Consider the following 57,671-nt stretch of genomic DNA (forward strand, 5'->3'; position numbering starts at 1 on the left):
GGGATGCCAACATGCCGCCGACGATCCACACGATGCGAATGACGGAGTCGACGTCGATGCCGGAGGCTGCGGCCAGGGCCGGGTTGTCCGCCACTGCGCGCGTTGCTTTGCCGAGCCTTGTCTTGAGCAGGACGATGCCGATCAGGGCAATGACCACGGCACTGATGACCAGGGACCAAAGGTTGTTGGGCGAGATGGACACTGGCCCAATCTGGATTTCCGAACTCTGGGCGTAGGGCAGCTGCTGCGTGGCGCCGCCGAAAAAGAATTGGATGACGTAGCGGATCGCCAAGGCGAGACCGATACTGACGATCATCATGGGCACCAGGCTGGTACCGCGGCGCCGCAGCGGGCGCCAGAGTCCGGCGTCTTGAACGTAGCCAAAGAGTCCGCCGCCGAGCAACGCGAGGACGATCGCCAGCCAGAACGGCAGGTTCATCGCATTGAAGGTGAAGACCAACACGGCTCCGAGCGTGACCATCTCGCCATGTGCAAAGTTCGTCAGGCCGGTGGTGCCGAAGATCAGGGACAGGCCGACGGCGGCCAGCGCGAGCAGCAGCCCGAAGCTCAGGCCCGCAACCAGGCGGTTGAGCAGGTTCTGGCCGAAGTCCTGCTGTGTGACCACGATGCCTTTGCCAAAGGCGAAGATCACAGAGAGGTTGGAGGTCTGGCTAAAGGTGACTTTGCGGGGATTCTCCTGGCCTTCGGCAAGTTTGATGCCATTGGGCAAGGTGGAGGTGTCCAGCTTGACCTCGTAGGCCCCTTGCACGGGGACTCCGATGCTCCATGCTCCGTTGGCACCTGATGTCGCGGATCCCTCGAAGCCGTTGCCGGTTGCAGTGATCTTGACACCGGGGATGGGGGCGCGGGTATCGTCGCGCAGGAAGCCGCTGATGCTGTTCTGGAACTGTTCCGGGGCGGGTGATGGCGATGGGGTGTCTGCCTGTGCCGCCGGGGCTGCGAGCAGTGCCGCCAAGAGGACGGCGAATAGCGCCCCCATGGCTTTCTGCAGTCCCATGGACGGTCTCTTGGACCGGTCTCTGGATGTGCTTCTCAAGATGGAAAACCTTCCACATTGGGGGTGGTCCCGGCTGCGCCATTGCGGCCGGTGCGAACGGTCATGGGCTCCGCGGCAGCATCTCACTGCAATTGACGCCACCTTTGTGACATTCGTCACCCATGTCCGCTTATGCTACCGCTCACTCAGCCTTAAAAATGCCCCCCAGAGGGCGCGGGACGTCGCGATCAGATAACAACTGTGAAGCTGCAGGCAACTATTTGGTTAGTCCAGCTAATGTAAACCTTTGTTGATCCCGGGGGTATCTAAAGAGTCTGTGAACATGTGGAACTTTCGCTGCCGACCAGGCGTGGGAATTGGTAGCGTGAACTATCACTTCGCCCCCTTACCAAGAAGGACATCCACCATGGCACTCGGAGGCAACCCGGTCTTCAACGGAAAGAATTTCCGTGGAGCTACGCAGGCACCGCCTGTTCCCAGCTATTCGCACGGCCAGAACCAGTATGGCCAGCCCGCCTGGGCAGCACAGCCGCAGATGAGCAGCGATCAGCTGCAGCAGATGTACAACCAGCCTTCAGCCGGTCCGGCCGAAACCGGCCGGATGACTTTCGACGACGTCATCGTCAAGACTGCCGCCTGCCTCGCCGTGCTGTTGCTTGGCGCAGCCATCACTTTGTTCGTGGCCCCTGGCACGGCCAATCTCCTCATGGTGGTCGGTGCGTTGGGCGGCTTCGTGCTGGCCATGGTCAACACCTTCAAGAAGCAGCCGTCTCCGGCACTGATCCTCACTTACGCCGGTCTTGAGGGCTTGTTCCTCGGCGGCCTGACGCGCCTCCTGGATGGTTTGTACCCGGGAGTCGGATTGCAAGCCGTCATCGGCACGCTCGCCGTGTTCGGGGTGACGCTGGCTCTCTTCAAGAGCGGCAAGGTGCGGGCCACCCCCAAAGCGGTCCGCTTCTTCATGGTTGCCACCCTCGGCTACCTCGTCTTCGCCGTAATCAACATGGTCATGGTGTGGACGGGCGTCGTCCACTCGCCATTCGGCTTGAGCAGCAGCGTGCACATCTTCGGCATCCCGCTGGGCGTCTTCATCGGAGTCCTGGCGATTGGCCTGGCTGCTTTCTCGCTGGTCATGGACTTCACGAGCATCGAGCAGGGTGTCCAGCAGGGCGCTCCCCAGAGATACTCCTGGACTGCCGCTTTTGGCTTGACCGTCACCCTCGTCTGGCTTTACGTGGAGATCATCCGTCTGCTCGCGATCCTGCGCGGGGACGACTAACCCCCACACCCGCGGGCCTAGGACAGCCTGGCGCCTAGGACAGCCGCTCGAAGACCACCGCCATGCCCTGTCCGCCGCCGACGCAAAGGGTTGCCAGTCCCAAGGTGCCATCCCGTTCGCGGAGGCCGTTGAGCAAGGTGGTGGTCATTCGGGCACCTGTCATGCCGAAAGGGTGCCCGAGGGCGATCGCCCCGCCATGCACGTTGAGTTTCTCCGGATCGATGCCGAGTTCGCGGGCGCTCGCCACCACCTGGACGGCGAAGGCTTCGTTGAGCTCCACGAGGTCAATGTCTGCCATGCTCAGCCCCGCCAATGCCAGGGCCCGGCGTGAGGACTCCACGGGTCCCATGCCCATGAGTTCCGGGGAAAGGGCACTGACTCCGGTCGAGACAACGCGTGCCAGCGGTTCGAGGCCAAGCTCCCGGGCCCTGAAATCGCTCATGACTACGACGGCGGCCGCGCCATCGTTAAGCGGGCATGCGTTGCCGGCCGTTACTGTTCCTTCCTTGCGGAAGACCGGCTCCAGCGCGCTGACCGCTTCAAGGGTGACGCCGGCGCGGGGTGAATCGTCGCGGCCCACCACGGTGCCGTCTTTGCGGGTGTACGCCGTGATCTCGCGGGAATAGAAGCCGGAGGCTATGGCCGCCTCTGCACGGTTCTGGCTCAGCACCGCCCACCGATCCTGTTCCTCCCGGCTGATTCCGTGGCTTGTCGCGACGTTTTCCGCAGTCTGTCCCATTGCGATGTAGACGTCCGGCATCCGTCCACCCATGCGGGGGTCCGTCCATGGGGTGTTGGACGCGGCCCGGGCAGCGGTGCGGGCACGCGCCCCTTCAAAGAGGGGGTTATGCAGGCTGGTGTCCGTTTCCCCGGCCCCGACCCAGTTCTGGTAGCGGGACACGGATTCGACCCCGGCGGAGACAAAGGCGTGACCCTCACCGGAGCGGATGGCGTGGAACGCTATCCGGAGAGTCTGCAGGCTCGAGGCACAGAAGCGGTTGATCGTGGCCGCGGGGACGGTGTCCAGGCCGGCCAGGACGGTCACCACGCGTGCCATGTTCGAACCGGCCTCACCGCTGGGTTCGGCGCAGCCAAGGTAAAGGTCGTCGAGGCCTCGGCCATCCAGTGCTCCCGGATCGAAAGCGGGAATTTTTGCCAGCACGGCAGTCACCATCGCTGCCGCGAGGTCATCCGGACGTTCGTCTTTCAGGGACCCTTTGAAAGCCCGTCCAATGGGGCTTCTGGCAGTGGCAACAATGACGGCCTCAGTCATGTCCCCAGCTTACGCCGGGGCCCGCGAGCCGAATGCGGGCGGATGCCCGGGAGTCAGGCCAGGCGCGCCGCCCCTGCAGCCGGGGTAACGGTGAAGATGTCCGGCGTCGTGAAACCGGCCGCTGCGAAGGCGCGTACGACGGCGTCGCGCACCTCCTGCTCATGGCCCACCGGGGTGAGGGCGATGGCTGAGCCGCCGAATCCGCCTCCCGTCATGCGGGCCCCGATGGCGCCGTGGGCGCGGGACGTTTCCACCGCAAGATCCAGTTCCGGGCAGGAGATCTCGAAGTCGTCGCGCATGGACACGTGGCTAGCGTCCAACAGCAGGCCGATGTGGGCTGGACCGTCCGTGGTGAGGCGCTCCACGGTCTGCAGCACGCGGTCATTCTCGGTGACAATGTGCCTCACCCGACGGAAAGTCGTGCTGTCCAGGAGCCCGCTGGCTTCCTCCAAATCGCCGATTCCGACGTCGCGAAGGGCTGTGACTCCCAGCACCTGGGCACCCAGTTCGCAGGAGACCCGGCGGGAGGCATAGCCGCCATCCGCGTGCGAATGGGAGACCTTGGTGTCGATGACCAACAGGACGAGGCCGGCTTCCTGGGCGTCGAAGGGTACCAGCTGCACGCTTTGGTCGCGGCAGTCCAGGAAGACGGCGTGGCCCGAGGATCCGCGCAGCGAGGCCGACTGGTCCATGATTCCGGTCGGGGCGCCGACGAAGTCGTTTTCAGCCTTCTGCGTAGCGAGCACCATGTCTTCGGCGCCGAGTCCCGCGCCGGTGAGGTCGTTGAGTGCCGAGATGACGGCGCATTCGATGGCGTGTGAGGAGGACAGTCCCGCGCCAAGGGGGACATCGGAATCCATGAGCAGGTCGAAACCGGGGATATGGATCCCGCGCTGTTGCAGGGCCCAGGCAACACCGAGGGGATACTTCGTCCAGCCCTTCGCGGATCCAGGGGCAAGCGTCGTGATGTCCGCTTCGACCAGGCCCTGCTCGCCGAAAGTGGACAGTAGCCGGATGCGTGAATCATCGCGGATCCGGACCGCAACCTTCGCGGTCTTGTCGATCGCGAAAGGCAGCACGAAGCCCTCGTTGTAGTCGGTGTGCTCCCCGATGAGGTTCACGCGTCCCGGTGCCTGCCACACGCCGTCGGGCGCTGAACCGAAAGTCGACTCGAAGCGTCCGAACAGGCCGCCCAGCGCGGGGGCGTCGGGGGTGGAGGTCATGCTGTGGCCCCTTCCGGAACAGCTCGTGGCGAATCGCTGGCGACGGCGCGCAGCCGTTCGGCCACGGATTCGGGTGTGGTGTCGTTGATGAAGGCTCCCATGGCGGCCTCGGAACCGGCAAGGTACTTGAGTTTGTCGGCGGCACGGCGCGGGGAGGTGAGCTGCAGATGCAGGTGGCCGGACGGGCGCAAGGCGGCATCCAGGGGTGCCTGGTGCCAGGCGGAAATGTACGGCGTAGGCGTTGGGTACAGGGCGTCCATGCGCTTGAGCAACTCGAGGTAGACGTAGGCCAGCTCGTCGCGTTCTTCGCCATTCAATGCGGCGAGGTCGGGGACTTGCCGATGCGGGACCAGGTGCACTTCCAGTGGCCAGCGCGCGGCGAACGGTACGTAGGCACTGAAGTGCTCGGCCTCGAGCACCATGCGGCTTCCATCCTGCCGTTCGGCTTTGAGGATTGAGGACGTCAGCGATTCCCGTCCTTTGACGCCGTCGAAGTGCCGGACCGCGGCGGCGCCAAGGCTTGCCGCCCGCGGGGTGACGTAGGGGTAGGCGTAGATCTGCCCGTGCGGGTGGTGGAGCGTTACGCCGATGTCGGCGCCGCGATTCTCGAACGGAAACACTTGCTGGATTCCCGGGAGGGCGCTGAGGGCCTCGGTCCGGTGTGCCCAGGCCTCGATCACGGTACGTGCCCTCGTTTCGCCAAGCTCGGCGAAGGATCCAGTGTGGCTGGGGGTGAACGAGACAACTTCGCAGCGGCCATTGGCGGCGCCAGATGTTCCCCAAGAGGGTGCGCCGGGGATCGTGCCGACTGCCGGGCCCAGCGAGGGGAAGCGGTTCTCGAAAACCACGACGTCGTAGTCCGGTGCGGGGATTTCCGAAGGGTTCGCGGGGGTGGTGGGGCAGATCGGGCATTGGTCCGCGGGCGGCAGGTGCGTGCGGCTTTGGCGGTGCGCCGCGACAGCGACCCATTCGCCGCTCAGCGCGTCGTAACGCAACTCGCCTGGATCGGCGCGTGGAGGGAGGTCCCGGTGATCCGTCAGCGACCCGGGTTCACGCTCCGGTGAGCCGGCGTCGTCGAAATAGATCAGCTCCCGACCGTCGGCGAGGCGTGTACTGGTAAGTCGAGTCATGGATTTATGGTGGCACAGGGCGCTCAAAAAGGCAAAATATCAAACAAAATTGAACATTGAGGAACGGGGTCAAGTGTCACGCGGGATGCAGTACGGTGGTGCCATGCCTCTCACAACACCGTATTCCGCGCCGGGCGAAGAGACCGTATCCCGGCGATTTGCCAGTGGCCGCCAATTCGAAATCCGCCGTGGCGACGCGCTCGCCGTCGTCACCGAGCTCGCTGCCGGCTTGCGCCTGTTCAGCCGCGCCGGTGTCCAGCTCACGGAAAGCTACGGTGACGATCAACTCCCGCCTGGCGCCACTGGAATCACCTTGGCGCCGTGGGCCAACCGGGTGGAGGACGGGGTCTGGTACCTCGATGGGAAGAAGCAGCAGCTGGACATCACCGAGGTGTCCCGCAACAACGCCAGCCACGGGCTCCTGCGCAACTCGTCTTACGCCCTCGTGGAGGAAGACGAATTCTCCGTGACCCTCGAAGCCGTGATCTTCCCGCAGCACGGCTACCCGTTCCTGGCCCGCCATCAGGTCCGGTACGGGATTGATGCCGAGCTCGCGCTGCGCGTATCCCAGACGCTCATCAATGATTCGGCGGCCCCCGCACCGTTCGTTCTGGGAGCGCACCCCTATCTGCGCGTTGGAGACGTTCCGCCTGAAGAGCTGGTGCTGACGGTTCACGCCGGTACGCGGCTCGTAGCCGACCAGCGGCTCATCCCGCGTAGCTCGGTGCCGGTCGACGGCGATTTTGATCTTGGCGGCGGCAGGACCGTGGGCAGCCTCGATATCGATGTGGCGTTCAAGGATCTTGAGTTCGACGGCGGCGTTGCCCGCCAAACGCTGTCAGCGCCCGATGGGCGGATGGTCAGCTTGGAGCAGGACGAAAACTGCGCCTATGTCCATGTTTTCGTCACTGACACCTTTCCTGGCCGTTCGAAAGCCGTCGCGATCGAGCCCATGACCGGTCCTGCGAACGCCTTCAACTCCGGCGAGGGCCTCCGTTGGCTTGAACCGGGGGAGGCCTTCACCATGAAGTGGGGAATTGTGGGCGCGCTGTAGCCGGGTTTCCTATCCGGCACGCCTTGGGGAATTATTGGGGGCATGACGCCAGCACCGGACGCCACGCCAGGGAGTGCACCTGTTGCAACCGGGCCGCTCTCGGAACACCACATTGCACAAGACATCCCCTACGGAGTCCGGATTGCTGCCGCCTGGGCATGGCGGGTGGGACTGATCATGTTGGTCGCGGGAGCCCTCATCTGGTTGCTAGGGAAGGTCAGCTTCCTGATCATCCCGCTCATGGTCGCCTCCCTTCTTGCGGGCTTGCTCTACCCCGTCACGGAGTGGCTCAGGAAGCACAAGATGTCACAAGGAGTGGCTGTCGCCATCACCGTGGTGGGGTTCCTCGGAGTCATTGCGGGAGCCTTGGCGCTGGTGGGCAGGCAACTGGCCGTGGGATTCGGCGAATTGTGGCAGGAGGCGCTAGCCGGCATCCAGCAAATCCAGACCTGGCTCGCCGAAGGACCGCTGCATCTGACCGCGGACCAGATCGACAAGTACATCCAGGACGCCACCTCGGCATTGCAGAACAACAGCAGCAGCATCCTTAGCGGGGCCCTCTCGTTTGGCAGTACCGCCGGGCATTTTGCCGCCGGCATGGTCCTTGCCCTCTTCATCGTCATCTTCTTCCTCCTGGAAGGATCCAGGATCTGGCGGTTCATGGTGGGCCTCCTGCCCCGGACTGCGCGCGCAGCCGCTGACTGCACCCCGTTGCCGTGATCCTGTCCGTCGCCGCCGGTTCCTACCTTGCCGGGATCCCGGGAGCGCTCTTTGCCGTTCCGCTCCTCGCCGTAGCAAATACGGCGATTCGCTATATTGCAGCCCGGACGTGGGAACATGATGAAGGACTGACGACGGCGTACGCTGGCGCGGGGACCGTAACACGGGACTCCGATGGGGATCCCACCATCAAGGAAATCCACTTTCCCGGCGCCATGACCGGGGCGCGGTCCAACAGCGGCAAAGGTGCCGCCAGTCAGAACGCGGCTGCGGAACGGACTTCCCCCAAGGATGCCGCAGACCACACCAACAAAGGAGAATAACCCGTGAATACCCTCGATACCCTGCCCGTCACGCTGGACGATGTCCTTAAGGCGCAGGAGCTGCTCGAGGGCATCATTACCAAGACACCCATCGAGTCCTCACGGGCTCTGGGAGCGATGGTAGGCGGCGAGGTCTTTTTCAAATGCGAGAACCTCCAACGGGCCGGTTCCTTCAAGGTCCGCGGAGCCTACGTCCGGATGGCACGGCTGTCTCCCGAGGAAAAGAAGCGCGGCGTCGTCGCGGCTTCGGCAGGAAACCACGCCCAAGGCGTTGCGGTCGCCGCGAAAAGCCTGGGAATCAAGGCGCGCATCTACATGCCGCTCGGCGTCGCGCTTCCGAAGCTCGCCGCGACCCGCAGCCACGGGGCCGAAGTGATCCTCCATGGACACAATGTGGACGAGGCCCTCGCCGAAGCGCAGCGCTACGCGAATGAGACGGGCGCCGTTTTCGTTCATCCCTTCGACAACGTCGACGTTGTGGCGGGCCAGGGCACGGTCGGCTTGGAAATCCTGGACCAGGTCCCCAACGTTGACACCATCCTTATGGGAGTGGGCGGTGGCGGTCTGCTCGCCGGCGTCGCAGTGGCAGTCAAAGCAAGGGCCAAGGAGCTGGGCCGGGAGATCCGGATCATCGGCGTGCAGGCGGAGAATGCCGCCGCCTACCCGCCGTCGCTGGCTGCCGATGCCTTGGTGCCGCTCAAGAAAGTTTCCACCATGGCGGACGGCATCGCCGTCGGACGTCCTGGCCAGCTGCCGTTCAGCATCATCCGCGAACTCGTAGACGACGTCGTCACCGTCAGCGAGGACTCCTTGGCGCGCGCACTCATCTTCCTGCTGGAGCGGGCTAAAATGGTGGTCGAGCCAGCCGGTGCGGTCGGCGTCGCTGCGCTGATGGATGGCAAGATCGAAAACCCGGGAACCACTGCCGTCATCCTCTCCGGTGGCAACATCGACCCCATGTTGATGCTCAAAGTGATCCAGCGCGGCCTCTCGGCGGCCGGACGCTACATGACCGTCCGAATGATGCTGGACGACAGGCCGGGTTCCTTGGCCACGATTGCCCGTATCATCGCCGAAAACGATGCCAATGTGACCGGTTTGGACCACACCCGCGTGGGCGGCGCGATCAGCATGGGCGACGTCTCCATCACCGTCAACCTGGAAACCAAGGGACACGAGCACAGCGAGCAGGTCCTGGCGGCCCTTCGCGCCGAAGGCTTCCACCCGATCGTTGTGCACTGACGGGCAGCTGATATGGCCCTCAACACCAACGGAGACGGGCGGGCAAGGGACTCCCTGGCCACCCGAGCCCGGGGCGGGTTGCTGTTCATGGGTGGCTTCGTAGTGCTGCTCGCTGTGATCGAGTTGGTCAACACCTTGATGTTGCATAGCCTCAACAGCGTCTTCGGGCTGCGCTCCCGGAGCCTGGACGGCGTTTTCGACATCCTGACGTTCCCACTGCTCCACGCCAATTTCGGACATCTCCTGTCCAATGTGCTGCCGCTGGTCATCTTCGGTTTCCTGGTGTTCCTCTCAGGTCTTCGGGTGTTCCTGACGGCATTGGCGTTCAGCTGGCTGGGTTCAGGCCTTGCGGTGTGGCTGATCGGCGGGGGAGGCGTGACCGTGGGCGCCTCGGGCCTGGTCTTCGGACTCTTTGCCTTCCTGCTGGTGCGGGGCTTCTTCAACCGCAACTGGTGGCAGATCCTGCTCTCGGTCGTGCTGTTCCTGGCCTACGGCAGCATCTTGTTCGGCGTGCTGCCCACCGTGATGGGTTTCGTCTCGTGGCAAGCGCACCTCGGCGGGGCCATCGGGGGAGTGGCGGCCGCGGTGCTGCTGCGCCCGCGCCCCCGTGCCCTGGCGCAGCCCAACTGACTCGCAGTTGTAGTCGCTAAGAGGCGGCAAAACGACAACAACTGCGAGTTACTTGGGGGAAACGGAAACGCCGGCCCTCCCCGCCAAGGGGAGAGCCGGCGTCGTTGTTTTGCGGGACTATCAGCCAGCGTACGGCTTGGCGGAAACAATCTCCACAGGGATTTCCTTGCCGTTGGGGGCGACGTAGCTCATCTTGTCGCCTTCCTTGTGGCCCATGATCGCCACGCCCAGCGGAGACTTCTCGCTGAAGACGTTGAGATCGGAATCGCCGGCGATTTCGCGGGATCCGAGCAGGAAGGTCTCTTCGTCACCGGCAATGCGTGCGACGACGAGCATGCCGGGCTCGACGATTCCGTCGTCGGCCGGAGCTTCGCCAACCTGGGCATCGCGCAGGAGCGCGGTCAGCTGGCGGATACGGGCCTCGATCTTGCCCTGCTCTTCCTTCGCGGCGTGGTAACCGCCGTTTTCCTTGAGGTCGCCTTCCTGACGGGCAGCTTCGATCTTCTGTACGATCTCCGCACGGCCAGGGCCGGAAAGGTGGTCCAGCTCTGCCTTCAAGCGGTCAAATGCGTCCTGGGTAAGCCAAGCTGCAGGCGCGCTGTTGGTGGTCGACACGGACTTCTCCTTATGGATCTGACAAGCAAAGACCCCGCCGGTGCAGGCCACTCGTGGAACTCAGCAACCAACTCAGCGGGGTTAAGGTATTGATCCAGTGTAGTCAATCCTGTGGACAAACCCAAGCTCGCTGAGTCGCGGGTCACACGTTTGTTATTTGCCGTTGTCCACAATCCAGCAGTTGTCCACGACGGCGGACACGGCCCCGGACTCGGTGTGCAGGATAGTCCTTTGGACAGTTGTCTGGCCGCCGTCGGCGCCGTCCTTCGGGGCATTCGGGCCAATCTGGACGACTTTCCAGCCGACCACCGCGAACTTGGAGTCCATGGCCTTGACGGCGCACTTTGCCGTGGCATCAGGGTTCTTGGTGACCTGGAAATCGACCTCGGACTGGGTGGCGTCCGTGGAGCTGTAGCCGAGATCCTTATACGACACAGACGATTGCGAGGAAGACGTGGTGACCCAAGCCAGGAACCCGATTCCAAGGACGAGAGCGGCGATCACGATGTTGCGTTTGGTTTTCCCGCCGAAGGCGCGCTTTTGGCTGCCGTAGCGATTGGCTAGGCTGTTAGTTGCCGGCAGCGCTGCGCCCGATGGGTCCTCCGAAGTCACCCACCTAGTTTAGGGGGCTTCCGGCACCTCGTTGCACACAGCGGAAACGCCTGAGCAGTAACCAGCCATCAGCAACCCAGAAGAGTATTACCCGGAAAGAGGAACCGTACCGGATGAGCACATCCAGCAGCCCCGACACGCAGCTCCGGCTGCTCGCCGTCCACGCGCATCCGGACGACGAATCAAGCAAGGGCGCGGCAACCATGGCGATGTACGCGGCATCCGGCGTCGAGGTCATGGTGGCCACGTGCACTGACGGTTCGCGGGGCGACATCCAGAATCCGGCCATGGAATCGGCTCCGCACCCGAAGCGGGACATGGCGGGCGCGCGTCGCCTGGAAATGAAGGAAGCGGCCGCCGTGCTGGGAGTCAAGCAGCGTTGGTTGGGTTTCGTTGATTCCGGGCTGCCCGACGGCGATCCGTTGCCGCCCCTGCCTGAGGGTTGCTTCGCGCTTCAGCCCCTTGAGCGCGCGGCGGCGCCCCTGGTCCGCTTGATCCGTGATTTCAAGCCGCACGTCCTGGTGAGCTACGACGAAAACGGTGGCTACCCCCATCCGGACCACATCATGGCCCACAAGGTTGCCGTCGAAGCGTTCCAAGCTGCCGGAGACCAAACGCGCTACCCCGGGACCGGCGAAAGCTGGGAGCCCAGCAAGCTGTATTACGATCGCGCATTCAGCCCTGACCGCTTCCGCGCCCTGCATTTCGCACTCGAAGAAGCCGGCCTGCAATCGCCCTACGCGGAACGGTTGGCTTCCTGGCTCGAAGCCGACGCTGAAGGACATACTCCGCCGAGGCCGATGCACCAGACCACCACGCAGGTGGATTGCGGGGACTATTTCGAGGCCCGTGACGATGCCCTCCGGGCGCACCGAACGCAGGTTGATCCGCTCGGCTTCTTTTTCGCTGTCTCCCCGGCGATGCAGCGCAGGGCGTGGCCGTGGGAAGACTTCACGCTGGTCCACTCCCGGATCCCGGCCGAACTGCCGGAAAAGGATCTGTTCGCAGGGCTAAGATAGGATCGCCGGCGATTTCTATCATGTGTAGAAGTCGCCAACCGGCTGGAAACTCCCATAGAAGGTTTGAACCGTGCACCACTTTCTCATCGCCCTGGCCACGACTCCGTCGCCTACCCCGACCCCGTCGCTGCGCCCCGGCTTGTCGGAAGACCAGGTGACCCCGGGGACCTGGGGCTTCGTCCTGACTGCCTTCATCGTGGTGCTCACGACCTTCCTGATCGTGGACATGGTCCGTCGTATCCGCCGGGTCCGCTACCGTGCCCAGGTTGAAGAAGTCCAGCTGGTCGCAGAAACCGGCGGCGCCGATGACGGCGGCGTCGCCTCGGGCAAGCCGAACGCGGAAGACTCCGACGGCGATGCCGGCTCCGGAGCCCGCTGACCCGGGCACCACCCGGGAATGGCCGGGGGCATCCAATGCCCTCGGCTCCGAACCGTCCGCTTACCTGCGCCAACACGCGCACAACCCGGTGCACTGGCGGCCGTTCGGGGACGAGGCCTTCGCCTTCGCGGCGGCCCGCGATGTTCCCGTCTTTCTTTCCATTGGCTATGCTGCGTGCCATTGGTGCCACGTCATGGCCCACGAGTCCTTCGAAGACCAAGACACGGCGGACTACTTGAACGCCCACTTCGTGGCCATCAAAGTGGATCGCGAAGAACGACCCGACGTGGATTCGATCTACATGGCAGCCACCCAGGCCATCAGCGGCGAGGGCGGTTGGCCGATGTCCGTTTTCCTGACGCCCGAGGGCCTGGCCTTCCATGCGGGCACCTATTTCCCGCCGGCGCCCCAGCCCGGGCGGCCGTCCTTCCGGCAGGTGCTTGAGGCGGTCCACGAGGCATGGCTGCAACGCCGCGACGCCGTCGAGCAGAATGCACGGGGTCTCGCGGCCGGCATGGCCGATGCCCAACTCGCCACGGCCGTGTCCCTGGACAGACCACCTGAAATCCTGGATAGAAGCCTGCTGTCGGAAGCAGTGCGCGTTCTCGCCCGTTCGGAGGACGCCGACGGCGGTGGCTTCGGCGGCGCACCCAAGTTCCCGCCGTCGGCCGTTCTTGAGTTCTTGATCCGGCACGCTGCCGTGGCGTCGGACACGTCCGACGCCGCCCGCGACATGGCTGGCCGCACGCTCGCCGCAATGGCGCGTTCCGCACTGTGCGACCAGCTCGATGGCGGCTTCGCCCGGTATTCCGTGACCGCCGATTGGTCCGTGCCGCATTTCGAGAAAATGCTCTACGACAATGCCCAACTTCTTCGCGCCTACGTCCATTGGGTCAGGCTGCGCGGTGACTGGGCCATGCCGGCAGGCGAGGCAGCGACGGTGGCTTCGCAAGTGGCGGACTGGATGCTTGATTCGCTCGGCGTGGGGGATCCGGCCGCCCCGGGAGGGCTTGCGTCCTCGCTCGACGCCGATACCGTGGTGGATGGCGTGCATCACGAAGGGGCGTCCTACCTGTGGACCCCTGAAAGCCTCGAAGCCGTGCTAGGCCCTGGGGATGCTGCGGCTGTGGCAAGGCTGATGAATGTCGGGGCATCGGGCACGGTCTCGGCGCTTGGCTCTCCGCTGCACCCAGGGCGCCAACTGACCGGGGCGGAATCGCGGTTGTGGAACCGTGTCCGGCCCGCCTTGCGTGCTGCCCGGTCTGCGCGCCCCCAGCCGGCCCGGGACGACAAGGTAGTGGCGGGATGGAACGGCCTGGCCATCGCGGCGCTTGCCGAATCCGGTGCGGTCCTGGACAGGCCGGAACTGATCGCCGCCGCGGAAAGTGTGGCCGCGTACTTGGTACGCGTTCATTGGCGTCCGGCGTCTGGTTCCGGTGGGTCTGGTTCCGGTGCGCAGGTGCTGATCAGGGTTTCCCACGATGGCGTTGCGCGAGGGATCAGTGGTCTGCTGGAAGATTACGCGTTCTGTGCCGAAGGATTCCTGGCCCTCTACGCCGTGACGGGCCATCGGCGCTGGTACCGGTTCGCGGAAGAATTGATCCGCGGAGCTTGCGTGCGCTTTGTGGTGGACGGCACATTGTCGGACTCGGTGGGGGAGTCGGCCCAGGTGTTCAACGCTCAGGGGCAGCACCCGGGGTTGGACCCATTCGACAATGCGGCGCCCAGCGGAGCAGCGGCATTTGCCGGTGTGCTGCTGAGCTACGCTGCGTACTCGGGTTCGCACGAGCACAGGGTCATGGCAGGCAACATCCTGTCCCTCCTGCCTCCGATAGCCGGCCGGGCACCGCGGGTGGCGGGCTGGCTGCTTGCGACCGCCCAAGCGGCCGTGGCCGGCCCCGTAGAGGCAGCAGTATCCGGCCCTGTTGGTCCGATCCAACGGGAACTCCACCGTGCCCTGCTGGCCTCTCCGAGCCCCGGAATGGTCGTGGCCGTGCAGAGCGGGGAAGCTGGCCAAGAGGCGGCCGACGACGGCGCGCGGCCGGAGACCCGCGTCATGCAACCTGAGGTGCCACTGCTTGAGGCCCGCACGGCCGCCGCGGACGGCTCACCGCAGGTGTACTTGTGCCGGGGGATGGTCTGTGCCCTGCCGCTAGGCTCAGCCGAGGAACTGGGGCAGCACCTTGCGGCGATGACAGAGAACTGAGACTCGCTCGGCGGAGGCCAGCCCAGGACCGCAGCTAGCCAGCACCGCAAGTAGCCCAGGGCCGCGAGCTAGCTGAGCACCGCAATCATGATTGCGGCAAAATGCGCTGCGAAGGCCAGCACGGTGAGAGCGTGGAAGAGTTCATGGAAGCCGAAGTTCCGCGGGCTGAAATTGGGTTTCTTGATTCCGTAGAAAACCGCGCCGGCGATGTAAAGGACTCCGCCCACGCAGATCAGGATCGCGGCGGGGGCATTTGCCGCGAAGAACTCCGGCAGATAGAACAACGCGCCACAGCCCAGTGCAACGTAGATGGGCACGTAAAGCCAACGCGGAGCGCCGGTCCAGAGGACACGGAACAACACTCCTAACAGTGCCCCTGACCAGATCACCCACAGCAGGAGCACTGCCTTGGGCCGCTCCAGTAGCGACCACGCCAAGGGGGTGTAGCTCCCTGCGATCACCAACATGATGTTGGTGTGGTCTAGGCGTTTGAGGACCATTCTGGTCTTCGGCTCCCAGTTGCCGCGATGGTAGACCGCGGACACGCCGAAGAGCAGTACGCCCGTGAAAGCGTAGATGGCCGATGCGATCTTCCGGTCGGCCGTAGGTGCCAACGTCACCAGGGCGATTCCTGCTGCTACGGCGAACGGCGTGGCCACAGCGTGTATCCAGCCGCGCCACCTTGGCTTGATTGCGAGCAGCTCCGACATCGTTTAAGCGTAACCCGCACCCGGATAAGTTACTGCCGAGTAACGATCATTTCAATCGAGTTTCAAGACTTCGGAGTGCCAGTGGCCCAGCTTGGGAAGGTAGCCTTGGTGGTGCACCTTCGGCCGCACGCCGGAGGTGGTGATGGTTGTTTGGGTGAGGGCGGTCGCCCGCCCGGCCAGCCGCCGTCGTTGTTTGTTTTGCTTTTCAGGTGCCGTTCAAAGGAAGTCAGGTGAGTGTCCGGATGGAGTGGCCCGGCTTCCTCTACGGCTTCTACGAGCGTAAGCTGCTCCGATCGCTTGAGCAGGACAAGATTCCCCGGCACATCGGCGTGATGGTGGACGGCAATCGCCGCTGGGCCCGGCAATTCAACGCTCCCACCAGCGAAGGCCACCAAGCAGGGGCGGACAAAATCCACGAGTTCCTGGGGTGGTGCCAGGAACTGGGAGTCAAGGTTGTCACGCTGTACATGCTGTCAACTGACAACATGAACCGCTCCGGCGAAGAACTTGAAATCTTGATGGGCATCATTGCCAACACCCTGGATCGGCTGGATGAGGACGCTGATATCTCAGTCCACGCCATGGGTGCGCCCGAGCTCCTTCCGGACTATCTCGCCGAGCGGCTCAACAAACTCACGGCCCGCACTCCGATCCGCGAGCGGCTGCACGTTAACGTGGCGGTCGGGTACGGGGGGCGGCGCGAGATCGTCGACGCCGTCCGGGAATTGCTGCATGACGCCGTCGCGCACGGCCGCGACATCAGCGAACTGGCCGATGAACTTTCAGTGGACGACATCTCACGCTTCCTCTATACGCGCGGCCAGCCTGACCCCGATCTCGTCATCCGCACATCGGGTGAGCAGCGCTTGTCCGGGTTCCTCATGTGGCAAAGCGCCTACAGCGAGTTCTACTTTTGCGAGGCACTCTGGCCCGCGTTCCGCAAGATCGATTTCCTCCGGGCCCTGCGGGACTACGCGGGCCGCCAGCGCCGCTTCGGTTCCTGACGCGGTTTGCTCTCAGTGCGCTCCCGTTTACGGGAAGTTCACATTTTGTCTACACGAATCGCCGTTTGAGCTAACCGGAAATGTAATGGCACGGGAATACGTTAATCCCATCAGTAGGCAAACCGCCTGCTGATCGGGGAGGCCAGTAGATGGAGCGAATCATCGCACCAGTTACGTGGGGGGCCGCGCCCGGCCTTCCGGCCGAGCCGCCTCACGAATAAGCCGGGTTCGCCCGGGGCTGGAGTCGATGTGGCTATTTCTGAGCAACTGCCCGTAATCGTTTCCGACGGGGAAAGTTCAGCTACCTCTCGCACCAAGCGGGCCAAAAGCGGTGGGACTGTGACGTCCAAACCCCCGACTGGCCGAAGCTATGTGATTGACACTTCCGTGTTGCTTTCCGATCCGCACGCCCTGTTGCGCTTCGCAGAGCACGAAGTCATTGTCCCGATCGTTGTCATCACCGAATTGGAAGGGAAACGCCACGATCCCGAGTTGGGCTACTTCGCCCGCAAGGCGCTCAGGCTCCTGGATGACCTGCGCATTGAGCATGGCGGGTTGAATCAACCCATCCCGATCGGAACTGACGGCGGCACACTGCGTGTCGAGATGAACCACGTCTCCACCGAAGTCCTGCCTGCAGGATTCCGCGGGGCCGACAACGACAGCCGCATTCTGGCTGTCGCCAAGAATCTCGCCAACGAGGGCCACAACGTCACGGTTGTCTCCAAAGACCTCCCAATGCGCGTCAAGGCCTCCGCCATGGGGCTCTTGGCGGACGAGTACCGCAACGAACTCGTCAAGGACTCCGGATGGACCGGCATCGCAGAGATCGAGGCCAGCGAGGACGAAATCACCACCCTCTACGGCCACGAACCGGTCTTCATCCCGGCTGCAGCCGAACTGCCGGTCAACACCGGCCTGGTGCTGCTCTCGAACCGGGGCTCGGCCTTGGGACGCGTTGGCGCAGACAAGCAGGTACGCCTGGTCAAGGGTGACCGTGATGTTTTCGGACTGCACGGTCGCTCGGCGGAGCAGCGGCTTGCCATTGATCTGCTGATGGATCCCAGCGTCGGAATCGTCTCGATCGGCGGCCGGGCGGGCACTGGAAAGTCCGCTCTGGCCCTCTGTGCCGGGCTCGAAGCAGTCCTGGAACGCCGCGAACACCGCAAAGTGATCGTTTTCCGGCCGCTGTACGCGGTGGGTGGACAGGAACTTGGCTACCTGCCGGGTTCCGAGGCAGAGAAGATGAACCCCTGGGCGCAGGCGGTCTTCGACACCCTCGGTGCACTCGTCAGCCAGGAAGTCGTTGAAGAAGTCATGGACCGGGGCATGCTCGAAGTCATGCCGCTGACCCACATCCGCGGACGCTCCCTCCATGACGCCTTCGTGATCGTGGACGAAGCCCAGTCGCTCGAAAAGAACGTGCTCCTCACCGTGATGAGCCGCATCGGACAGAACTCCAAGATCGTCCTGACCCACGACGTCGCACAGCGTGACAACCTCCGGGTCGGCCGGCACGACGGCGTTGCCGCCGTCGTCGAGACCCTCAAGGGCCACCCGCTGTTCGGCCACATCACCCTGACCCGTTCCGAGCGCTCCCCGATCGCGGCGCTCGTGACGGAACTGCTCGAAGGGGCGGAAATCTAAGGTCCCACCGTTGCGGAGGGCTGTGGCCGGGTTCGCCGGGCCACAGCCCTCCGCTGCGGTCGCTGAGCGACCTGCACTTCGCTTTGGTCGGCGATGCGCTCCTTTGCGGGACACCGTCGCCGTGCTTGAGCGTCCCACCGACGCTCGCTCACGTATGTCGTGTTTCCTGCTGACGCTCGCTCACGAACCTAGGAACTTTGCCGTGGCTTCGTGCCCCTCGACTGTGAGCTTCCAATCCGGTCGGATGAACGCTTCGGGGGTGAGCCGGACGCTCTGGATGTCGTGGACGTTGGTGCCAGGAACGCTCGCTCTTAGCAAATGAGCGAGCGTTCGCCGACGGGGGGGGTGATAGGTGAGCGAGCGTTCTCGCCTAAGCTGGCAGGGTTCGCCCGTCCGCTCTCAGGCGCGGGGGCCGATGTCCCAGCTGATGTGCTTCCGGACATCCGTGAGGTTCATCGATTCGGCGAGGAACAGATCGTCCAGCATGTACTCGTCCACCCCCAGGATCCGCATCCAATGCCCCTGACCGGTAGTATCGCCGTCGAGCGATTGGCTCGAAACGCACACGCCCGTTCCCGAGTCCACCCGCAAGAGGGTGCGTCCGGGAAAACAGAGCGGCTTGGCGGCATCGGACGCGACGTAACTGTGTCCAGGGGTCGCGATGGTTTCGAGCGCCGGTCGTCCCTCGTGATCGACTTCCCGGATGGGGCCGAGCGATACTCGGTTGGATTCGGGAAATTCCATGGGAACCGGCGCGTTCCCCGCGAGTTCCACAGGATCCAGGGCGGCGGCCAGCCTTCCGTTACCGAAGGACGGTTCACCGTACGCCGCCTCCGGGCGTCGACGGACCAAGCCGCCGGAGTCATAAACGGGGGTCACCAAATGGGCCGGCAAGAGCCAGGACTTGCGCTTGGAACCGAGGTAAAGCCCGTCGCGGGAGTCGTTAATGCCCGTAGTGCTGTGCAGCAGCGTGCCATCGATGGTTTCAAGCCGAAGCGCTCCCGGCCGACGCAACCAGGCGCGTACAGTGTCTCCTGTGTTTCCCGGCCGGTCCAGGTATTCGAACCTCAGGCTGGTCCATTTCCACGGGGAGGAACGGCAGAGGTTTCGGAAGGTGGAGGACATGTCGGCGTCCGGATTGCCTTGGATATCTGCACTGAAGCGCCCCATATCCACAGTCTAAGGGTGCGTGACCGGCGCGCGTTTCAGAAACCCGATAGCATCCGAGGGTGATCCGACGACTCGACGAATTGTGGGGGACCAGTTTCCCGGCCTTCTGGCTGCTTCTCGCAGCATGTGTGTACTTTGCGATCATGGCTGCGCGCCTAACAGTCATTGACGTCCGTCACCACCTACTGCCCAACCGGATCGTGTTCCCCTCCTACGCAATCGCGGGGCTGTTGTTGCTCGGCGCAGCGATCGCCGTCGCCTTGGGCGGCGGAGCGGCAGGAACCCTGTCCGGAGGAGGAGCGGCAGGAAACGTGCCCGATGGCGGCGCCGCCTTCCTGGGTGTGCCCGCCTTGGGAATTGTGGCCGGGGGAGTTGTGCTGTGGCTTTTCTACTTCATCCTGCGTTTGGTGTATCCGCCGGGGATGGGCTTCGGCGACGTCAAACTGGCCGGAGTTCTGGGCCTGTACCTTGGGTATCTGGGTTGGGCGCATGTCTTCGCGGGAACGTTTGCCGCGTTCCTCTTCGGCGGCCTGTGGAGCCTTGGGCTCCTGATTGCCCGGCGTGGGACGCTCAAATCAGCAATCCCCTTCGGGCCTTTCATGCTGGCCGGTGCCGCGGCGGCGATGCTTGCCCTGCCGGCCTGAGGACGGACGTCCCAGGTGACCCGAAAGGCGCCCACCCGAACAGCCCGCCCACCCGAACAGCCCGCCCGCTGTCATTCGCGCTGCGCCAATGGGATACTCGCCCTACTGGCGGATCCCATCCGGAATCGGAGGCGAAGCTCTTGCTGGTGAAAACTGTTTCAACGAAAGCGGGCTAAGGCAGTGGCGGTTCCGGAATTCATCCTCCAAATCCGCGAGAAGATCGGCAATGATCCGCTGTGGCTGCCTGGCGTGCGAGGCGTGGTTTTGGACGACGAGAACCGGGTCCTTCTGTGCCAACGGGCCGATAATGGCCGTTGGACCTTGATTACGGGGATGCTGGAACCAGGTGAGCACCCGGCGCCGGGATTGATCCGGGAGATCTTCGAGGAAACCGCCGTGGTGGCCGAGACGGAGCGGATCCTGGCAGTAGGGGTGATCGGCCCGGTCACCTATCCCAACGGGGACGTCTGCGACTTCCTGGATATTGCCTTCAAATGCCGTTACGTCTCCGGAGAGGCCCGCGTCAACGACGACGAATCAGTCGCCGTCGGCTGGTTTGCCCTGGACGAGTTGCCTGAAATCAGTGCCGGCCACCGCGAAACCATCAGGCTCGCGCTGGAACCGGGCACCGCCGTCGCGTATCAGCGCGATTGACGGGCCGCGAGGGGCGCCGCACCCCCGAAGATTGCGGCGCCCCTGTTTGGCCGGCCAGTAGACGATGGAGTCCGACATTCGGCCCGGTGGACATGCCCAGCTTTGTACCCGGGCACTGGGCATATTCCTGATATGTCCACTGGTCCGAGCCAAGGCCGGGCATGTCCTAGCCTCAGCGCCGGGTGAGCTCGCCGGCGTGGACCTTAACGTTCTCGACGGTCCCCTCGGCGGACGCTCCGAGCCGTTCTGCTTCGAGGCGTTCCGCCTCTTCGTCCCAAGTGCAAAAAGGCTCTTGGGGCGATAACGACAACGGCGGCCGGCACCTTCCGTTGGGAAGATGCCGGCCGCCGTCGGGCTGGCTAGTTGGACTAGGAGGAGGCTAGGCCTTGTGGGCCGGGCGGGTCATGGTGGTGACGTCGAGAGCCTTGTCCAGCTGCTCCTCGGTCAGTTCGCCGCGTTCGAGGTAACCGAGGGAGACCACGGCCTCGCGGATGGTGAGGCCTTCGGCAACGGCCTTCTTGGCGATCTTTGCCGCTGCTTCGTATCCGATGAACTTGTTCAGTGGGGTCACGATGGACGGGGACGCCTCGGCCAGGAAGCGGGCGCGCTCAACGTTGGCGGTGATGCCATCGATCATCTTGTCGGCCATGACGCGGCTGGTGTTGGCCAGGAGCCTGATGGATTCGAGCAGATTGGCGGCCATCACGGGGATGCCGACGTTGAGCTCGAAGGCGCCGTTGGTGCCGGACCAGGCGATGGCGGTGTCGTTGCCGATGACCTGCGCGCAGACCATGATCGAGGCTTCGCAGATGACCGGGTTGACCTTGCCGGGCATGATCGAAGAGCCCGGCTGGAGGTCCGGGATGGAGATTTCGCCAAGTCCCGTGTTGGGGCCGGATCCCATCCAGCGGAGGTCGTTGTTGATCTTCATGAAGGAGATCGCGATGTTGCGCAGCTGGCTGGAGCCTTCGATGAGGCCGTCGCGGTTGGCCTGCGCCTCGAAGTGGTCGCGCGCCTCGGTGAGCGGCAGGCCGGTGTCGGCGGCGAGGAGCTCGATGACGCGCTCCGGGAAGCCTTCCGGGGTGTTGATGCCGGTGCCGACGGCGGTGCCGCCCAGTGGAACCTCAGCAACGCGGGGGAGGGCGGCGTTGATGCGCTCGATGCCGTAACGGACCTGCGCGGCGTAGCCACCGAACTCCTGGCCCAAGGTCACCGGGGTGGCATCCATGAGGTGCGTACGGCCGGACTTGACGACGTCCTTGAACTCCACGGCCTTGCGGTCCAGGGAAGCAGCCAGGTATTCGAGGGCCGGGATCAGATCGTTGATCAGGGCCGATGTTGCGGCGACGTGGACGGACGTCGGGAAGACGTCGTTGGAGGACTGGGAGGCGTTGACGTGGTCGTTCGGGTGGACAACCTTGTCACTTCCGGCGGAGGCGAGGGCGCGCGTGGCCAGTTCCGCGATGACCTCGTTGGTGTTCATGTTGGACGACGTGCCCGAACCGGTCTGGAAGACGTCGATGGGGAAGTCGCCGTCGTACTTTCCGGCAGCAACCTCGTCGGCAGCGTTGGCAATGGCCTCGGCGAGCTCACCGTCGAGCACCCCAAGTTCGGCGTTTGCGAGAGCCGCGGCCTTTTTGACGCGGGCCAGGGCCTCGATGTGTGCGCGCTCAAGGGTCTTGCCGGAGATCGGGAAGTTCTCCACGGCGCGCTGCGTCTGGGCGCGGTACAGTGCGTTCACGGGGACGCGAACTTCGCCCATCGTGTCATGTTCAATACGGAACTCGGCCGTGTTGGATTCTTGAGTGGAAGTCATGGGGCTAGCTTATGGCGAGCGGCCGCTTGACCGAAAACCGGCGGTGCAAAGCTACGGCTGCTGGTTACCGCCCCATCGACCGCGTTGCAGGGCCGGGCCTACAGCTTGCCGATGCCGGAAACCAGCGCCGCACGGCCTTCGTCCAGTTTGTAGGAAAGCCCGACGACGGCGGCGCGGCCGTCGTCGATCGCGGCGGAAATCACACGGGAACTGTCCGCCAATCGACGGGCCGTTTGCTTGACGTGCTCCACCACCATGTCGTTGACGTCCGTCTGCTCGTTGCGCATGGCTGTGAGCACGGACGGTGTGATGCGCTCCACCAGGGAACGGATGAATCCCGCGGGCATTTCACCGGTCTCGACGGCGGTCTTGGTCGCTGTCACGGCTCCGCAGCTGTCGTGGCCAAGGATCACGATGAGGGGGACGTGAAGTTCGGAAATGCTGTATTCAAGCGAACCGAGGACGGCGTCGTCGATCACCTGACCGGCCGTGCGGACTACGAAGGCATCGCCGAGTCCGAGGTCGAAAATGATCTCAGCGGCCAGGCGGGAATCCGAGCAACCGAAAATCACGGCGAAGGGATGCTGGTCTTCAACAAGGGAGTTCCGGCGCGAGGCATCCTGGTTGGGGTGCATGGACTCGCCGGCGACAAAACGTTCATTTCCTTCGCGCAAACGGCGCCAGGCAAGTGCAGGAGTCAGATAAGTGGCCACGGCGCTACTTTACGGCTTGGAGGTGGCAGGCTGCGAAACTGTTTCGCCAGGCTTCGTGGTTGCGTCCGGGGAAGCTGCCGGAACTGCGTCGACCGCCTTCACCACCGCTGTGGCTAACGTGGAGAACTCGTCCAATCCTGCGCCGCCACTCAGGATGATCGTGGTGCCGCGGTAGTTCAGGACCATGCTGCGGTTGCCCTTGGCCGTGTCATGGAGCTCCCAGTCGTGGCCGCCTGCGTTACGCGTCCCGGTGACCGGGGCGCTGCCGGTCTGCTGGAAAATCCACGTGGGATTGGCCTTGCGGGTCTGGACAATTCCGATGAACGCTTGCTTGGGAGTGAGGTACCCGACCTCCCAGGTGGGTACGCCGTCACCGGTCCCGGATACCCAGCGGGCGTAGTTTGGACTAAATGTGTCGCCGGTATCGGGCGCGACGGGTGTGAAACCCGCCACATCTTTGGCGTTGGCGGCGGTTGCTGCGACATTGACGTTGGGCCGGTAGCCATTGCTCTTCGGCGCCGGGTTCATGAGCACGATCGGCAGGAATGCCACCACGCAGAGGAGCAACGCGATGAGCATGCCGATCACCGAGGCGTTGGCGCGTTTGGCTGCTTTCGCCGGGATGACGGGCCTGACGATCGGTTGGCTGGCCTCGTCGGTGCTGGGGCCGCCACTGCTGCCATCATTGCCATTGTTCGAGGGGAAGGCGGCAATTGCTTTGTCCTGCGTATCACTCACGCTTCAATAGTCCCTTATCCAAGCGGCTAATACACATCGGACAATCCGCGCAAGGGGTATTTCGAGAGTCGGTCATCCCATGACCCGTCTGCCCGTCCCCGACTATGATCTCTTGTAGAGGAATGATTCAGGCCGCCAAGCGTGGCCGTTCCTGGTCCCACGAATCGCATCATCGAAGAAGAGGTTCACGTGTCTCCAGCGCCAATGTCCCAGACGTATTCCACGATTTCGCCGGCCCTCGCCGTCGGAACCGATGAGCCGGACCGCAACCTGGCCCTCGAACTTGTCCGCGTCACCGAGGCCGCGGCCATTGCCGGAGGTCACTGGGTTGGTTTCGGCGACAAGAACAAGGCCGACGGCGCCGCGGTTGACGCTATGCGCTCGTTCCTCCACACCGTCCATTTCAACGGCGTCGTTGTCATTGGCGAGGGTGAGAAGGACGAAGCCCCCATGCTATTCAACGGCGAGCACGTCGGTGACGGTACCGGGCCGGAGTGCGACGTCGCCGTCGACCCCATCGATGGAACCCGGCTGACTGCCCTGGGCATCAACAACGCCCTCGCCGTGCTGGCAGTGGCCGAACGCGGCACCATGTTCGATCCCTCCGCAGTGTTCTACATGGAAAAGCTCGTCACCGGTCCCGAGGCCGCTGACATGGTGGACCTGCGCCTGCCGGTGAAGCAGAACCTGCACCTGATCGCCAAGGCCAAGGGCGTCAAGGTCAACCAGCTCAACGTCATGATCCTGGACCGCGACCGCCACCGCCCGCTGGTGGAGGAAATCCGCGAAGCCGGCGCCCGCACCAAGTTCATCATGGACGGCGACGTCGCAGGCGCCATTGCAGCGGCACGTTCCGGCACCGGCGTCGATGCCCTGATGGGCATCGGCGGCACCCCGGAAGGCATCGTTGCCGCTTGCGCCATCAAGTCCCTCGGCGGTGTCATCCAGGGCCGACTCTGGCCCACCAGCGACGACGAGAAGCAGAAGGCCATCGACGCCGGCCACGACCTCGAACGCGTGCTGTCCACGAACGACCTCGTGACCAGCGACAACTGCTATTTCGCAGCCACGGGCATCACCGACGGTGACCTCCTCAGGGGCGTGCGCTACTCCAAGGACAAGGTCCTGACCCAGTCCATCGTGATGCGCTCCAAGTCCGGCACCATCCGCTTCGTCGACGGCGAGCACCAGGCCAGCAAGTGGGAAGGCTACGCCCGCAAGTAGGACCCACAAGACCGGGGCTTGTTTCCCATTCCGGAGCTTGAAGCAACGGAACGGGAAACAAGCCCCGGTTTTTTGTGAGAAAGAGCGTCAGCGGAGCTTTTCGCGGAGCTTCCGCGCGAGTTGGTATGCACCGTATCGGAGCTTGTTGACGGGAAGGTCCCACGTGCCCGGATAGGCGATTTCGCGGCCGCCGAAGGACTTCTTGAAGGCAGTGAATCCGGCCCACTTATGCTCGGGGTCCCCTTCTGGGGCCACGCCCCATAGGTCAACGTGCTTGAGCCCCTTGTCCTTGGCATCGGCCATGAGCGTCACCAGCAACGGGATGCCCGCGCTGAGCTTGCGGTGCGTGTCATCGAGCGCCGCGTGGGCGTAGGTACGCGTGTCTGCGGAGTCGTACGCCAAAGCGGCGGCAATGGGCTCGCCTTCCAGTTCGGCGATGAACAGGGTGCCAGCGCCGGCAGGCATGAGGGAGCGGGCTACCGAGCTCAAGTAGTCGTCGCTTTGGGGTTTGAAGCCGTTCCGTGCCGCCGTCATGTGCAGGAAGTCGAGAAGTACCGAGATCTCCTCAGGATTCTGCGAAGACCGGAACGTTACGCCCTTCTTGTGGATGTTGCGATACAGGTTCCGGTTTGTTGGTTTCATGCCCGCAAGGACGTCCTTGAAATCGCCGTCGAGGTCCACAATCCAGCTCAGTTCCGGCTGCTGGTTGGACGGCGCAGGCTGCAGGCCGCGAGCCCGAAGTATTGCACCGGCGTCGACGGCTTCGAACCCGGCGGTGACCGGTTCCATTCGGACAAACACCGCCCGGTTGCGACGGGCGATGTCCACGAGTGCCCCTACAGCCTCGTCGAAGGCCTCCAGCGAATCGGCTACGGGTCCGTACGGCGTGTAGATCACCTTGCCGGCAGGGTTCTTTTCCTCCACAGCAAGGAAACGCCACCCCAGGCCGGACTCCTCGTGCACGGTACGTCCGAGGGAACGCTGGAAGGACGCCCAAGCGGGCGTCTGCAGGAAATACTCCACGGCCTAGTTCCCCAGCCCCGTTGTGACGGCGAACGCAACGCTCGTTTCCGCTGCTCCGGAAGCCGGGTGCACCATGACGGGCTCTTCGGCCGCCGGGATGAACGCACTTCCGCCACGCGCGACGGCGAGTTCGCTCTTGGGGGAGTCGAGCACGACGGAACCCGACACGACCACGACGACGGCGGGACCGACTTGAGCCAGCGGCACCGGTTCCGCTCCGGGAGCCAACTCGATGCGCTGGAGTTGGAATTCCCGGAACGGCGGCACATAGAGATCCTGGCCAAATCCGGAGGTCCGCGGCGCAATGCGGGGCACCCCGAGGGAAGCGAACTCGATGGTCTTCAGAAGTTCGGGAACATCGATGTGCTTGGGAGTGAGGCCACCGCGGAGCACATTGTCCGAAGCCGCCATGACCTCCACGCCAAGGCCCCTCAAGTAAGCGTGGACGTTTCCGCCCGGCAGGTACACGGATTCGCCCGGTGCCAGGAAGACAAGATTCAAAAGCAAGGAAATCAGGACACCCGGATCGCCCGGGAACTCACTGTTGATGCCCACCAACGTGGTGAGCTCCGCGGTGTGGATACCCATCGGTGCGCCCGACTTCAAGACGGAGACCGCCTGCTCCGTTGCCGTTGAGACGGCATCCCCACCGGTAATCAGGCGGATAAACGCAGCCTTGAGAGCGGCGGACTCATCAGGGCCAGACAGGTCTGCGATGACCCCTGTAATGACCTCCGGGACGTCGACGGCGGCCAGGTCCAGGAGAGTCGCGAGGTGCTGGAAAACGCGCTGCGAATCGGCGGCTGGACGGAAACCGCAGAGCGCCTCAAACGGGGTCAGCGCGAAGATCATTTCCGGCTTGTGGTTGTCGTCCCGGTAGTTGCGCTCGGGTGCATCGGCAGCTAAGCCCGCGGCATTTTCCTTCGCGAACCCGTCCCGGGCCTGCTGCAAGCGGGGGTGGACCTGCAAGGACAGGGGCTTGTCCGCTGCAAGAAGCTTGGTGAGGAACGGCAGCCGGGGACCGAATTCGGCCAGGCTGGATTCGCCCAGGAAATGGGTGGGATCTGCGTTGATCAGGGCGTCCAAGGCAACGGAGGATCCATCGGGGCGCGTGGCCATTGACGGCGAGTCGGGGTGCGCTCCGATCCACAACTCCGCCTCGGGTCCGCCCGAGGCGGGCCTTCCCAGCAGGGTGGAGATCGCCGTCGTCGATCCCCATGCATACGGTCGCAGAACGTTCTCAAGCAGGTACACGGCAGGGGATCCTTGTCATTACGAGGCGGTACGTTCGGATAAGTTCGGGCGCTTGCATCGCAACGCTCTCTTAGCGGCTGCTCCGAGCGGAGACGTTGGCAGTGGAGAACACTTCGGCCACCTTGTCGCGGAGCCTGGCCCCTTTCTCCGTGGCAGTGTTGTTGAGCTCCTGGGCAAACTCGAGCAGATCGCCACGAAGCCTGACGGCCAGTTCATCGGTTCCGGAAGCAAGCACGCGCACGGCCAGGAGGCCGGCGTTGCGGGCGCCGCCGATCGACACGGTCGCCACGGGTACGCCTGAGGGCATCTGAACGATGGACAGCAGGGAATCCATGCCATCCAGGGTCTTCAGCGGGACCGGGACGCCGATCACGGGCAGCGGGGTGACGGATGCGAGCATTCCCGGCAAATGGGCAGCTCCGCCTGCTCCGGCGATGATGACGCGGATGCCGCGCTCATGGGCACTCTGCCCGTAGCGGATCATTTCCGTGGGCATGCGGTGGGCGGAGACCACGTCGGCTTCGAAGGGGATGCCGAATTCGGCCAGGGCGTCCGCCGCAGCTTCCATGACCGGCCAGTCGGAGTCGGAGCCCATGACCAGTCCTACGATCGGGGCGGCCTTCTCCGCACCCGTGTTTTCGGCACCCGTCTTTTCTGCACTCATGCGGTCTCCTCGGTGGTGGTTTCTGCCGGCATGCGGCCGTCACGGATGATGTCGGCAACAACGGTGGCGCGGTGCCGGATGGAATCGACGTCTGCTGTGGAGTTGCCGACGAGGTTCACGTGGCCGATCTTGCGGCCGGCCCGCACGGACTTGCCGTAGCAGTGGACCTTCGCGGCGGGCTCGTAAGCGAGGGCCTTGGGGTAGGCGCTGAAGAGATCCTGGTTGGCGCCGCCCAGGAAGTTCTTCATGACCACCACCGCGCCCAAGGCGTCGGTGGCGCCGAGGGGGAGGTTGAGGACTGCGCGCAAGTGCTGCTCAAACTGGCTGGTGACGGAGCCGTCCTGCGTCCAGTGGCCCGTGTTGTGCGGACGCATGGCGAGCTCGTTGACCAGGAAACCGACCCCGACGCCGGGAGTCTCGAAGAGTTCTGCCGCCATGACGCCAGTGACGCCGAGTTCATTGGCGATCCGCAGCGCTGCCTCTTCGGCGGCGGCGGCGACTTCCACGGGAATATCCTGGGCAGGCGCAATGACTTCGTCGCAGACTCCGTCCACCTGGACAGTGTGGACAACCGGCCAGGCGCGCGATTCGCCGTCGGGAGTTCTTGCGACGAGCGCGGACAGCTCGCGGCTGAACTCAACCTTCGCCTCGGCCAGCAGCGGGCTCATGGCCCCGAACCAGTCCGTGGTGGTCCGGGCGTCGTCGGCGGAGTGAACGATTCGCACGCCCTTGCCGTCATAGCCGCCGCGCGGAGTCTTCAAGACGATCGGCCAGCCGATCTGCTCACCGAAAGACACAAGGTCTTCGACGCCGTGGACGGCTGCCCACTCCGGGTTGGGCAGCCCGAGGCGGTCGATCGCTGCACGCATCACCAGTTTGTCCTGCGCGTGCACGAGGGCATCCGGGCCGGGTTGGACATTGACGCCGGCCTCGATAAGGGCACGAAGGTGCTCGGTGGGGACGTGCTCATGGTCGAACGTCATGACGTCCAATCCCTTGGAGAACTCGAGCAAGGCCGCGAGGTCCTTGTAGTCGCCGACTGGAGCCGTCGCCACGGCCTGGACGGCAGAAACGTCCTCACCTTCAGCAAGGACACGGAGTTCAAAGCCAAGAGCGGTAGCGGCCGGAGCCATCATTCGTGCGAGCTGGCCGCCGCCCACCACGCCAATTACAGGAAAAGTCACAAGGTTCAGCCTACCGAACCAGCAGCCCGTTCCTGGATTCTGCTGCCATCGTTGCCCTGCACAGCTGCCGAAAGGGTTCCCGTGCGGGGCCGTTGGCGCGGAACAATTGGGCAAGCTTCACGGAATCGGCGCTAAAATGGAGACTTCGGCCCATCGGCCCCCTAGAACAACGGCCATGGAGGGTCATGATCAACACACTTGCAGATCGCATCCGCGGACTTGCCTCGCTCTTTTGGCGCGAAGTAGCCAAGTTCGGCGCTGTTGGCGGTGTTGCGTTCGTCATAGATAACGGCCTGACCTACTATCTCATGCACGGTCCGATGTCGGACAGCGAGGCCAAGGCCCGTTTCGTCGGAGCCACTGTGGCCACGGTGTTCTCATGGATTGCCAACCGCTTCTGGACGTTCCGCCACCGCCGCCAGGACAACGTGGTGCGCGAGTTCGTGATGTTCATCATCATCAACGGCATTGGCATCGGTATTTCCACCGGCCTCACGGCCATCGCCAAATACGGGATGAATATCCAGGATAAGAACATCCTCTTCGGTGCCGGCGTGGTCGGCATCCTGGTGGCCACAGTTGTGCGCTTCTTCGCCTACCGCTTCCTCGTGTTCAACAAGGAACTCGACGAAGAGCCGGCCTTCTCGCATGACCACGAGCTCATCGAAGCCCATCACAAGGCCAAGGCCAAGGCCATCCACGCCGCTAATGCCGAGGCTAGCGCCGGCTCCGGTGAGGGCGAAGAAGCGGTCAAGCGCCGCTAACGCGCTCGTTGTCCAGCAGGTGCTGGGTGACTTCAACGTCGGGGTGAACCAGCACCACTGAGCCGTCTTCTTTCCATGCGCCCAACGCATCCGCCAGTGCTGATTCCAAGCCGTCGGCCGCACGGACCAGCAGCCGAACGCCGGTCTCGTGTTCCTTGGCAAAGCCGTCCAGCAATTCATTGTGCGCGTGTCCGGCTTCAGGGCGGCGCAGGGCGGGCAGCGCGGGGTCCGGTTCGGCGTGGGCCATGAACACGTCGCCGTGGGAGCGGACCTCTGCTGCGTAGTCCACGACGCCGACCGGCAGTTCCCCGGGCCAACGCATCGCGAGTGCCGCCAGCGGCACGGCGACGACCGCATCAAAGTCCGCGCCAGCACCGGCGTCGGGGGTGTCCGTCACGAGAAGATCGGCGCTGCCGCCGTCGAGCACCAATTCCATGCCCAATTGCCAGCCGGCCAGCGCCCACACCAGGGACTTCCAATGGGCCGGCAGGTCCAGGCGCAGGCTCATGCCCGGCTCGGCGTCGAACTCGTCCTGAAGCAGGTTGCTGGTCTTGGCGACCCAATTGTCCAGAACCCGGCCTGAAAGCTCCACCCGTTCGGCATCCGGTCCGTACCAGGTCAGGCGGGGTGACGTGGCGTGCCCGGAACGCAGGGCTGCCATCAGGTTCATCGCGGGAGTGCTCATGGCTACATCTTGCCACGGGGCGCCCGCGCGGCCACGGGGCGTATGTGAGTTGCGCCACATGGGGCCGAGCGGGGTGGTTCGCGCGACGATCCGGCGGGCCGCATGATTTCCCTGAAATTCAACGAAAATACATATTAACTGATTCAGGGCTTCCGTTTTTCCCGGGGGCGCGCGGGCGGCGCGGAAAAATCCCGGGCGTGGCGTGGCACCAGTTAGTGCGGAAAGTTGATTATTATCGCGGCGCGGCTTGACGGCTTGGTAGTTACACGCGTGTAATTAGATATCGAACGCCGCTGCGGGAGTATCGGGTACATAACCGGGTACCGAATGAGCACGGCAGTATCTGCAACATCAGGAAGGGACGCCATGGGGCAAGCGTTGCGTATCCAGGAAGATGCAGTCGTCGCGGAATATGCGTCGGTTAAGTACCGATCGCGGGAAGTTCCGGGGGATTGGTATGTTGACCCGGCAGATCCGCAGGCGGCGGACCGTTATATCGAGACCACTCGCGAGTCGTTGGAAGATCAGGCAACAGCCCTTCTGGCCGCACACGAGGCCCTCGTAGGGGACATGCCGGTAGATCCGGAGGACGATCTTGACGATCCTCCCATGGAGCTGCGCCGTCCATTCGACAACCCGGCCCAGCCAGTGTGGATCGGGCTCCCTGGCCAAGGGGACTTCGACGACGAAGGCGAACTCGGTTGGCAAACGGACGCCTTGTGCGCCCAGACGGACCCCGAGGCCTTCTTCCCCGAAAAAGGGGGGTCCACGCGGGATGCCAAGAAGGTTTGCGGTGCGTGCAATGTACGTTCGCAGTGCCTTGAATACGCACTCGCCAATGATGAACGTTTTGGTATCTGGGGCGGGCTTTCCGAGCGTGAACGCCGCAGGCTGAGGAAGCGAGCGGTCTGATTCTCAAGGCAGTACACGTTACCGCCGTCGTCGTCTCGCATGACGGCGGTAACTATCTCCCCAGAACCCTGGCGGCTCTGCTGGACCAGACGCGTCCGGCAGATGCCGCCATTGGCATTGATACGGGCTCCCGCGACAAGTCCGCAGCGTTGCTGCGGCGGGCGCTCGGCGAGGGCAACGTCACCAGCACAGGCGAATCCAAAATAGGCTTCGGCGCAGCCGTCATGGCCGGACTGGCCCGTTCGGCTCCTTCGAAGGAACGGGGAACCACGGAATGGATCTGGCTGCTGCACGACGACGCCGCTCCCGCCCCGGAGGCGCTCGCCGAGCTGCTTCAGGCAGTCGAGCGTGCTCCCTCAGTGACGGTGGCTGGTTGCAAGCAGCTGGCCTGGGACGCGGAACGCAAGCTCATCGACGCCGGCCTGTCCACGAGCCGCTGGGCCGAAAGGCTCACGCTGATCGAGGCCGACGAGCTCGACCAAGGTCAGTACGACGGCCGTACCGACACGTTCGCGGTGAATTCCGCGGGCATGCTGATCCGGCGTGACGCGTGGGAGCAGTTGGGCGGCTTTGACCCGGCGCTACCGGGCGTAGGAGACGACGTCGATTTCTGCTGGCGCAACTGGCTTGCGGGCAACAGGGTTGTGGTGGTCCCGGCGGCGCGCATGTTCCACGTCGAGAACCGGCCCCACAGCCTGTCGACACCTGCCGCAGCCCGCAAGAGCCAGGTCCATTTGAGGCTCACGCATGCCTCGCCATGGAAGGTCCCGCTGCACGTCATCGGCGCCTTGCTCGGCGGCCTGTTGCGGCTGGTCTTGAGCATTCTGGTCAAGGAGCCAGCCCACGGAATATCCCAACTCGGCGCCACCCTTGCGGCTCTGGGCCGTCCCAGGGCGATTTGGCGTGCCAGGAGGAACGCCGCCCGGACGCGGCGGGTGCGGCGCTCCGTAATCAAGGGCCTGCAGACTCCGCGGCGCGAGGTTTGGGCCCACCGCCGCTCCCTTGTAGAAGCGATTGGTGCAGACGATTTCCAGGAGACGCAGGATTCCCTGGCTCCGGAACCGAGCGGCGATGCTGGCGACGATTTCGCAGCCCTCGCTACGAATGAGCGAGGGTGGATCGGCGCAGGTGCAGTAGCGGCCGGATTCGTTGCCCTGGCCGCCTCCTTCGTAGGCCTGCTGGGACTCCTGGGCGCGGGCGGGGTGATCGGCGGCGGACTGCTGCCGGTGGCCACCGCGGCTGACATCTGGCGCTCAGCGTCCAGCTGGTGGATCAACTTGGGCGCAGGACTGCCCGGGCACGGAGATCCCTTCGCCTACGTACTGTGGCTCGTGTCGATGCTCGGGGCGGGCGACTCCAATGCAGCCATCGTGTGGCTGTTGTTGCTGGCCATGCCTTTGTCCGGACTAGGTGCCTGGTTTGCCGCCGGCGCGTTGACCACGCTGCGCCGTTACCGCTTCATTGCTGCGCTGGTCTGGGCCGGTGCTCCGGTTCTCCAGGTCGCTGTGAACCAAGGAAGGCTTGGGGCCCTCCTGGCCCATGTGGTGATGCCTTTGTTGGTTCTGGCACTCTTGCGGGCCACGGGATCAGCACTGGGTCGGGGCGCTAAGTCCAAGCAGCATCAGCACCAGCCGTCCGGTGCTGCCTCAGCCAAACCTTTGCCGGGGAAACCGGGCATCAACGGCACGCCGTCATGGACCGCTGCTGCCGCGGCCGGACTGGCGCTGGCGGTAGTGACGGCCTCTGCGCCGTCCCTGCTGCCCCCCATCGCCGTCCTCGTTGTCTTTTGCGCTATCGCCCTGGGGCGGCGCGGGCGGACGGTCTGGTGGTCATTGCTTCCGAGCGCGGCGCTCTTTGCACCGTATGTGCTCTCGGTCCTGGAGCGGCCCCGCGCGATGCTGGCCGATCCAGGCCTCCCGCTCGGGTTCGAAGCCGCGCCGTTGTGGCAGCAATTGCTGGGCCAACCCCTGAAATTCGATATCAACGGCGGATTGGCCGGGTTGGCATTGTTTGGCCCGTCGGGTGTGCCGTGGGCGCTGTTGCTTGCTGTCCTGGTTGGCGCGCCGGTCCTCCTGCTGTCTGTTGCGGCCCTCTTTGTGCCCGGACGGCGCTCACGTGTCACACGTTTCCTTTGGGCGGGGGCCCTCCTGCTCCTGGCCTGGGCCTGGCTCGCGGAACATGTGGCAACAGCCGCCAACGGCAACATGCTCGTAGCATCCTTCACGGGGCCGGCAGTTTCCGCCGCCGGGTTCGCTGTCCTGGGAGCCGCGCTGATTGGAGCGGAAAACCTCCTCCAACTCAAGGCCAAGGCGGAGGATGACATGCCGGTCAGGCGCGCCGCAGTGCGAGTCCTCTCTGCTGTGACAACCCTTCTCCTGGTTGCCGGACCCCTGGCCAGCATGGGGGTGTGGGCAACACAGAACGTCATGACCAACACGGATACGGTGCCGTCGGCCAGTGGTGCCCTCGGAACCCCGCGCCTGATTCAACCGGCAGGGCAGAACACCCTTCCGGCTACCGCCGTCGACCACGGCCAAGGGCCCGAACAGACCCGCACGCTGGTCATCACGGCCGGTGACAACGGTGGGTACACGTCATCCCTGATGCGTGGGGCCGGCACTACGCTGGACTCGCTCTCCACTGTGGCCGCCGCCAGTTCCATCGTGGGCTCGCCGGGCCAGGAACGTCTTGCGGCCGACGACGACGCGACTGCGTCCATCCGGAATGCGGTAGCCACTATTGTCGCGGGAACCGGCGTCGACCCGCGGCCAAGCCTTGAGCAACTCGGTGCCGGATTCGTTGTTCTGAAGTCAGCCGACACCGCTGCCCAGCTGACCGCCAACCGGATAGACTCCGTTCCTGGCCTAGTAGCTGTGGGGAAGACCGATTCCGGGTGGCTGTGGCGTGTCACGCCGCTGAACCGGGCTGCCGCGGCGGACGCCGAAACGGCGCACCGGGTCCGGGTGGTGGACGCCAAGGGCGCGGTTGTTGCGCTCCTTCCCTCCGTCGGAACATCTGCTGCGGGTGACATCCCGGCTGGCGGGGATGGCCGCCTGGTAGTGCTCTCTGAGCGGGCAGATGCCGGCTGGAGCGCCTGGCTGGATGGCCGTCGGCTGAGCCCGACCACCTCTGGATGGGCCCAAGCGTTCACCTTGCCGGCTGCAGGCGGCAAAATCGAGATCCGTTACACCACTGTTTGGGAACCGTGGCTCGGCATTCTGCAGGCCGTAGTGATTGGTTTGACTATCCTGCTGGCCATTCCCATGCCTGCCCGCAGGCCGAAAACCGGCCTCCTGAAGGAACAAAAAACTCTCCGTAAGGAATACAGCAGTGTCTGACAACCAAGACCGTACGTCAGCAACGCCCACCCGACGGGGAAGTTCGGCGTCGGGCATCGGAGAGACAAGGGAGCGCGGCCAGCGCAAAGCCGCGAACAAGAACAAGGGCGTTGTATTGGGCGTGCTCTCCGCGGCGATACTTCTTGCGGCAGGGGCGGGCATGGTCTCTGCGGCATCCATAGTCCCGGCACCGTCAGGGAGCAAGACCTTGGACATGTCCCTTGCCGATGTCCCTGCGGGCAAGGCGACCGCCGTGTGTCCGGCGCCTCCTCGCCTCCCCGAAGGAACCGCCGCGGGCACCGACACACAATTCAGCCCCATTTCGCGTTCAGCCAAGAGTTTCCTGGATGCGGTAGTGCTCAGCGACGCCGCCGGCTCTGTTCCCGGAAGCAGCCTGGCCGCCTTGGGCGGGTCCGTGGTCGCCGAAATCGCCAAGCCTCCGGCCGCCGTGCAGACCCCTGCGCCCGGACCTCCCGTCCTTAACGCAGGCGTCGTCGCCCAACGGCCGGCGGGTGAAGTAACCGTGTTGGGTGCGGATCCCATCAGTGGCCAAAAGGCCGCCGTGGCGGGCCTGATGAGCTACACGGCCAGCGACGGCGATCTCCGCGGCCTTGCGGCCGCACCCTGCCAGCAACCGCGCAACGATGCCTGGCTCCTGGGCGCCGGCACCGCACTGGGACAAACAGCAATTCTGGACATCAGCAACGCTTCGGGCACACCGGCCACCGTCAACCTTGACCTGTACGGTGCCCGTGGCCAGATCCAGGCCCCGGACAGCCGGGGCTTGCTGGTTTCGCCTGGAACTACGCGATCCATCAACTTGGCCGGGCTGGCCCCGAACGAGGGCCAGCTCTCGGTGCACCTGCGCAGCAGCGGCGGGCCGGTTGCGGCAAGCATCCAGCAAAGCGTTCTCCGCGGCCTGACGGCCGGGGGTGTCGAGCTGATTACCCCGGGCGCTGCTGCCGCCGACTCCCAGGTCATGACGGGGGTGGACATCCAGGACCCGGCCGCCGTGAAGTCGCTTGGCGACAAGGCAGGGTTTTCCGACGCCGTTCCGGCATTGCAGATTACCGTCCCCGGTCCCGCCAATGCGGTGCTCGATGTTCGGTTGTTCGGGCCGAACGGGCAACGCACGCTGCCCGGCGGGGGAGCGGTGACTGCCAAAGCGGGTTCGGTCACCCAAGTGCCGCTCACGGGCGTCCCCGCCGGTATGTACACAGTCAGCGCTACCTCGGACGTTCCCTTCGCCGCGTCCACCCGCGTAACACGAGGACTCAAGGCTGAGGATCCCGTGGACTTCGCTTGGTCTCCGGCCGCGGTCCGTTTGGGCAGCCAGCATGTCATGGCGGTGCCTCAGGGAGGCACACGCTTCCTCAGCTTCGGCGTGCCGGCAGGCCGCGCCACGGTCAGCTACACGCCGGTCACGTCGGACGGCAAGGTGCACAAGACGGAAACTGTGGAAATCGCCGGGGGAACCACCTCAGTCATCGGGGTTCCGGAGAAATCCGACGGTGCCGCGATTTCCGGCTATATCGTGTCGGCGGCAGGAGACGCGGCCTACGGCGCGCTCGTGCTCGGCCAGGGCGATCAATCCGGAGTTTCGGTCTTGACCATTCAAGATGGCGCGGCGGGCCACGAAAAAGTACAGGTCACTCTGGGTTACTGAGCGGCGGTTTACCGGGTAGAGCCCTGCCGGGCCGCGGCTTACTGGTAACGACGGCGGTAGACAGGGTCCAGGGTCTCCGGCGGGACGCCGAGCATCTCGGCGGTGTATTCGACGACGACGTCGTGCACCAGGTCCTGGAGGTCCTCGCGGCCACCGGTGGTGTGCTCTACGACGCGCCGATAGATGGTGATGACGGGTCCTGCTCCGTGGGCTGCCGGGGCGTATGAGCCCAACGGTGCCGGTGTGCCTTGGGCTACCAGTTCCTCGAGGTTTGGTGGGATCTCGTCAACGGCGAACGAGACGCCGTCGAGCCGTTTTCCCCACATATCCTGCAGCCGTTCGGCGGAATCCAGCACGAGGTCGTCGAACCTTTCCGCACGCGTCCGGTAGCCGGGAACGTTGGGAAGCATGATTTCCCCGCGCAACCCGCGCCCGTGGCGGTTTCTGCGGCGCTGCCTGAAGCCGCGTACGGACGTGCCCGCCGTCGTCGTTTCCTGGCTGTCCTCGGTATCAGACAAATGGACTGTGAAGCCCGGAACGTGGTGCTGTGACTGCATATATCGACTTTAGACCCGTGCCTACTCCAACGCGACATAATGCCCTCTCAGGGGCAATGCACCGCGCCGCGGCGAAGTGCGGCTAATCTGGGATGTTGTGGGTGCAATTCGTCAGTGTTCCAGATCAGCTTGCCGCCAATCCGCGGTGGCCACTTTGACGTACGTCTACGCCGAATCGACGGCGGTGCTGGGTCCTCTGGCTACGTATGCCGAGCCCCATTCCTACGATCTGTGCGCGCAGCATGCGGAATCGCTGACGGTACCGAGGGGCTGGGAAGTCATGCGGCTCGCCATGCCGTCCTCGCCGCCGCAGCCCGGGCCGGACGATCTCCTCGCCCTGGCCAATGCCGTGCGCGAAGCGGCCTCGGCCCCGGCGCCGGAACAGCGCACTGCCCGCGCCCCCTTTGATGGACCGGCCCCTGCCGAGGGAACCGCAAGGCGCCACCTGCGCATCCTGCGCGATCCCTCCTGAACTCCTTCGCGTCCAGCACGAACCGCGCGCTGTCTGACCCCGTGTGTCGCTGCTCCCTTTGTGACAAGGTTCCCGGTGCCGCCGGGTTGTACTCTGGAAGCTGCATATCAGTCCAAAGCGGCGCCTGTGATGGTGCCATCCAGGGAGCTTCAACCATGCCAAAGGTCAGTCCTGAATTGTTGTCCATCCTGCGTTGCCCGGTCACCGGGTCCCCGTTGGAGCAGGACGGCGAGGAACTTGTCTCGACGGCGGCGGCCGCCTCGGGTGAAAAGATCCGCTACGCCATCCAGGACGGAATCCCCTTGCTGCTGCCTCCGGAGCTGCTGGCCGCCGCCAACGCCGCTGCCTCGGACCAGCACGACGGACCCCGCCACGCCTGAGCCCCAACTGACTTCAACCATTCGGTACTTCTAAGGACTTCCATGACTTTCGACTACAAGGTTGCCGACATCTCCCTGGCCGAAGCCGGGCGCCACCAGATCCGCTTGGCCGAGCACGAAATGCCAGGCCTCATGTCGTTGCGCGCCGAGTTCGGTCCGAGCCAGCCGCTCAAGGGAGCCCGCATTGCCGGTTCCCTGCACATGACCGTGCAGACCGCGGTTCTCATCGAGACACTGACCGCCCTAGGCGCCGAGGTCCGCTGGGCCTCCTGCAACATCTTCTCCACGCAGGACGAGGCCGCTGCCGCCGTAGTGGTCGGCAAGGGGACGGTCGGGGATCCTCGAGGCGTTCCTGTGTTCGCCTGGAAAGGCGAGACCCTCGAGGAATACTGGTGGACCGCCGAGCAGATCCTCAGCTGGCCCGGCGCGGATTCGAACCCGGAGTTTGGCCCCAACATGATCCTCGACGACGGCGGCGACGCCACGATGCTGGTCCACAAGGGCGTTGAGTTCGAAGCCGCAGGTGTGGTGCCCGCCGCGACGGATGACGATCCCGAAGAGTACGCACTCGTCCTCGATGTGCTGCGCAAGAGCCTCGCAGCCGACCCGAAGAAGTGGACCCGCATTGCTGCCGGCATCCGTGGCGTGAGCGAGGAAACCACTACGGGAGTGCACCGCCTCTACCAGCTCGCCGAACAGGGCAAGCTCCTGTTCCCGGCCATCAATGTCAACGACTCCGTGACGAAGAGCAAATTCGACAACAAGTACGGCATCCGCCACTCGCTGCCGGACGGCATCAACCGTGCCACGGATGTCCTCATGGGCGGCAAGGTCGCCGTCGTCTGCGGCTACGGTGACGTCGGCAAAGGCGCCGCCGAGGCACTCCGGGGCCAGGGCTCACGGGTCATTGTGACCGAGATCGATCCCATCTGCGCACTCCAGGCAGCCATGGACGGCTACCAGGTGGCCAAACTTGAATCGGTGCTGGAACAGGGCGATATCTTCATCACCACCACGGGCAACAAAGACGTCATCATGGCCTCCGACATGCTCCGCATGAAGAACAAAGCGATCGTGGGCAACATCGGCCACTTCGACAACGAGATCGACATGGCCGGATTGGCAAAGCTTCCGGGCGTCCAGAAGGTCGAAATCAAGCCGCAGGTCCACGAATGGGTGTTCCCCGCAGCGGATGGCCGAAATGAGCGATCGATCATTGTGCTTTCCGAAGGCCGGCTCCTGAACCTTGGCAACGCGACCGGTCACCCGTCGTTCGTCATGAGCAACTCCTTCGCCAACCAGACGATCGCCCAGATCGAGCTGTGGACCAAGAAGGACCAGCCCGAAGGCGAGCGTGAATACTCGAACGAGGTTTACGTGCTGCCGAAGATCCTCGACGAGAAGGTCGCTCGCCTCCACTTGGATGCTTTGGGTGTGGAATTGACCGAACTCAGCAAGGAACAGGCTGAATACCTGGATCTCGACGTTGCCGGGCCGTACAAGCCCGAACACTACCGGTACTGAGAACACGGGCTGGGAGCGCGCTGACCGGCGAGCTCCCAGCCAATATCAAGCCACGCCCCTTAGGATGCGGCTGTGGGGCGTGAGTTTTTTTGGGGGCGCGAGTTTTTTGGAGAAATCAAACATGGGTCATAATCCTGACGGCGGGCACGCGGACGCTTCTGAGCGCTGGGACGCCTTCGAGCATGCTGACGCCTTCGATCACCCGGACGCCGCGGAGCCCGTGGACAATGGCACTGCCGAGCACTTGGACACTGCGCAGACGAAGCGAAGCAGGTTCCGGAAGATGGCCTGGATCGTGGTTGTCTGCCTCGTTGCCGCCCTCAGCGGCACTTTCGCTGCCGTGGCGCCGCATGCGGCCAGCGCGGCGATCGAGTCCGAAGGATCATCCGGTGAACGCAGCGAGGCGGGTGCCGTACTGCCCGTCGTAAAGCCCGCCACGGTGGTCGCATCACCTGCGAGCGGGGCCAAACAGGTAAACCCCGCCGCCCCCGTCACAATCGCCGTCAAGGACGGAACCCTGGACAGGGTCTCTTTGACGAGCACCAAGGGAAAGACCATTGAGGGCGGGTTGACCCCGGATGGCCTCAGCTGGACGGCCACCACGCCCCTCGAATTCAACACTTCATACACTTTCAACTACACCGTGGCGGATTCGGCTGGCCGCGCCACGTCGAAAACCCAGTCCTTCGCGACGGTTTCCACCCAGAACGAGGCCGACGCCGCGATGTACCCCCTGGAGGGGTCCAAGGTAGGCGTGGCGCAGCCGCTTCAGATCACTTTCAGTGAACCCGTGGTCAACAAAGCTGCTGTCGAGAAGGCCATCACGGTCACGTCCACATCAGGCCAAGCCGGGGCCTTCCACTGGTTCAGCGACACGATGGTGCGCTACCGCCCGGAGAACTTCTGGGCAGCGAACAGCACCGTGACAGTGGATCTCAAACTGTTCGGGGTGGACTTCGGCAACGGCCAGATCGGCAACTTCAACAAGACGAACTCCTTCAAAATCGGAGACAAGAAGGTTGCCATAGCTGACGCGGTGGCCCACACCTTCACGGTCAGCGTCAACGATCAGCAGGTTGGCGAATGGCCGGACACCATGGGCGACACCAGGTTCCCTTCCGCACGCGGCTACCTGGTGCTCATGGAAAAGTACCGGGTGGAGCACATGGATGCCTCCACCATCGGTCTCAAGCCAGGGGATCCTGCCTACTACGGACAGCTTGACGTCAACTACGCCACGCGTCTGACGCCCAGCGGGGAGTTCATCCATCAGGCCACGGACTCGGCTATGCCTTACATTGGCGTCACAAACCTCTCGCACGGCTGCATCGGATTGGGACCTGACGGTGCGAAATGGGTGTTCGACAACATGACAACCGGAGACGTCGTCCAAGTGGTCAACACCGAGGGCGATTACGCCAACTTCGACGACGGCTTTGGCGATTGGAACATCCCCTGGGCGCAGTACGCGAAGCGCTAACCGCCGTCGCAAGCGTACGACGCCGGTTGCCCGCCTAGCGCGTGAACGGGAGCCTGTTGAGTCGCGCTCCGACCGTGGCGCTGCGATGCTCTGCGCGGCGCAATCGTTCGAGGTCCCGGTTCCGCCGTTCGCACAGCACAGCATGCAAATAGTCTTCCGGCGTCGTTCCAGGCGGCGGCGGCGGAGCAACGTGGGCTGCCAGTTCGGTGGAGAGGGCTCCAGCCAGCCTGGTGCGTGATTCCGGGGCCATCCGGGACGCTTGCTGGATGAACTGTGAGGCACGCCGCGCCGTGCCGTCCGGCACCCTGCCGATGTCAGCGATTCCCACCCAAGCCTGCAAGTGTGGCGGAGTGTAGGGGAGGATCTTCCGTTCAGCGGGAACGCGCTGCCTGAGGGAATAGCTTCCCGCCACGACATCTCCGAGCCTCTTCGACTTGTCGTTGAACAGGGCCACGGCGATGGCCAGTCCGCCGAAGGTTGCGTAGATCTCCAGGAAGCCGATCAACCCGCGGATCAGCGCATGCCGGAAGCGGATGGAGCCGCCGTCGTCGCGCACGATCCTAAGTCCGGTAGCCAGCTTTCCCAGCGAGCGGCCACGGCTCAGCGTTTCCACAGCCACCGGGACGACCACAAGGCACAGCACCACGCTGGACAGGACCATAGCGCGGCCGGCGGCTTCGTCGATTCCCGGTGCCGCTACGCTCAGCAGAATCAGCAATCCTAAAAGCAGCAGGACATGCACCAGGACATCGAGCATGAGCCCGAGGGCCCTTGCCCCGAATGATGCCGGCCGCAGTTCGAGGACCACGGCCTCGCCAGTAATGATCGAACTCAAGCCATCCCCCGAAAACTGCCACTCACTCCCACGATGTGGGCGGGACCGGTCGGCTCCCGCTGGGTCGAGTCTAGCCGTGGAGACGGATGTGCAGCAGGGGTTGCTGGGGACGGCAGCACTGCTCTGGCACTGTGCTGGGACTGTTGCCACTGTGTTGGGACTGTTGGCACTAGGGTAGTGCCGTGGACATGGACGCCTTCTCCGCCGTGAACGGGACCAAATGGTCCCGCTTGCACGAGCTCGCGCACAAACGACGCCTTGACGGCAGCGAAGCCGATGAGCTGTTGCGGTTGTACCAAGTGGTGTCATCACACCTGTCCCTCATCCGATCCGTGGCCCCGGAGAGCGCGCTGTCCGCTTCCTTGTCGGCGACCCTGGCCCAGGCCCGCACCCGATTCACCGGGGCGAGGTCGAATTTCATGGAAGACCTCGCGCGCTTTTTCGTTGTGTCCTTACCGGCTGCGTTGTACCGCTTGCGCTGGCTGACGGTGTGGTGCGGGGCCTTCTTTTGCCTTGTAGCCGCGGCGTACACGATGTGGATCGGGACGTCGCCGGACGCGTTGAGAGCACTGGGAAGCAGCAGCGCCGTCAAGCAATACGTCGACCAAGATTTTGTTGGCTATTACTCCGAGAACCCCGCTGCGTCCTTCGCAGGAGCTGTCTGGACAAACAATGCCTGGATCGCGGCTCAGTCCGTAGCTTTGGGCATCACCGGCTTCTGGGTGCCATACATGCTGTTCTCGAACGCACAGGGCGTGGGGATCGCAGCTGGCGTTTTTGCCGCCACCGGCAAGATGGACGTGTTTTTCAGCTACATCCTTCCGCACGGCCTGATGGAGCTGACCGCCGTTTTCATTGCGTCCGCGGGTGGTCTCCGCATTTTCTGGGCCATGGTTTCGCCCGGCCCCCGCCGCAGGATGCAGGCCGTGGCAGACGAGGGCCGCTCACTGATCACAGTGGCTCTGGGCCTGGTGATCGTCCTGTTGCTTTCCGGACTCGTTGAGGCCTTCGTGACCCCCAGCCCGCTCCCGGTATGGGCAAAGATACTGATTGGTTCGCTCGTTCTCGCGGCATACTGGGTCTATGCCCTCGTGCTGGGCGGACGGGCGTTCCATGCCGGCGCCACAGGTGACCTGGATAGCAACGACGCCGGATACCGGGAGATAGCCGCTTAACAGCACGTGGGTCCGGTCGCAATCCGGCGTCCGCCGGGGTGGCTCCCCGTCGCTCCGCGAGGGCGGACTGTAGGCTCGAAGACAGAGAAGATTGCCAGCGGACCGTTCCCGCACCGGCATGTGAATCCTACGGAAGTGAAATTGAAGTGACCGAGAAGAGCCCGATCCCCAAAGACCCGGACGCGAATATCCATGACGACGGCGATGAGCCGGCCTTCGATTGGATGAAGCCCGCCCCCAAGTCGGCGGCCCCGGAAACGCGCACGGCAATGGCTGCTGACGGAGGCCAGGACTCCACGAAGTCGGTGCCCGAGGGCAAGCCGGCAGTTGAATCCGCGCCCGGACAGCCCGAGAGCCGGGCTGACCGCAAGGCCGCCGAGGCGGCCGAAGCCGGGCCGGAACCGGCGCTCTTCGCAGAGCCCCTGCCGACGTCGGCCCTTCAGGTCCGCCCCCCGGAATCCGAGGTGGAACGCCGCAACCATGAGCGCGAGCAGGCTGCCAACGCCAAACCCGTGGCTCCGCGCATTTTCCAGGTCCTGCTGGCCGTCTTCTACCCGGTGGTCCTCCTGGTGCTGGCAATCCGCGCCGTGGCCAGCCCGTTGTTTTTGTGGGTGGAGTACTACCGGCCAGGGTTCCCGGGCGACGGCTACGGCTTCAATGCCGATGACCGGATAACCTACGGTTCCTATGCCGTGGACTACCTCAGCAACTGGTCCGGTCCGCGCTACTTGGGCGAGCTGGTCAACCGGAACGGCGAGAAGCTGTTCAAGGAGGGAGAAGTCTCCCACATGGCCGACGTCAAGACCGTGATACTCTCCGCATTCGGTGCGGGCGCACTCATGATCATCATTGGCATCATCGCCATGCTGTACCTGCGTAAGCGCAGCACCGGCGGAATCCGCCGCGGCCTGTTCGCCGGTTCGATCGTCACTCTTGTGCTCATTCTGGGGCTGGGCACGCTTGCCGCCCTTGGCTGGCAACAGTTCTTCACGGAGTTCCACCAGATCTTCTTCGCGAACGGCACCTGGACATTTTCGCTCGACGACACCTTGATCCGTTTGTTCCCTGGACAGTTCTGGATGGACGCCGGAATAGTGATCGGCGCTTTGGTCTTCGTCGTCGCCCTGCTGACGCTCATCTTCACCTGGCCTACCCGCCGTCGTCGCGGGCTGCCGGCCAAGGACGATGCGGCTGTGGAAGACCCTGCGGATGCGAAGGCGACCGCCTCCGGGGACGGCCCGCTCGAAAAGTAGTGGCTAGATCCAGGACGGCATCCACATACGCATGCGCCAGTCCTGGTAGCTGATCACTTCCGCCGTCCACACCGGGTAGAAGAACGCCGACAGCAGCACTGCAAGAACCACCACCAGCCCCACCACGTAGAGTCCCGAGCGACGGCGCCACGGGGGAGCGCTGCTCTTGCCCAGGGCAAGCCCCAATCCGTAGACGAGAGCCAAGACCAGGAAGGGCTCGAAGGAGAGGGCGTAAAAGTAGAACATCGTGCGGTCCGGATACATGAACCACGGCAGATACCCTGCGGCGACCCCTGCCAGGATGGCTCCGGCCCGCCAGTCGCGCCGTCCGGCCCACCAGAAAAGCACCACGAAGAGGGCAATCGTCGCACCCCACCAGACCACGGGATTGCCCACGGACAGGATTGCCGAGGTGCAGCTCGAGAGGTCGCAACCGGACGTTCCCTGTTTGGGCGACTCGTAGTAGAACGACGTGGGCCGCCCCATGACCAGCCAGCTCCACGGACTCGATTGATAAGGGTGGGGTGAGCTGAGGCCTTGATGGAAGTTGTAGGCCTCCAGGTGGTAGTAAGCAAGTGAGCGCAACGGTCCGGGAATCCATCCCCAGGTGTCGGAAGGATTCGTTTCGGCCCATTGCCGGTAGTAGGCGTCCTTGGAAAGGAACCAGCCGGTCCACGTGGACAAGTACACGGCTCCGGCCACCGGAATCATGGTGAAGAACGCCGGCACGCCGTCTTTGATGATCGCGGAGCTGGGCCAACTTCGAATGCCCGCGATGCGCCGAGCGCTCATGTCCCAGAAGACCGTCATCAGGCCGAAACCGGCCACGAAGAACAGTGCCGACCATTTCGTGCCGACCGCCAGGCCGAGGCAAACGCCGGCCGCCAATCGCCACCATCGAAATCCAAGCCACGGCCCTGAGGCGAGTTGCGATGGCGTTGGCCGGCCGTCCTTCGACGTGCCCGCAAGCGCGGCGAGCCGTGCCGCTAGGCGGCGCCGGCCGTCGTCGCGGTCCATCAGCAGGGCACCAAAAGCCGCGAGCAGCCAAAACATCAGGAAGATGTCCAGCAGGGAAGTGCGCGACATGACCAGGTGGTGGCCGTCGACGGCGAGCAGCAGCCCCGCGACCGCGCCCAGGATGTGGGAACGGAACAGCTTCAGGGCGATCAAGGCGATCAGGAAAATGGAGAGAGTTCCCGTCAGGGCTGCGGAGAATCGCCAGCCGAAGGAATTGTCCGAACCGAAGATCCACATCCCGAAGGCGATCATCCACTTTCCTACCGGGGGATGCACCACGTATTCGGGGGAGTTCAGCAGGATGTTGGGGTTGCCCGCGTTGAAGGCATCGTTGGCTTTATCCGGCCAGCTCCGCTCGTATCCGCTGACCAGGAAGGAGTAGGCGTCCTTGACATAGTAGGTCTCGTCGAACACGAGGCTATGCGGGGCATCGAGGCGGACAAAACGCAGGATCCCGCCGATTACGGCAGTGATGGTGGGGATCAACCAGAACCACAGTCTCAATGACGGCGGGTAGTCCCGCCAACTCTGGATGCTGCCAATGAGCCGCGTACGCAGGGCCTCTGCGCTGAACGCCTCGCGGGGCCGTGTCAACCAGGTTTGCGGGGCGGGGCGCACGGAGGTATCGATCACCCAGCCATGCTACCTTTTGGCACCGGTAGCTCCCTGAAGGCAGCATGGGGGTCGGTCGCGGTCCCCGGGAAGCCAATCCCACGCAGCCTGCGGGGCTCGTCCGTTGAAGGCGGAGATAGGCTAGACGGGTGACTGAACAGCTGAGCTCCCCGGATGAAGCCCTCGATCCTGCCTCCGCGGAGCCCTCGGAGTCCATGGACACCCCCGCGGAGCCCGTTGAACCACACGCCCTTCCTGCACTTCCCGACGGCGTGGGCCGGATCGTGCTGGCAGCCACTCCCATCGGCAACGTCGGCGATGCCTCCAGCCGGCTCATCGAATTGCTGCAGACCGCCGACATCGTCGCCGCAGAGGACACCCGACGCTTGCATCGGCTGGTCCAGTCGCTCGGTATTACTGTGTCCGGCCGCGTCATCAGCTACCACGAGCACAACGAGGCCGCCAAGACCGAGGAACTGCTGGACTACGTCAGGGCGGGCAAGACCATCATCATGGTGAGCGACGCCGGGATGCCCGCAGTGTCCGACCCCGGCTTCCGCCTCGTGGAGGGAGCGGTTGCGGCCGGGCTCTTCGTCACCGCCTTTCCGGGACCGTCCGCCGTCTTGACGGCGCTGGCGCTTTCGGGATTGCCCACGGATCGGTTCTGCTTTGAAGGCTTCCTGCCGCGCAAAGCCGGCGAACGCAGTTCCCGCCTTGCAGACCTTGGCAATGAACGCCGGACGATGGTGTTCTTCGAGGCACCGCACCGGCTTGAGCCAATGCTCCGCGCCCTCCACGAGCGGTTCGGCTCGGACCGTCGCATCGCCGTGTGCCGCGAATTGACCAAGACCTATGAGGAAGTCATCAGGGGAACCGTCCGGGAACTGCTCGAATGGGCTGAAAACAACGAGGTTCGCGGCGAGATTGCCGTAGTGGTGGCAGGCGCACCCGAACAGGCGCCGGGCAAGCCTGAAGACCACGTGGCCTCGGTCAACGAACTCATGGCCAAGGGCGTCAGGCTCAAGGAAGCGGTGGCTGCCGTGGCCGAAGAGGCCCGCATCAGCAAGCGTGAGTTGTACTCTGCTGTGCTCGCGGCGCGTTAGGGCGGTGCTCGCCGTGCGCTAGCTTGCGCTTCGAGGCGGGGCTGTGCAACTGCACAAACCGGTGCTCCTGCGGCAGTGCGCGAAGGCGTAGACACTGCTTCCCGGCGGGCAGTACCGTGACAGTAATTCCACAAAATCAAGTGTTGGTGCATTCCTACAACGTGCACCAACTGACGAAGGAGTCACTGTGACTGTTACCGCCGATCGCGAAAGCGAACTTCTCGCGTCCGTTCCCACCGGGCTGCTCATCAACGGCCAGTGGCTGCCTGCGGCATCCGGCAAGACGTTCGACGTCGAGGATCCCGCCACGGGCAAGGTGCTCATGAGCATCTCCGACGCCGGAGCAGAGGACGGCGCCGCCGCACTGGACGCTGCCGCCGCCGCGCAGGCCTCCTGGGCGCGTACTGCTCCGCGCGAACGTGGCGAAATCCTGCGCCGCGCCTTCGAGCTGGTCACGGCACGGGCCGAGGACTTCGCTCTGCTCATGACCTTGGAAATGGGAAAGCCCCTGGCCGAAGCCCGTGGTGAAGTAGCCTACGGCGCCGAGTTCCTCCGCTGGTTCTCCGAGGAAGCTGTCCGCATCAGCGGACGCTACTCTGCAGCCCCGGACGGCAAGAACCGCATTCTGGTCCAGAAGAAGCCGGTTGGCCCCTGCCTGCTGATTACTCCCTGGAACTTCCCCCTGGCCATGGCTACCCGCAAGATAGCCCCCGCCGTCGCGGCCGGCTGCACGATGGTACTCAAGCCCGCCAACCTGACCCCGCTGACCAGCCTGCTCTTCGCCCAGGTCATGCAGGAAGCCGGCCTCCCCGCAGGCGTGCTCAACGTCATCCAGACCTCCACGGCAGGCGCAGTCACCGGGCCCCTCATCAAGGACGACCGCCTGCGCAAGATCTCCTTCACCGGTTCCACCGCCGTCGGACAGGCCCTCATGCGCGAAGCCGCCGACAAGGTCCTGCGCAGCTCCATGGAACTCGGCGGCAACGCACCGTTCGTGGTCTTCGAGGACGCCGACCTGGACAAGGCCGTCGAAGGCGCCGTGGCAGCCAAGATGCGCAACATGGGCGAGGCCTGCACGGCCGCCAACCGGTTCATCGTGCACGACTCCATCGCCGATTCCTTCGCCGACAAATTCGCCGCCAAGATCGCCGCACTCAACACAGCGCGTGGCACCGAGCCGGACTCCACTGTTGGCCCGCTGATCGACGGCAAGGCCCGCAACGGGGTCCACGCCCTGGTGTCCGACGCCGTTGCCAACGGCGCAATCGCCGTCACCGGCGGCGCCCCGGTGGACGGCCCCGGCTACTTCTACCAGCCCACCGTGCTCAAGAACGTCTCCGCGGACGCCCGCATCCTGAAGGAAGAAATCTTCGGACCGGTGGCCCCGATCATCACCTTCAAGAGCGAAGACGAAGCCATCAAGCTGGCCAACAACACCGAATACGGCCTGGTCGCCTACGTCTACACCCGGGACCTCAACCGGGGCCTGCGCGTCAGTGAAAAGATCGAGACCGGCATGCTCGGCCTCAACGCCGGCGTCATTTCCAACGCAGCGGCGCCCTTCGGTGGCGTCAAGCAGTCCGGCCTCGGCCGTGAAGGCGGCTTTGAAGGCATCGAGGAATACCTCACCACGCAGTACGTCGGCATCGCAGATCCGTACGCCGACTAGCAAAGCGTTTCTCGCCCAACTGGCTCGCAGTAGTTGTCGTTTAGCGGCCTGTATACGACAACAACTGCCAGTCAGTTGGGTCTCAACGCCGCCATCGGATGGAGCCGAAGAGGCTTTGCCAGGATGCCGCCAGCCGGCGTGCTGCCGCCACTGAAATGCCACCCAGCCAGCGGAACGGCGTCCACACGAGTTGGAACCACCGGGACATCAAGGACGGCGGGAACCAGTCCGCGCGGAAGGTTGCGAACCACCTAGCATTGCGCCGCAATCCGGAACGGACGGCGGCGATCCTGCCCGCTGCCGTCGCGTTTGCTTGCTCCGATGCGCCATCCGCCGCGGGATCCGTCGGGGGACCGTAACGCTGCCGTTCGAAGTCGACGGTGAGCAATGCAACCGCCTGCTGCCCGGCGTCGTCGGCGGCTCCCGACGGCGAAGCGGCCGGCGCTCCAAGTGCAGCTGAGTTGCGTAATCGCCCCGCGAAGTGCCGTGGCGTTTCGCTGGGCACGGGTGGCACGCCGTAGTCGGTGGCGAGGTCCCGAAGCTCGGCCCACGCCAGGACTGGACCGTCCCGGGGTGGGGCCGGCGCGGTGCCGCCTCCGGAACCGGTCCGCCTGGCCCGTGGCGGCTTCAGGCGCCGCGCCCTGATGCCGGAACGGACCAGCCGCGGGGAGGCAAACAACACCGCCAGGAGGAGTGCCCCGGCGACGACGTACAGTGCCGTTCCAAAGCCGGCGGACGTCCCCGCTCCACCGCCGGGCCCCGCAAGCGGAGGGACCGCCGAAGTGCTCGGCTGGGGGGTCACGGACCCCGGGGTCAGGTTTTCGTCGTGCAGGTTGGTGCTCGGGCCGCCCGCCGACGCCGGGTCGGCCGCATAGGGTGGGACCACACCGCGTGAAGGGGTCGGTTCAAAGGCGACCCAACCCGCTCCTTCGAAATAGAGTTCAGGCCAGGCATGGGCGTCACGGGCATCCACCTCGAACTCCGGCAGGGGTTCCTGCCCTGCGACGGCAACGGTAACACCGGTGGAGTGGCCCGGCGCGTAGCCCACGGCGATGCGGCTCGGGATTCCGGACAGCCTCGCCATGACGGCCATGGCCGACGCGAAGTGGACGCAGTAGCCGCTCTTCTGTTCGAGGAAATCCGCCAGCACGGACAAGCCGTTGCCGTCATAGCCGCCCTGGACCGGAGCCTGCAGGGAGTAGCTGAACTGCGGCGAGCGTAGATAGCTCTGGATCGCCATCGCCTTGGCATAGTTGCCATTGGCGCCCGCAGTAACGGTCTTGGCCGTGTTCTTCACAATGTCCGGAACGTTGTTTGGCACCTGGATGAAATCCTGCGAGATGGACGTGGGCCGGGCATTGTCCTGGCTTAACGTCGCGGAGGTCAGGGCTGGCAGCGCCGAATATACGGTGTATTGCTGGTTCCTCGTGTTGGTATCCTCGGCGCGAATGCTGAGGGTCTCGGGATCCCAGGACCACCGTCCGCTCAGCCCGTTCACGGCCGTTGGAGCATAGGGAACCGGCAGGTAGGGGCTGGTGAACTGCCCGGTATCGATCACTGTCAGTTGGCGCACCAAATCGGAGGGGAGCGGATAGTCCGGCGCCACGCGGCCGGGTCCGACGCGCCGGGAAGCTTCCCGGTCGTCCGGCGCCCAGGTATCGCCGTCGAACTTGTCAATGGTGACTGAACGCAAGTAGACGGTGGCAGTGGAACTCGTGGCGTAGGTGATGCGGCCGTCGCCCGTGGGATTCCGCAGGCTGTTGCCGAGCGTGATCATCGGGTTCAGGCCGTTGGAGACGCCCCAGGGGTTCAGGCGCGAGCCCACCGGAAACGTTCCGCGCTCGAAGCCTGGAATCGCCAAGGGCAGCAGCAGCCCGAGAACCAGGGCCACGGCACCGATCACCGCCGATCGTTTGAGCTGCCCCGTGCCGCGGGGGTTGTCTGTCTGTAGCCGCGAATCCGGCTCGAACCACTGGCTGCACCCCAGGATCAGGATGAAACCGACGGCAGCGGCAAGGAACCCGAGCAGCCCTGCGCCTTGCGGCTTGATGGTGGCCGGGAAAACGAGGACGGCCAGAAGACCCAAACCGCTGGTGGCAGGCATCCCGAGTGGAACCGCCAACGCATCGGTGAGGACAACCACCAGGCCCAGGCTCGCGCACGCGACAAACACGATTCCGGCGTTCGGGGCCACGGGAGCAGTCTCCGAAACGACAGTTTCGCCCGCGCGTTTCAGGAGCTTGCCGAACTGGACATACGTCTCACGGGAGGGGACGAAGCCCGCGATGCTCTGTTGCCGGAAAAAGGTGAAGGTCAGGATGAACGCCAAGGAGACGAGCCCGCCCAAAGTGATGAGCAGCGCATGCGCCCTTAATGCACGGAGGACAGCCAGCGTCATTGCGACGGTACACACAGTGGTGATCGCAGGAACCAACCAAGCCCAGCCCCTGAAGACACCATTGAGCGAGAGCGATGTCCCGAGTACGGCGATGGCGACGGCCGCGGACATTGCCCAAGGGTAGGCTCCCGGCCCCGGCTTTCGGGCGGGGGGTACCTTCCCCGGACCGAGGGAGAAAGCTCCTCCCTCGCCGGTGCTCGTCGACGCCGGACGCGGGGTCCGTCCTGGAGTCTCGTGCCGGGAGGTGGTTGTCATCGCGGCACCGCCGCTCCGCGCCGGACGTCCATCGCTGCGGCAGCGGCCGCGAGAATCTCTCCTTGATCGAAACCTGCCCATGCGGCGGGAAGATCAGTTCTCGAGCTGATGGCGACGGCCCGCCAGCCGCCCAGCTTCAAGGCTTCGATGATCGGCTGGGCGTGGCGGGGATGGTCCGTGACCACAAGCGCGAAGGCATTGGCTCCGTAGCCGGCGGCGGGCGCCAACGCACGGGCTTCAGTGAGCGGCATATTGCCGAGCAAAGCGAGAAGGGGGCCACGCAGGCGGTGTGCCGCCAGCTTGTCCATCAGGTGGTCGTCGAAGGGCGCCTCGACACCGTCAACGACGCCGGCGGCCTCTTTGCGGCGCTCGCCATGGACATGCCGTGCGCCGGTGAGCTGAATTGCGGCAAGGCTCTCGGCAATGGATTGCAGGCCGCCCAAGCCGCTGAATTCCTCGGTTTCGGGATCCGGGGCCGAGTGGGAACTACGGAACGCCGGATTCCCGGCGGCGTCGAGGAACCTCAGCGAGTAGTTCCGATCGGCAAGGTGGGCGCTGATCGACATGGCCGCCGTCACGACCCACTCGAAGTTGTCGCTGCTAACCAGTTCAAAGGCGTCTTCGTGGGCCGGACCGAAGGTGGCCCCCGAACCCGAAACAAAGGCGGAATAGCGCTGGTCCATGATGATGGTCGCCTCGGGCGTTGTAACGGACTCTTCCTGCCGCACCATGAGTTCCCCGTGCCGCGCGGTCGCCGCCCAGTGGACACGCCGCATCGGGTCGCCGTGACGGTATTCGCGGGTCATGACGTCGTCGTCGCTGGGATTCGCGCGGATCCGGGTGGCGGTCACGCCGTCGTTTCCGCGCGCGCCCGCGAGGCCCGTGGCGGGGAGCTCGACGGCGGCAGGCGTCACGGTGAGGATGTCGCCGTCGTCGATCGCGTGCCGGTGCAGCGACAACCCGAAGGGATCGCAGAACTCGGCGGTGACCGGACCGATCCTGAACTGGCCGCGCTTGCCCGAGCGCAAATGGTATTCGTACCTGCTAGTGCCGCCGGAAGCGGCACGGGCGGGAAACCGAAAGGCCGGAGGTTCGCCGAAACGCGGCGGCAATTGTTCCTCCATGATCACCGGGCCCGTGGCTGCGCCGGTCCGTGCCACGGCCAGCCGCACCGTTGCCGTGGAAGATGTTTCAACGGAAGACGGATTGAATTCGCGGAACACCTGAAAGCGCGGCTTGAGGATGCGAACCCCGGCAAGGGATACCAGCGGCAGCACTATCAGCAGGATGCCGAGGGCCAGCAGGTCGCGCCTGCCCATGATTTGGGCCAGGAGCAGGGCGCCAACCCCGCTGGCCAGCAGCCCCCAGCCACGGGTGGTGAACAGATGCTTGGGAAGTAGATCCATCAGTGCCATGTGTGCCCCCTCCGGACATCCGCCTAGCTGCCGCGGCGTTCCGCGCCAGCGTCCTGGCTTACGGGGAGCGAGGCCAGGATCGCCCGGATGATGCTATGCGGAGTGTCACCGGAACTCGCGGCCTTGCGGTCAAGGATGATGCGGTGCGCCAACACCGATTCGGCAACGGAAATGACGTCGTCCGGAAGGACGAAATCCCGTCCGTCAAGGGCGGCAGTCGCCTTGGCCGCCCGCAGTAGTTGCAGCAGGGACCGCGGGCTGGCTCCGAGACGCAATCGCGCGCTGTCTCTTGTGGCCCGCCCCAAGGCAACGGTGTATTCCTTGACGGCTTGGGAGACGAAGACCTGCTGCACCGTCGCGATCATAGCGGCGACATCCGAGGACGTGACCACGGGGGTGACTTTCGCGAGGGGTGAGACCGCTTGGTGCGTCTCGAGCATCTCGATCTCGGAAAGCTTGTCCGGGTAGCCCATGGAGATTCGAGCCATGAAGCGGTCCCGTTGGGCCTCCGGAAGCGGATACGTGCCTTCCATCTCGATGGGGTTCTGCGTCGCAACGACCATGAACGGCTCGCCCAACTGGTAGGAATGACCGTCCACCGTCACCTGGTGTTCTTCCATGCATTCGAGCAGGGCGGACTGGGTCTTTGCCGAGGCCCGATTGATTTCGTCCCCGATCACGATGTTGGCGAACACCGCGCCCATCCGGAACTCGAACTGCCGTGATGACTGGTTGTAGATGGAGACGCCCGTGACATCCGAAGGAAGAAGGTCCGGGGTGAACTGGATCCGGCTGACTTTGCAATCGATGGTGCGTGCGAGGGTCTTGGCGAGCAGGGTCTTGCCGACGCCCGGCACGTCCTCCACGAGCAGGTGGCCCTGGGCGAGGAGCACGGTCAGGGCGAGTTTGGCGGCTTCGGCTTTGCCGTCGATGACTTTGTTGATTGCCGCCAGGATCTTCTCGCTCGCAGCGTGGAATTGCGCGGGATCCATGACCGGCAGCTTGTGACCGTTGAGGGTTTCGCGTTCGGGCGGCAAGGCGACAACAGCCTCGTCCCGCAGCAATGGCTCATCAACGGTACCGTGTCGCTTTGAATCCATGGACAACCCCTCAGCCATGACAGAACCCCTGCCGGGCCGCGGTGCCCTGGCCGGGATATACCGCCTTTTGTACCAGACTACCCAGCCTAGGCCCGCCGCAGACAGAGGGACGTTCTGGAGGACGGGATAGAGGAAGGACCAGGGCAGGGTCGGGAGGGGTCCAGGAAGGAAAGATAGGGTGGGAGGATGTGTAATTCCCTCCCACCGGCCCCCTACCGCGCGCCCGAATCCGGCGACTCCCGCAAGGAATACCCGCCGGCTCCCGAGCCGTTGCCGGTCCCGGTGATGGACAACCACACGCATCTCGACTTCCGGCACGGCCTGCTGGAAGTAGCCGTCGCGGATGCTTTGGACGCCGCCGAATCCGTGGGCGTCCAGGGGGCCGTGCAAGTGGGCTGCGACCTCGAGTCATCGCGGTTCACGGTCCAAGCGCTGGACGCGGACCGGCGCCTTCTCGGGGCAGTCGCCATCCACCCCAACGACGCTCCTGTCTACGCCGGCCGCGGAGAGTTGGAATCAGCGCTCGCCGAGATCGAAGAACTGGCGGCCCATCCGAGGGTCCGCGCGATCGGCGAAACCGGTCTTGATTTCTTCCGCACCCACGGCGACGGCCTGGTGCACCAGCGCCACTCTTTCCGCCGCCACATCGACATCGCGAAGAGGCTCGATCTCACCCTCCAGATCCACGACCGCGACGCCCATGACGACGTCGTCCAGGTCCTCCGGGAAGAGGGAGCCCCGGAGCGGGTGGTGTTCCATTGCTTCTCGGGTGATGCGGAACTGGCGCGGATCTGCAACAAGAACGGCTGGTACATGTCCTTTGCCGGCACCATGACCTTCAAGAACGCGGCAAATCTAAGGGACGCGCTCACCATCGCAGATCCGGAACTCGTGCTCGTGGAAACCGACTCCCCGTTCCTGACGCCGCATCCCCACCGGGGGCGCCCCAACGCGAGCTACATGGTGCCCTACACCGTCCGTTCCATGGCTGAAGTTACCGGAACCGAGCTCTCCGCGTTATGTTCCCAACTGGCCCAAAATACCGTGGCAACCTACGGATCGTGGGACTGAGCTGCAATTGTCCTGTATACCCGGTATGTAAAATTCTTGGTCACTTTATAACGCTTCGGTTACAGTGGGTAACCAGTAGCCGGGGTCGGGGAAGGCCTTCGGACAACTTACTCCGTTCGCAATTGGTGTTTCAGTTGAATTGAGTGTGGCGGCGCACAACTCCGCTGCAGTCCTCCTGCATGGCTTCGGCCTGCACTCAGGGGCCGCGGCAGGAGGCCCCTGTGCGCTTTTCCCCGTGCCCGGATGGTCCAAAAGTTACGGGCAAACATGGTTAAGTTCTTCACCACGGGCGGTAAGTTCAGTTTCGTCAAAGTCGGTGCGCAGCTGCTGGTGCTTTCGGCACTGGTGCTCGGTGTGGTTGCTTTCACAGGCAGCAACAAGTCAGTCACCCTCAACGTCGACGGCAAAGTGAGTTCCGTCCAGACCTTCGGCAACACAGTTGACCAAGTGGTCAAGGCAGCCAAGGTCGATCTGAAGGCTGAAGACCGGGTTTCCCCGGCTTTGGACTCCTCGGTGCAGAACGGTTCCATCATCAACGTCAACCTGGCCAAGGCCGTCACCGTCAGCCTTGACGGCGCACAGCGGACGGTCAACACCACGGCGCCCAATGTCGAGGGTCTCGTTTCCGAACTCGGCGTCGCGAGCGCTTCGGCTGTCTCACAGCCCAAAGACACCCAGCTGGCAGTTTCCGGATCGTTCGTCTCGATCATGACCCCTAAGGCGATCAGCCTGATCGTGGATGGCCAAAGCTCCGCAAAGACCACGACGGCGGCTGACGTCGGCACCGTCCTCAGCGATGCCGGCGTCGTGCTCGGCCCGAACGACCGTGTTTCGCAGCCTAACTCGGCCCCCGTTGTCCAGAACATGGTGGTCAAGGTTTCCCGTGTGGACACCAGCAAGACCGCCACTGAGACGGAAAACGTTCCCTTCGATACCGTCACCGCGCAAGACCCGGCCCAGTTCTCGGACCAGAAAACCGTGACCCAGGAAGGCGTCCTCGGGCTGCTCAGCAAGAAGTTCAAGCTCGTCCTGGTGGATGGTCGTGAAGCGTCCCGGACCCTGATCTCCTCGGATGTCAACGTCAACCCTGTTTCCGCGAAGGTGACCGTCGGAACCAAGGAGCGCCCCAAGCCTGCTGCCGCCGCGGCAGTTGCCTCCGGACCTACTGGCGCACCGAACGAGGCCATGTGGGACAAGGTTGCCCAGTGTGAGTCCGGTGGAAACTGGGCCATCAACACGGGCAACGGCTACTACGGCGGCCTTCAGTTCGACATCCAGACCTGGATCGGCTCCGGCGGTGGCGCCTACGCTCCCAACGCAGCCGCCGCCAGCAAGGCCCAGCAGATCGATATCGCCAACCGTGTCTACGCACAGCGCGGCCTCGGACCGTGGGGCTGTGGCTGGGCAGCTTCCCGCTAAGCATCGATGAAATTGGCCGGGCCCGGAATCTCCGGGCCCGGCTTTTTCGCACCCGAAGATGGCAGAGGGGCGCTGCCGTGAGTCGGGCAGACGATACGATACCTAGGTGACTGAACCGAATTCCGAACACGCCGCCGTCGCACCCCTTCTGGGGGCTGCGGACATCCGACGGCTCGCCGAAGAAATCGGTGTCCGCCCAACCAAAACCCTGGGCCAGAACTTTGTCATTGACGGCAACACCATCCGGAGGATCGTCTCGGCCGCCGGTATTGATCCCGAGGAAACCGTGCTGGAGGTCGGGCCGGGGCTGGGTTCGTTGACGCTCGGCCTGCTCGACGCCGCCAAAACAGTTGTCGCCGTCGAAATCGATCCCGTACTGGCCGGCAAGTTGCCGGAGACTGTCCGCGCGTGGCGCCCGGACGCGGTGGATGATTTCCACCTTGTCATTTCCGACGCCATGAAGGTCACCGAGCTTCCTGTGCAGCCCACCGCCCTCGTGGCCAACCTGCCCTACAACGTGGCGGTGCCCGTTGTCCTGCACCTCCTCCAGCATTTCCCGAGCTTGCAACATGGGCTAGTCATGGTCCAGGACGAGGTGGCGGACCGGCTGGCCGCGGGCCCGGGTTCCAAAATCTACGGCGTCCCTTCGGTCAAGGCCGCTTGGTACGGCCGCATGCGCAAGGCCGGAGTAATTGGCATGAATGTCTTCTGGCCGGCCCCGAAGATCCATTCCGGACTGGTGTCCTTTACGCGGGGCGCGCCACCGGCAACGCACGCCACCCGGGAGCAGGTTTTCGCCGTCATCGATGCCGCGTTTGCCCAGCGCCGCAAGACGCTCCGGGCGGCCCTGGCGGGCTGGGCAGGCAGCGCGGCCGAGGCAGAACGATTCATCGTGGCCGCCGGCGTTGATCCGACTGCCCGCGGAGAGGTCCTCGATATCAACGCGTTTGTCCGCATCGCCGAGGCCCGCCACCCCCTGGACGCATGAATCCGGCAATCAGCGGTGTGAACCGCGCCCGCTTCGTCGCACGGACGGTTCGCGTCCGGGCGCCCGGCAAGGTGAACGTCTCCCTCAACGTTGGCCCGTTGCGGCCGGACGGCTACCACTCTGTCGCCAGCGTGTATCTCGCGGTGTCCCTGTACGAGGAAGTCGCCGCCACGAGCACCGAGGGGCAGGGAATAACGGTCAGCATCAGTCCGTCAAGCACCCTGGACCTCGACGGGGTGGACATACCCCTGGATGAGCGGAACCTGGCCTACAAGGCCGCCGCGATCATGAGGGACGTCTCGGAGAACGCCACCGGAGTGCACTTGGAAATCACCAAGCGCGTCCCGGTCGCGGGAGGCATGGGGGGCGGCTCAGCGGATGCAGCGGCCACCCTGCTGGCCTGTGATGCCCTCTG

General features: G+C 64.3%; 50 protein-coding genes and 1 pseudogene (2 of these 51 cut by a window edge). 29 read left to right on the forward strand and 22 right to left on the reverse strand.

Annotation, left to right across the window (positions count from 1 at the left end):
* Positions 1-1,000, reverse strand: the 5' portion of a protein-coding gene (locus tag OOZ51_RS07270; protein ID WP_265978713.1) for a branched-chain amino acid ABC transporter permease. 275 nt of this gene lie to the left of the window's left edge; only the first 1,000 of its 1,275 coding nucleotides appear in the window; its start codon is at positions 998-1,000; its stop codon lies beyond the left edge, outside the window.
* A 424-nt stretch (positions 1,001-1,424) separates the two neighbouring features.
* Between OOZ51_RS07270 and OOZ51_RS07275 the strand changes: the two genes are divergently transcribed.
* The gene (locus OOZ51_RS07275) at positions 1,425-2,297 is read left to right on the forward strand and encodes a Bax inhibitor-1/YccA family protein (protein ID WP_265978592.1); all 873 of its coding nucleotides are present in this window, start codon (positions 1,425-1,427) and stop codon (positions 2,295-2,297) included.
* A 34-nt stretch (positions 2,298-2,331) separates the two neighbouring features.
* On the opposite strand, the gene OOZ51_RS07280 is transcribed toward OOZ51_RS07275, so the two are convergent.
* From OOZ51_RS07280 to galT, 3 genes are read right to left on the reverse strand one after another with little or no spacing between them, the layout of a single operon-like run.
* A complete protein-coding gene (locus tag OOZ51_RS07280; RefSeq protein ID WP_265978593.1) occupies positions 2,332-3,570 on the reverse strand; it encodes an acetyl-CoA C-acetyltransferase in 1,239 nt (412 codons plus the stop codon).
* A 53-nt stretch (positions 3,571-3,623) separates the two neighbouring features.
* Complete coding sequence (gene galK / locus OOZ51_RS07285; protein WP_265978595.1) at positions 3,624-4,793, reverse strand: galactokinase; 1,170 nt, start codon at positions 4,791-4,793, stop codon at positions 3,624-3,626.
* On the reverse strand, positions 4,790-5,923 hold the full coding sequence (galT, locus tag OOZ51_RS07290; protein ID WP_265978596.1) for a galactose-1-phosphate uridylyltransferase: 1,134 nt from the start codon (positions 5,921-5,923) through the stop codon (positions 4,790-4,792). The genes galK and galT overlap by 4 nt, the downstream gene beginning before the upstream one ends.
* Before the next feature lie 103 nt (positions 5,924-6,026).
* Here galT and OOZ51_RS07295 point away from each other — a divergent pair, with 103 nt between their 5' ends.
* The 4 genes and pseudogenes from OOZ51_RS07295 to OOZ51_RS07310 all read left to right on the forward strand — a co-directional run bounded on the left by OOZ51_RS07295 (position 6,027) and on the right by OOZ51_RS07310 (position 9,892).
* Entirely contained in the window at positions 6,027-6,977 is a 951-nt protein-coding gene (locus OOZ51_RS07295) for an aldose 1-epimerase family protein (RefSeq protein ID WP_265978597.1), read from the forward strand.
* A 42-nt stretch (positions 6,978-7,019) separates the two neighbouring features.
* Positions 7,020-8,020: pseudogene (locus OOZ51_RS07300) on the forward strand (AI-2E family transporter).
* Positions 8,021-8,023: 3 nt separating this feature from the next.
* Positions 8,024-9,262 carry a threonine ammonia-lyase gene (ilvA, locus tag OOZ51_RS07305; RefSeq protein ID WP_265978598.1) on the forward strand — a complete coding sequence of 413 codons (1,239 nt, stop codon included), beginning with the start codon at positions 8,024-8,026 and terminating at the stop codon, positions 9,260-9,262.
* A gap of 12 nt (positions 9,263-9,274) precedes the next feature.
* Entirely contained in the window at positions 9,275-9,892 is a 618-nt protein-coding gene (locus OOZ51_RS07310; RefSeq protein WP_265978599.1) for a rhomboid family intramembrane serine protease, read from the forward strand.
* 120 nt (positions 9,893-10,012) lie between these two features.
* Here OOZ51_RS07310 and greA read toward each other — a convergent pair whose 3' ends face one another.
* Together greA and OOZ51_RS07320 are read right to left on the reverse strand one after the other, a co-directional pair.
* Positions 10,013-10,507: a transcription elongation factor GreA gene (gene greA / locus OOZ51_RS07315; protein WP_265978600.1), complete on the reverse strand. Its 495-nt coding sequence runs from the start codon at positions 10,505-10,507 to the stop codon at positions 10,013-10,015.
* Positions 10,508-10,660: 153 nt separating this feature from the next.
* Entirely contained in the window at positions 10,661-11,119 is a 459-nt protein-coding gene (locus OOZ51_RS07320) for a DUF4307 domain-containing protein (protein ID WP_265978601.1), read from the reverse strand.
* Positions 11,120-11,232: 113 nt separating this feature from the next.
* On the opposite strand from OOZ51_RS07320, the gene mca reads away from it, so the two are divergent.
* From mca to OOZ51_RS07335, 3 genes are all read left to right on the forward strand, one after another.
* Positions 11,233-12,138, forward strand: coding sequence for a mycothiol conjugate amidase Mca (gene mca / locus OOZ51_RS07325; RefSeq protein WP_265978602.1), 906 nt, complete (start codon positions 11,233-11,235; stop codon positions 12,136-12,138).
* Between the two features lie 70 nt (positions 12,139-12,208).
* A complete protein-coding gene (locus OOZ51_RS07330) occupies positions 12,209-12,517 on the forward strand; it encodes a hypothetical protein (protein ID WP_265978604.1) in 309 nt (102 codons plus the stop codon).
* Positions 12,495-14,723, forward strand: coding sequence for a thioredoxin domain-containing protein (locus OOZ51_RS07335; RefSeq protein ID WP_265978606.1), 2,229 nt, complete (start codon positions 12,495-12,497; stop codon positions 14,721-14,723). The genes OOZ51_RS07330 and OOZ51_RS07335 overlap by 23 nt, the downstream gene beginning before the upstream one ends.
* Positions 14,724-14,791: 68 nt before the next feature.
* On the opposite strand, the gene trhA is transcribed toward OOZ51_RS07335, so the two are convergent.
* Positions 14,792-15,433, reverse strand: a complete 642-nt coding sequence (trhA, locus tag OOZ51_RS07340) for a PAQR family membrane homeostasis protein TrhA (protein WP_265978607.1) — start codon at positions 15,431-15,433, stop codon at positions 14,792-14,794.
* A 242-nt stretch (positions 15,434-15,675) separates the two neighbouring features.
* Here trhA and OOZ51_RS07345 point away from each other — a divergent pair, with 242 nt between their 5' ends.
* Together OOZ51_RS07345 and phoH2 are read left to right on the forward strand one after the other, a co-directional pair.
* A complete protein-coding gene (locus OOZ51_RS07345; RefSeq protein ID WP_265978714.1) occupies positions 15,676-16,437 on the forward strand; it encodes an isoprenyl transferase in 762 nt (253 codons plus the stop codon).
* A 339-nt stretch (positions 16,438-16,776) separates the two neighbouring features.
* On the forward strand, positions 16,777-18,084 hold the full coding sequence (gene phoH2, locus OOZ51_RS07350) for an RNA 5'-3' helicase PhoH2 (protein WP_416346358.1): 1,308 nt from the start codon (positions 16,777-16,779) through the stop codon (positions 18,082-18,084).
* Positions 18,085-18,483: 399 nt separating this feature from the next.
* Here the strand turns inward: phoH2 and OOZ51_RS07355 are convergent, their stop codons facing one another.
* Positions 18,484-19,254 (reverse strand): hypothetical protein, encoded by a 771-nt coding sequence (locus OOZ51_RS07355; RefSeq protein WP_265978611.1) that lies wholly within the window; start codon positions 19,252-19,254, stop codon positions 18,484-18,486.
* Between the two features lie 59 nt (positions 19,255-19,313).
* On the opposite strand from OOZ51_RS07355, the gene OOZ51_RS07360 reads away from it, so the two are divergent.
* Positions 19,314-19,898: a prepilin peptidase gene (locus tag OOZ51_RS07360; RefSeq protein WP_265978613.1), complete on the forward strand. Its 585-nt coding sequence runs from the start codon at positions 19,314-19,316 to the stop codon at positions 19,896-19,898.
* A 180-nt stretch (positions 19,899-20,078) separates the two neighbouring features.
* Positions 20,079-20,552 (forward strand): NUDIX hydrolase, encoded by a 474-nt coding sequence (locus OOZ51_RS07365; RefSeq protein WP_265978614.1) that lies wholly within the window; start codon positions 20,079-20,081, stop codon positions 20,550-20,552.
* A 379-nt stretch (positions 20,553-20,931) separates the two neighbouring features.
* Here the strand turns inward: OOZ51_RS07365 and OOZ51_RS07370 are convergent, their stop codons facing one another.
* From OOZ51_RS07370 to OOZ51_RS07380, 3 genes are all read right to left on the reverse strand, one after another.
* Entirely contained in the window at positions 20,932-22,368 is a 1,437-nt protein-coding gene (locus tag OOZ51_RS07370; RefSeq protein ID WP_265978615.1) for a class II fumarate hydratase, read from the reverse strand.
* 98 nt (positions 22,369-22,466) lie between these two features.
* Positions 22,467-23,081: a carbonic anhydrase gene (locus OOZ51_RS07375; RefSeq protein ID WP_265978616.1), complete on the reverse strand. Its 615-nt coding sequence runs from the start codon at positions 23,079-23,081 to the stop codon at positions 22,467-22,469.
* 9 nt (positions 23,082-23,090) lie between these two features.
* The gene (locus tag OOZ51_RS07380; protein WP_323054701.1) at positions 23,091-23,819 is read right to left on the reverse strand and encodes a DUF4245 domain-containing protein; all 729 of its coding nucleotides are present in this window, start codon (positions 23,817-23,819) and stop codon (positions 23,091-23,093) included.
* A gap of 204 nt (positions 23,820-24,023) precedes the next feature.
* Here OOZ51_RS07380 and glpX point away from each other — a divergent pair, with 204 nt between their 5' ends.
* Complete coding sequence (gene glpX / locus OOZ51_RS07385; RefSeq protein ID WP_265978716.1) at positions 24,024-25,043, forward strand: class II fructose-bisphosphatase; 1,020 nt, start codon at positions 24,024-24,026, stop codon at positions 25,041-25,043.
* 87 nt (positions 25,044-25,130) lie between these two features.
* Here the strand turns inward: glpX and OOZ51_RS07390 are convergent, their stop codons facing one another.
* The 4 genes from OOZ51_RS07390 to OOZ51_RS07405 form a co-directional block, all read right to left on the reverse strand.
* Complete coding sequence (locus tag OOZ51_RS07390) at positions 25,131-26,066, reverse strand: lipid II:glycine glycyltransferase FemX (RefSeq protein WP_265978617.1); 936 nt, start codon at positions 26,064-26,066, stop codon at positions 25,131-25,133.
* 3 nt (positions 26,067-26,069) lie between these two features.
* Positions 26,070-27,320 (reverse strand): mannose-6-phosphate isomerase, class I, encoded by a 1,251-nt coding sequence (gene manA, locus OOZ51_RS07395; RefSeq protein WP_265978619.1) that lies wholly within the window; start codon positions 27,318-27,320, stop codon positions 26,070-26,072.
* A 70-nt stretch (positions 27,321-27,390) separates the two neighbouring features.
* Complete coding sequence (gene purE / locus OOZ51_RS07400) at positions 27,391-27,984, reverse strand: 5-(carboxyamino)imidazole ribonucleotide mutase (RefSeq protein WP_265978620.1); 594 nt, start codon at positions 27,982-27,984, stop codon at positions 27,391-27,393.
* A complete protein-coding gene (locus OOZ51_RS07405; protein ID WP_265978621.1) occupies positions 27,981-29,168 on the reverse strand; it encodes a 5-(carboxyamino)imidazole ribonucleotide synthase in 1,188 nt (395 codons plus the stop codon). The genes purE and OOZ51_RS07405 overlap by 4 nt, the downstream gene beginning before the upstream one ends.
* Before the next feature lie 185 nt (positions 29,169-29,353).
* On the opposite strand from OOZ51_RS07405, the gene OOZ51_RS07410 reads away from it, so the two are divergent.
* The gene (locus tag OOZ51_RS07410) at positions 29,354-29,932 is read left to right on the forward strand and encodes a GtrA family protein (protein WP_265978623.1); all 579 of its coding nucleotides are present in this window, start codon (positions 29,354-29,356) and stop codon (positions 29,930-29,932) included.
* Here the strand turns inward: OOZ51_RS07410 and OOZ51_RS07415 are convergent.
* Positions 29,919-30,617 carry a TIGR03089 family protein gene (locus OOZ51_RS07415; protein ID WP_265978624.1) on the reverse strand — a complete coding sequence of 233 codons (699 nt, stop codon included), beginning with the start codon at positions 30,615-30,617 and terminating at the stop codon, positions 29,919-29,921. The two genes, OOZ51_RS07410 and OOZ51_RS07415, sit on opposite strands and share 14 nt — an antisense overlap.
* A 366-nt stretch (positions 30,618-30,983) precedes the next feature.
* On the opposite strand from OOZ51_RS07415, the gene OOZ51_RS07420 reads away from it, so the two are divergent.
* Genes OOZ51_RS07420 through OOZ51_RS07430 form a run of 3 tightly spaced genes read left to right on the forward strand, consistent with a single transcriptional unit; the run spans position 30,984 to position 36,533 of the window.
* Positions 30,984-31,529 (forward strand): WhiB family transcriptional regulator, encoded by a 546-nt coding sequence (locus OOZ51_RS07420; RefSeq protein WP_265978718.1) that lies wholly within the window; start codon positions 30,984-30,986, stop codon positions 31,527-31,529.
* A complete protein-coding gene (locus tag OOZ51_RS07425; RefSeq protein ID WP_265978720.1) occupies positions 31,529-34,867 on the forward strand; it encodes a glycosyltransferase family 2 protein in 3,339 nt (1,112 codons plus the stop codon). The genes OOZ51_RS07420 and OOZ51_RS07425 overlap by 1 nt, the downstream gene beginning before the upstream one ends.
* Complete coding sequence (locus tag OOZ51_RS07430; protein WP_265978625.1) at positions 34,860-36,533, forward strand: DUF5719 family protein; 1,674 nt, start codon at positions 34,860-34,862, stop codon at positions 36,531-36,533. Before OOZ51_RS07425 ends, OOZ51_RS07430 begins: the two co-directional genes overlap by 8 nt.
* Positions 36,534-36,571: 38 nt before the next feature.
* Here OOZ51_RS07430 and OOZ51_RS07435 read toward each other — a convergent pair whose 3' ends face one another.
* Positions 36,572-37,090 (reverse strand): metallopeptidase family protein, encoded by a 519-nt coding sequence (locus OOZ51_RS07435; RefSeq protein ID WP_265978627.1) that lies wholly within the window; start codon positions 37,088-37,090, stop codon positions 36,572-36,574.
* A 97-nt stretch (positions 37,091-37,187) separates the two neighbouring features.
* Here OOZ51_RS07435 and OOZ51_RS07440 point away from each other — a divergent pair, with 97 nt between their 5' ends.
* From OOZ51_RS07440 to OOZ51_RS07455, 4 genes are all read left to right on the forward strand, one after another.
* Positions 37,188-37,562, forward strand: coding sequence for a DUF3499 domain-containing protein (locus OOZ51_RS07440; protein WP_265978629.1), 375 nt, complete (start codon positions 37,188-37,190; stop codon positions 37,560-37,562).
* Between the two features lie 155 nt (positions 37,563-37,717).
* Positions 37,718-37,942: a Trm112 family protein gene (locus tag OOZ51_RS07445; protein ID WP_265978630.1), complete on the forward strand. Its 225-nt coding sequence runs from the start codon at positions 37,718-37,720 to the stop codon at positions 37,940-37,942.
* A gap of 42 nt (positions 37,943-37,984) precedes the next feature.
* Entirely contained in the window at positions 37,985-39,466 is a 1,482-nt protein-coding gene (gene ahcY, locus OOZ51_RS07450) for an adenosylhomocysteinase (protein ID WP_265978632.1), read from the forward strand.
* Positions 39,467-39,749: 283 nt separating this feature from the next.
* On the forward strand, positions 39,750-40,946 hold the full coding sequence (locus tag OOZ51_RS07455) for a L,D-transpeptidase (protein WP_265978721.1): 1,197 nt from the start codon (positions 39,750-39,752) through the stop codon (positions 40,944-40,946).
* Positions 40,947-40,980: 34 nt separating this feature from the next.
* On the opposite strand, the gene OOZ51_RS07460 is transcribed toward OOZ51_RS07455, so the two are convergent.
* On the reverse strand, positions 40,981-41,781 hold the full coding sequence (locus tag OOZ51_RS07460) for an RDD family protein (protein WP_265978633.1): 801 nt from the start codon (positions 41,779-41,781) through the stop codon (positions 40,981-40,983).
* 182 nt (positions 41,782-41,963) lie between these two features.
* On the opposite strand from OOZ51_RS07460, the gene OOZ51_RS07465 reads away from it, so the two are divergent.
* Both OOZ51_RS07465 and OOZ51_RS07470 read left to right on the forward strand, forming a co-directional pair.
* Positions 41,964-42,956 (forward strand): stage II sporulation protein M, encoded by a 993-nt coding sequence (locus tag OOZ51_RS07465; RefSeq protein ID WP_265978634.1) that lies wholly within the window; start codon positions 41,964-41,966, stop codon positions 42,954-42,956.
* Positions 42,957-43,102: 146 nt separating this feature from the next.
* Entirely contained in the window at positions 43,103-44,209 is a 1,107-nt protein-coding gene (locus OOZ51_RS07470) for a TIGR01906 family membrane protein (protein WP_265978635.1), read from the forward strand.
* A 3-nt stretch (positions 44,210-44,212) separates the two neighbouring features.
* On the opposite strand, the gene OOZ51_RS07475 is transcribed toward OOZ51_RS07470, so the two are convergent.
* Positions 44,213-45,859, reverse strand: coding sequence for a dolichyl-phosphate-mannose--protein mannosyltransferase (locus OOZ51_RS07475; protein WP_265978636.1), 1,647 nt, complete (start codon positions 45,857-45,859; stop codon positions 44,213-44,215).
* Positions 45,860-46,053: 194 nt separating this feature from the next.
* Here OOZ51_RS07475 and rsmI point away from each other — a divergent pair, with 194 nt between their 5' ends.
* Together rsmI and OOZ51_RS07485 are read left to right on the forward strand one after the other, a co-directional pair.
* Entirely contained in the window at positions 46,054-46,941 is an 888-nt protein-coding gene (rsmI, locus tag OOZ51_RS07480; RefSeq protein WP_265978722.1) for a 16S rRNA (cytidine(1402)-2'-O)-methyltransferase, read from the forward strand.
* 187 nt (positions 46,942-47,128) lie between these two features.
* Complete coding sequence (locus OOZ51_RS07485) at positions 47,129-48,610, forward strand: NAD-dependent succinate-semialdehyde dehydrogenase (protein WP_265978637.1); 1,482 nt, start codon at positions 47,129-47,131, stop codon at positions 48,608-48,610.
* Positions 48,611-48,692: 82 nt separating this feature from the next.
* Here OOZ51_RS07485 and OOZ51_RS07490 read toward each other — a convergent pair whose 3' ends face one another.
* From OOZ51_RS07490 to OOZ51_RS07500, 3 genes are all read right to left on the reverse strand, one after another.
* Entirely contained in the window at positions 48,693-51,119 is a 2,427-nt protein-coding gene (locus OOZ51_RS07490) for a DUF3488 and transglutaminase-like domain-containing protein (RefSeq protein ID WP_323054703.1), read from the reverse strand.
* Positions 51,120-51,259: 140 nt separating this feature from the next.
* Positions 51,260-52,678: a DUF58 domain-containing protein gene (locus OOZ51_RS07495; RefSeq protein ID WP_265978640.1), complete on the reverse strand. Its 1,419-nt coding sequence runs from the start codon at positions 52,676-52,678 to the stop codon at positions 51,260-51,262.
* 23 nt (positions 52,679-52,701) lie between these two features.
* Entirely contained in the window at positions 52,702-53,778 is a 1,077-nt protein-coding gene (locus tag OOZ51_RS07500) for an AAA family ATPase (protein WP_265978641.1), read from the reverse strand.
* Positions 53,779-53,964: 186 nt separating this feature from the next.
* On the opposite strand from OOZ51_RS07500, the gene OOZ51_RS07505 reads away from it, so the two are divergent.
* The 4 genes from OOZ51_RS07505 to OOZ51_RS07520 form a co-directional block, all read left to right on the forward strand.
* Positions 53,965-54,849 (forward strand): TatD family hydrolase, encoded by an 885-nt coding sequence (locus tag OOZ51_RS07505; protein ID WP_265978642.1) that lies wholly within the window; start codon positions 53,965-53,967, stop codon positions 54,847-54,849.
* A gap of 267 nt (positions 54,850-55,116) precedes the next feature.
* On the forward strand, positions 55,117-56,268 hold the full coding sequence (locus OOZ51_RS07510; protein ID WP_265978643.1) for a resuscitation-promoting factor: 1,152 nt from the start codon (positions 55,117-55,119) through the stop codon (positions 56,266-56,268).
* A gap of 106 nt (positions 56,269-56,374) precedes the next feature.
* Positions 56,375-57,256 carry a 16S rRNA (adenine(1518)-N(6)/adenine(1519)-N(6))-dimethyltransferase RsmA gene (gene rsmA / locus OOZ51_RS07515; RefSeq protein WP_265978645.1) on the forward strand — a complete coding sequence of 294 codons (882 nt, stop codon included), beginning with the start codon at positions 56,375-56,377 and terminating at the stop codon, positions 57,254-57,256.
* A protein-coding gene (locus tag OOZ51_RS07520) for a 4-(cytidine 5'-diphospho)-2-C-methyl-D-erythritol kinase (protein WP_265978646.1) crosses the window boundary here: on the forward strand, positions 57,253-57,671 show its 5' portion. The gene runs 559 nt beyond the window's last position; the window shows 419 of its 978 coding nt (coding positions 1-419); the start codon lies at positions 57,253-57,255; its stop codon lies off the right edge, out of view. The genes rsmA and OOZ51_RS07520 overlap by 4 nt, the downstream gene beginning before the upstream one ends.

The sequence above is a fragment of the Arthrobacter rhizophilus genome (assembly GCF_026241105.1).
Taxonomy (GTDB): domain Bacteria; phylum Actinomycetota; class Actinomycetes; order Actinomycetales; family Micrococcaceae; genus Arthrobacter.

Bases quoted from the DNA above. Each gene is read 5' to 3' on its own strand.
- trhA (WP_265978607.1), bottom strand. From the start codon at position 15,433: ATGTCGGAGCTGCTCGCAATCAAGCCAAGGTGGCGCGGCTGGATACAC.
- rsmI (WP_265978722.1), top strand. From the start codon at position 46,054: ATGGACACCCCCGCGGAGCCCGTTGAACCACACGCCCTTCCTGCACTT.
- OOZ51_RS07280 (WP_265978593.1), bottom strand. From the start codon at position 3,570: ATGACTGAGGCCGTCATTGTTGCCACTGCCAGAAGCCCCATTGGACGG.
- OOZ51_RS07505 (WP_265978642.1), top strand. From the start codon at position 53,965: ATGTGTAATTCCCTCCCACCGGCCCCCTACCGCGCGCCCGAATCCGGC.
- OOZ51_RS07445 (WP_265978630.1), top strand. From the start codon at position 37,718: ATGCCAAAGGTCAGTCCTGAATTGTTGTCCATCCTGCGTTGCCCGGTC.
- OOZ51_RS07345 (WP_265978714.1), top strand. From the start codon at position 15,676: ATGGAGTGGCCCGGCTTCCTCTACGGCTTCTACGAGCGTAAGCTGCTC.
- mca (WP_265978602.1), top strand. From the start codon at position 11,233: ATGAGCACATCCAGCAGCCCCGACACGCAGCTCCGGCTGCTCGCCGTC.
- glpX (WP_265978716.1), top strand. From the start codon at position 24,024: ATGTCCCAGACGTATTCCACGATTTCGCCGGCCCTCGCCGTCGGAACC.
- OOZ51_RS07500 (WP_265978641.1), bottom strand. From the start codon at position 53,778: ATGGATTCAAAGCGACACGGTACCGTTGATGAGCCATTGCTGCGGGAC.
- OOZ51_RS07455 (WP_265978721.1), top strand. From the start codon at position 39,750: ATGGCCTGGATCGTGGTTGTCTGCCTCGTTGCCGCCCTCAGCGGCACT.
- galK (WP_265978595.1), bottom strand. From the start codon at position 4,793: ATGACCTCCACCCCCGACGCCCCCGCGCTGGGCGGCCTGTTCGGACGC.
- galT (WP_265978596.1), bottom strand. From the start codon at position 5,923: ATGACTCGACTTACCAGTACACGCCTCGCCGACGGTCGGGAGCTGATC.
- ahcY (WP_265978632.1), top strand. From the start codon at position 37,985: ATGACTTTCGACTACAAGGTTGCCGACATCTCCCTGGCCGAAGCCGGG.
- OOZ51_RS07295 (WP_265978597.1), top strand. From the start codon at position 6,027: ATGCCTCTCACAACACCGTATTCCGCGCCGGGCGAAGAGACCGTATCC.
- OOZ51_RS07420 (WP_265978718.1), top strand. From the start codon at position 30,984: ATGGGGCAAGCGTTGCGTATCCAGGAAGATGCAGTCGTCGCGGAATAT.
- OOZ51_RS07335 (WP_265978606.1), top strand. From the start codon at position 12,495: ATGCCGGCTCCGGAGCCCGCTGACCCGGGCACCACCCGGGAATGGCCG.
- OOZ51_RS07415 (WP_265978624.1), bottom strand. From the start codon at position 30,617: ATGAGCACTCCCGCGATGAACCTGATGGCAGCCCTGCGTTCCGGGCAC.
- purE (WP_265978620.1), bottom strand. From the start codon at position 27,984: ATGAGTGCAGAAAAGACGGGTGCCGAAAACACGGGTGCGGAGAAGGCC.
- OOZ51_RS07435 (WP_265978627.1), bottom strand. From the start codon at position 37,090: ATGCAGTCACAGCACCACGTTCCGGGCTTCACAGTCCATTTGTCTGAT.
- OOZ51_RS07275 (WP_265978592.1), top strand. From the start codon at position 1,425: ATGGCACTCGGAGGCAACCCGGTCTTCAACGGAAAGAATTTCCGTGGA.
- OOZ51_RS07495 (WP_265978640.1), bottom strand. From the start codon at position 52,678: ATGGCACTGATGGATCTACTTCCCAAGCATCTGTTCACCACCCGTGGC.
- OOZ51_RS07410 (WP_265978623.1), top strand. From the start codon at position 29,354: ATGATCAACACACTTGCAGATCGCATCCGCGGACTTGCCTCGCTCTTT.
- OOZ51_RS07510 (WP_265978643.1), top strand. From the start codon at position 55,117: ATGGTTAAGTTCTTCACCACGGGCGGTAAGTTCAGTTTCGTCAAAGTC.
- OOZ51_RS07310 (WP_265978599.1), top strand. From the start codon at position 9,275: ATGGCCCTCAACACCAACGGAGACGGGCGGGCAAGGGACTCCCTGGCC.
- OOZ51_RS07355 (WP_265978611.1), bottom strand. From the start codon at position 19,254: ATGGGGCGCTTCAGTGCAGATATCCAAGGCAATCCGGACGCCGACATG.
- OOZ51_RS07490 (WP_323054703.1), bottom strand. From the start codon at position 51,119: ATGTCCGCGGCCGTCGCCATCGCCGTACTCGGGACATCGCTCTCGCTC.
- OOZ51_RS07370 (WP_265978615.1), bottom strand. From the start codon at position 22,368: ATGACTTCCACTCAAGAATCCAACACGGCCGAGTTCCGTATTGAACAT.